The organism is Pararhizobium qamdonense (genome assembly GCF_029277445.1).
GTDB classification, from domain to species: Bacteria; Pseudomonadota; Alphaproteobacteria; order Rhizobiales; family Rhizobiaceae; genus Pararhizobium; species Pararhizobium qamdonense.
Genome location: NZ_CP119566.1, coordinates 1 through 55917, shown reverse-complemented (window position 1 = coordinate 55917; position 55917 = coordinate 1). Strand labels below are relative to the sequence as shown.

Annotated in this window: 57 protein-coding genes, 1 tRNA gene and 1 other RNA gene (1 of these 59 only partly in view); 31 read left to right on the top strand and 28 right to left on the bottom strand. The window is 60.5% G+C overall.

Features of this window, described 5'->3' with window-relative positions:
• The 4 genes from infB to rimP all read right to left on the bottom strand — a co-directional run.
• On the bottom strand, positions 1–1661 hold the 5' portion of the coding sequence (infB, locus tag PYR65_RS00295; protein ID WP_276119456.1) for a translation initiation factor IF-2. 1048 nt of this gene lie to the left of the window's left edge; the window shows 1661 of its 2709 coding nt (coding positions 1–1661); the start codon lies at positions 1659–1661; its stop codon lies off the left edge, out of view.
• 104 nt (positions 1662–1765) lie between these two features.
• Positions 1766–2452: an RNA-binding protein gene (locus PYR65_RS00290; protein ID WP_276119455.1), complete on the bottom strand. Its 687-nt coding sequence runs from the start codon at positions 2450–2452 to the stop codon at positions 1766–1768.
• Between the two features lie 48 nt (positions 2453–2500).
• Complete coding sequence (gene nusA, locus PYR65_RS00285; RefSeq protein ID WP_276119454.1) at positions 2501–4108, bottom strand: transcription termination factor NusA; 1608 nt, start codon at positions 4106–4108, stop codon at positions 2501–2503.
• A 58-nt stretch (positions 4109–4166) separates the two neighbouring features.
• On the bottom strand, positions 4167–4784 hold the full coding sequence (gene rimP, locus PYR65_RS00280; RefSeq protein ID WP_060637967.1) for a ribosome maturation factor RimP: 618 nt from the start codon (positions 4782–4784) through the stop codon (positions 4167–4169).
• A gap of 285 nt (positions 4785–5069) precedes the next feature.
• Here rimP and PYR65_RS00275 point away from each other — a divergent pair, with 285 nt between their 5' ends.
• From PYR65_RS00275 to PYR65_RS00265, 3 genes are all read left to right on the top strand, one after another.
• Positions 5070–6698 (top strand): MFS transporter, encoded by a 1629-nt coding sequence (locus tag PYR65_RS00275; RefSeq protein ID WP_276119453.1) that lies wholly within the window; start codon positions 5070–5072, stop codon positions 6696–6698.
• 180 nt (positions 6699–6878) lie between these two features.
• Positions 6879–7214, top strand: coding sequence for an ArsR/SmtB family transcription factor (locus PYR65_RS00270; RefSeq protein ID WP_060637969.1), 336 nt, complete (start codon positions 6879–6881; stop codon positions 7212–7214).
• Positions 7207–7641 (top strand): SRPBCC family protein, encoded by a 435-nt coding sequence (locus PYR65_RS00265; protein ID WP_276119452.1) that lies wholly within the window; start codon positions 7207–7209, stop codon positions 7639–7641. The genes PYR65_RS00270 and PYR65_RS00265 overlap by 8 nt, the downstream gene beginning before the upstream one ends.
• Positions 7642–7703: 62 nt before the next feature.
• On the opposite strand, the gene PYR65_RS00260 is transcribed toward PYR65_RS00265, so the two are convergent.
• Together PYR65_RS00260 and recR are read right to left on the bottom strand one after the other, a co-directional pair.
• The gene (locus tag PYR65_RS00260) at positions 7704–8897 is read right to left on the bottom strand and encodes a lytic murein transglycosylase (protein ID WP_276119451.1); all 1194 of its coding nucleotides are present in this window, start codon (positions 8895–8897) and stop codon (positions 7704–7706) included.
• A 281-nt stretch (positions 8898–9178) separates the two neighbouring features.
• Positions 9179–9784, bottom strand: a complete 606-nt coding sequence (recR, locus tag PYR65_RS00255; RefSeq protein WP_276119450.1) for a recombination mediator RecR — start codon at positions 9782–9784, stop codon at positions 9179–9181.
• Positions 9785–9842: 58 nt separating this feature from the next.
• Here recR and PYR65_RS00250 point away from each other — a divergent pair, with 58 nt between their 5' ends.
• Positions 9843–10454, top strand: a complete 612-nt coding sequence (locus tag PYR65_RS00250) for an MOSC domain-containing protein (protein WP_276119449.1) — start codon at positions 9843–9845, stop codon at positions 10452–10454.
• A gap of 225 nt (positions 10455–10679) precedes the next feature.
• A complete protein-coding gene (locus PYR65_RS00245) occupies positions 10680–11525 on the top strand; it encodes a DUF2865 domain-containing protein (protein ID WP_276119448.1) in 846 nt (281 codons plus the stop codon).
• Positions 11526–11567: 42 nt separating this feature from the next.
• On the opposite strand, the gene PYR65_RS00240 is transcribed toward PYR65_RS00245, so the two are convergent.
• From PYR65_RS00240 to ffs, 3 genes are all read right to left on the bottom strand, one after another.
• Complete coding sequence (locus PYR65_RS00240) at positions 11568–11891, bottom strand: YbaB/EbfC family nucleoid-associated protein (RefSeq protein WP_060638160.1); 324 nt, start codon at positions 11889–11891, stop codon at positions 11568–11570.
• Between the two features lie 38 nt (positions 11892–11929).
• Entirely contained in the window at positions 11930–13810 is a 1881-nt protein-coding gene (locus PYR65_RS00235; protein ID WP_276119447.1) for a DNA polymerase III subunit gamma/tau, read from the bottom strand.
• A gap of 68 nt (positions 13811–13878) precedes the next feature.
• Positions 13879–13975: signal recognition particle sRNA small type (gene ffs, locus PYR65_RS00230), an RNA gene on the bottom strand.
• 103 nt (positions 13976–14078) lie between these two features.
• Here ffs and PYR65_RS00225 point away from each other — a divergent pair.
• Both PYR65_RS00225 and nudC read left to right on the top strand, forming a co-directional pair.
• Positions 14079–14483, top strand: a complete 405-nt coding sequence (locus PYR65_RS00225; RefSeq protein ID WP_276119446.1) for an HIT family protein — start codon at positions 14079–14081, stop codon at positions 14481–14483.
• A 2-nt stretch (positions 14484–14485) separates the two neighbouring features.
• A complete protein-coding gene (gene nudC, locus PYR65_RS00220) occupies positions 14486–15460 on the top strand; it encodes an NAD(+) diphosphatase (RefSeq protein WP_276119445.1) in 975 nt (324 codons plus the stop codon).
• Between the two features lie 56 nt (positions 15461–15516).
• Here the strand turns inward: nudC and PYR65_RS00215 are convergent, their stop codons facing one another.
• The 3 genes from PYR65_RS00215 to PYR65_RS00205 form a co-directional block, all read right to left on the bottom strand.
• On the bottom strand, positions 15517–16593 hold the full coding sequence (locus PYR65_RS00215) for a porin (protein WP_276119444.1): 1077 nt from the start codon (positions 16591–16593) through the stop codon (positions 15517–15519).
• Positions 16594–16761: 168 nt separating this feature from the next.
• Positions 16762–17616: a prephenate dehydratase gene (locus tag PYR65_RS00210; protein ID WP_060637978.1), complete on the bottom strand. Its 855-nt coding sequence runs from the start codon at positions 17614–17616 to the stop codon at positions 16762–16764.
• 12 nt (positions 17617–17628) lie between these two features.
• A complete protein-coding gene (locus tag PYR65_RS00205; RefSeq protein ID WP_276119443.1) occupies positions 17629–18381 on the bottom strand; it encodes a 3-deoxy-manno-octulosonate cytidylyltransferase in 753 nt (250 codons plus the stop codon).
• 156 nt (positions 18382–18537) lie between these two features.
• Between PYR65_RS00205 and PYR65_RS00200 the strand changes: the two genes are divergently transcribed.
• A complete protein-coding gene (locus PYR65_RS00200; protein ID WP_060637980.1) occupies positions 18538–19263 on the top strand; it encodes a c-type cytochrome in 726 nt (241 codons plus the stop codon).
• A 79-nt stretch (positions 19264–19342) separates the two neighbouring features.
• Here PYR65_RS00200 and PYR65_RS00195 read toward each other — a convergent pair whose 3' ends face one another.
• On the bottom strand, positions 19343–20287 hold the full coding sequence (locus PYR65_RS00195; protein WP_276119442.1) for an AEC family transporter: 945 nt from the start codon (positions 20285–20287) through the stop codon (positions 19343–19345).
• Positions 20288–20427: 140 nt separating this feature from the next.
• On the opposite strand from PYR65_RS00195, the gene PYR65_RS00190 reads away from it, so the two are divergent.
• Positions 20428–20712, top strand: a complete 285-nt coding sequence (locus tag PYR65_RS00190) for a DUF982 domain-containing protein (RefSeq protein WP_276119441.1) — start codon at positions 20428–20430, stop codon at positions 20710–20712.
• A gap of 80 nt (positions 20713–20792) precedes the next feature.
• Positions 20793–21050 carry a BON domain-containing protein gene (locus PYR65_RS00185; RefSeq protein WP_060637983.1) on the top strand — a complete coding sequence of 86 codons (258 nt, stop codon included), beginning with the start codon at positions 20793–20795 and terminating at the stop codon, positions 21048–21050.
• An 87-nt stretch (positions 21051–21137) separates the two neighbouring features.
• Here the strand turns inward: PYR65_RS00185 and PYR65_RS00180 are convergent, their stop codons facing one another.
• From PYR65_RS00180 to PYR65_RS00160, 5 genes are all read right to left on the bottom strand, one after another.
• Entirely contained in the window at positions 21138–21320 is a 183-nt protein-coding gene (locus PYR65_RS00180; protein ID WP_276119440.1) for a hypothetical protein, read from the bottom strand.
• Between the two features lie 10 nt (positions 21321–21330).
• Complete coding sequence (locus tag PYR65_RS00175; protein WP_276119439.1) at positions 21331–21522, bottom strand: hypothetical protein; 192 nt, start codon at positions 21520–21522, stop codon at positions 21331–21333.
• Positions 21523–21614: 92 nt separating this feature from the next.
• The gene (locus PYR65_RS00170; RefSeq protein WP_276119438.1) at positions 21615–22889 is read right to left on the bottom strand and encodes an alpha/beta hydrolase; all 1275 of its coding nucleotides are present in this window, start codon (positions 22887–22889) and stop codon (positions 21615–21617) included.
• A gap of 226 nt (positions 22890–23115) precedes the next feature.
• The gene (locus tag PYR65_RS00165; protein ID WP_060637987.1) at positions 23116–23358 is read right to left on the bottom strand and encodes a hypothetical protein; all 243 of its coding nucleotides are present in this window, start codon (positions 23356–23358) and stop codon (positions 23116–23118) included.
• A 204-nt stretch (positions 23359–23562) separates the two neighbouring features.
• Positions 23563–23652, bottom strand: a tRNA-Ser gene (locus PYR65_RS00160).
• 277 nt (positions 23653–23929) lie between these two features.
• On the opposite strand from PYR65_RS00160, the gene PYR65_RS00155 reads away from it, so the two are divergent.
• From PYR65_RS00155 to PYR65_RS00140, 4 genes are all read left to right on the top strand, one after another.
• Entirely contained in the window at positions 23930–24247 is a 318-nt protein-coding gene (locus PYR65_RS00155) for a hypothetical protein (protein ID WP_060637988.1), read from the top strand.
• A 203-nt stretch (positions 24248–24450) separates the two neighbouring features.
• Complete coding sequence (locus PYR65_RS00150) at positions 24451–25335, top strand: helix-turn-helix domain-containing protein (RefSeq protein WP_276119437.1); 885 nt, start codon at positions 24451–24453, stop codon at positions 25333–25335.
• Between the two features lie 182 nt (positions 25336–25517).
• Complete coding sequence (locus PYR65_RS00145; RefSeq protein WP_276119436.1) at positions 25518–27695, top strand: TonB-dependent siderophore receptor; 2178 nt, start codon at positions 25518–25520, stop codon at positions 27693–27695.
• Between the two features lie 298 nt (positions 27696–27993).
• Positions 27994–28986: a BMP family lipoprotein gene (locus PYR65_RS00140; RefSeq protein ID WP_060637990.1), complete on the top strand. Its 993-nt coding sequence runs from the start codon at positions 27994–27996 to the stop codon at positions 28984–28986.
• A 366-nt stretch (positions 28987–29352) separates the two neighbouring features.
• Here the strand turns inward: PYR65_RS00140 and PYR65_RS00135 are convergent, their stop codons facing one another.
• Entirely contained in the window at positions 29353–29562 is a 210-nt protein-coding gene (locus PYR65_RS00135) for a SlyX family protein (protein WP_276119435.1), read from the bottom strand.
• A gap of 291 nt (positions 29563–29853) precedes the next feature.
• Between PYR65_RS00135 and PYR65_RS00130 the strand changes: the two genes are divergently transcribed.
• The 7 genes from PYR65_RS00130 to deoA all read left to right on the top strand — a co-directional run bounded on the left by PYR65_RS00130 (position 29854) and on the right by deoA (position 36932).
• Positions 29854–31389, top strand: a complete 1536-nt coding sequence (locus PYR65_RS00130; protein ID WP_276119434.1) for an ABC transporter ATP-binding protein — start codon at positions 29854–29856, stop codon at positions 31387–31389.
• Positions 31386–32519 (top strand): ABC transporter permease, encoded by a 1134-nt coding sequence (locus tag PYR65_RS00125; RefSeq protein ID WP_276119433.1) that lies wholly within the window; start codon positions 31386–31388, stop codon positions 32517–32519. Before PYR65_RS00130 ends, PYR65_RS00125 begins: the two co-directional genes overlap by 4 nt.
• A 3-nt stretch (positions 32520–32522) precedes the next feature.
• Positions 32523–33494, top strand: a complete 972-nt coding sequence (locus tag PYR65_RS00120; protein WP_060637994.1) for an ABC transporter permease — start codon at positions 32523–32525, stop codon at positions 33492–33494.
• A 2-nt stretch (positions 33495–33496) separates the two neighbouring features.
• Entirely contained in the window at positions 33497–33889 is a 393-nt protein-coding gene (locus tag PYR65_RS00115; RefSeq protein WP_162252658.1) for a cytidine deaminase, read from the top strand.
• Positions 33886–34677: a purine-nucleoside phosphorylase gene (locus PYR65_RS00110; RefSeq protein WP_276119432.1), complete on the top strand. Its 792-nt coding sequence runs from the start codon at positions 33886–33888 to the stop codon at positions 34675–34677. Before PYR65_RS00115 ends, PYR65_RS00110 begins: the two co-directional genes overlap by 4 nt.
• 165 nt (positions 34678–34842) lie before the next feature.
• Entirely contained in the window at positions 34843–35616 is a 774-nt protein-coding gene (gene deoC, locus PYR65_RS00105) for a deoxyribose-phosphate aldolase (RefSeq protein WP_276121131.1), read from the top strand.
• A complete protein-coding gene (deoA, locus tag PYR65_RS00100; protein ID WP_276119431.1) occupies positions 35613–36932 on the top strand; it encodes a thymidine phosphorylase in 1320 nt (439 codons plus the stop codon). The genes deoC and deoA overlap by 4 nt, the downstream gene beginning before the upstream one ends.
• Here deoA and PYR65_RS00095 read toward each other — a convergent pair.
• The 7 genes from PYR65_RS00095 to PYR65_RS00065 form a co-directional block, all read right to left on the bottom strand.
• Positions 36922–37437 (bottom strand): TIGR02281 family clan AA aspartic protease, encoded by a 516-nt coding sequence (locus tag PYR65_RS00095; RefSeq protein ID WP_276119430.1) that lies wholly within the window; start codon positions 37435–37437, stop codon positions 36922–36924. The two genes, deoA and PYR65_RS00095, sit on opposite strands and share 11 nt — an antisense overlap.
• A 167-nt stretch (positions 37438–37604) precedes the next feature.
• A complete protein-coding gene (upp, locus tag PYR65_RS00090) occupies positions 37605–38234 on the bottom strand; it encodes a uracil phosphoribosyltransferase (protein WP_276119429.1) in 630 nt (209 codons plus the stop codon).
• A 131-nt stretch (positions 38235–38365) separates the two neighbouring features.
• Positions 38366–39334: an adenosine deaminase gene (locus PYR65_RS00085; protein WP_276119428.1), complete on the bottom strand. Its 969-nt coding sequence runs from the start codon at positions 39332–39334 to the stop codon at positions 38366–38368.
• On the bottom strand, positions 39331–40551 hold the full coding sequence (locus PYR65_RS00080) for a phosphopentomutase (RefSeq protein ID WP_276119427.1): 1221 nt from the start codon (positions 40549–40551) through the stop codon (positions 39331–39333). The genes PYR65_RS00085 and PYR65_RS00080 overlap by 4 nt, the downstream gene beginning before the upstream one ends.
• Positions 40552–40727: 176 nt before the next feature.
• The gene (locus tag PYR65_RS00075; protein WP_328518494.1) at positions 40728–41336 is read right to left on the bottom strand and encodes a TadE/TadG family type IV pilus assembly protein; all 609 of its coding nucleotides are present in this window, start codon (positions 41334–41336) and stop codon (positions 40728–40730) included.
• A gap of 10 nt (positions 41337–41346) precedes the next feature.
• The gene (locus PYR65_RS00070) at positions 41347–41967 is read right to left on the bottom strand and encodes a TadE/TadG family type IV pilus assembly protein (RefSeq protein WP_276119426.1); all 621 of its coding nucleotides are present in this window, start codon (positions 41965–41967) and stop codon (positions 41347–41349) included.
• 182 nt (positions 41968–42149) lie between these two features.
• Entirely contained in the window at positions 42150–42575 is a 426-nt protein-coding gene (locus PYR65_RS00065) for a pilus assembly protein N-terminal domain-containing protein (protein WP_276119425.1), read from the bottom strand.
• A 307-nt stretch (positions 42576–42882) separates the two neighbouring features.
• Here PYR65_RS00065 and PYR65_RS00060 point away from each other — a divergent pair, with 307 nt between their 5' ends.
• From PYR65_RS00060 to PYR65_RS00020, 9 genes are all read left to right on the top strand, one after another.
• Positions 42883–43059 (top strand): Flp family type IVb pilin, encoded by a 177-nt coding sequence (locus PYR65_RS00060; protein ID WP_276119424.1) that lies wholly within the window; start codon positions 42883–42885, stop codon positions 43057–43059.
• 147 nt (positions 43060–43206) lie between these two features.
• Positions 43207–43719 (top strand): A24 family peptidase, encoded by a 513-nt coding sequence (locus tag PYR65_RS00055; RefSeq protein ID WP_276121129.1) that lies wholly within the window; start codon positions 43207–43209, stop codon positions 43717–43719.
• 177 nt (positions 43720–43896) lie between these two features.
• Positions 43897–44706, top strand: a complete 810-nt coding sequence (gene cpaB, locus PYR65_RS00050) for a Flp pilus assembly protein CpaB (RefSeq protein WP_276119423.1) — start codon at positions 43897–43899, stop codon at positions 44704–44706.
• Positions 44707–44726: 20 nt separating this feature from the next.
• Positions 44727–46247 carry a type II and III secretion system protein family protein gene (locus PYR65_RS00045; RefSeq protein WP_276119422.1) on the top strand — a complete coding sequence of 507 codons (1521 nt, stop codon included), beginning with the start codon at positions 44727–44729 and terminating at the stop codon, positions 46245–46247.
• 60 nt (positions 46248–46307) lie between these two features.
• Complete coding sequence (locus tag PYR65_RS00040) at positions 46308–47012, top strand: CpaD family pilus assembly protein (RefSeq protein WP_276121128.1); 705 nt, start codon at positions 46308–46310, stop codon at positions 47010–47012.
• A 29-nt stretch (positions 47013–47041) separates the two neighbouring features.
• Positions 47042–48331: an AAA family ATPase gene (locus PYR65_RS00035; RefSeq protein ID WP_276119421.1), complete on the top strand. Its 1290-nt coding sequence runs from the start codon at positions 47042–47044 to the stop codon at positions 48329–48331.
• Positions 48332–48362: 31 nt separating this feature from the next.
• Positions 48363–49838, top strand: a complete 1476-nt coding sequence (locus PYR65_RS00030; protein WP_060638006.1) for a CpaF family protein — start codon at positions 48363–48365, stop codon at positions 49836–49838.
• An 8-nt stretch (positions 49839–49846) separates the two neighbouring features.
• Positions 49847–50857: a type II secretion system F family protein gene (locus PYR65_RS00025; RefSeq protein ID WP_060638007.1), complete on the top strand. Its 1011-nt coding sequence runs from the start codon at positions 49847–49849 to the stop codon at positions 50855–50857.
• A gap of 12 nt (positions 50858–50869) precedes the next feature.
• The gene (locus PYR65_RS00020) at positions 50870–51844 is read left to right on the top strand and encodes a type II secretion system F family protein (protein WP_276119420.1); all 975 of its coding nucleotides are present in this window, start codon (positions 50870–50872) and stop codon (positions 51842–51844) included.
• A 188-nt stretch (positions 51845–52032) separates the two neighbouring features.
• Here PYR65_RS00020 and PYR65_RS00015 read toward each other — a convergent pair whose 3' ends face one another.
• Entirely contained in the window at positions 52033–52854 is an 822-nt protein-coding gene (locus PYR65_RS00015; protein ID WP_276119419.1) for a tetratricopeptide repeat protein, read from the bottom strand.
• Positions 52855–52994: 140 nt separating this feature from the next.
• Between PYR65_RS00015 and PYR65_RS00010 the strand changes: the two genes are divergently transcribed.
• On the top strand, positions 52995–54386 hold the full coding sequence (locus tag PYR65_RS00010) for a leucyl aminopeptidase family protein (protein ID WP_276119418.1): 1392 nt from the start codon (positions 52995–52997) through the stop codon (positions 54384–54386).
• 79 nt (positions 54387–54465) lie between these two features.
• Here the strand turns inward: PYR65_RS00010 and dnaA are convergent, their stop codons facing one another.
• Positions 54466–55917: a chromosomal replication initiator protein DnaA gene (dnaA, locus tag PYR65_RS00005; RefSeq protein ID WP_060638168.1), complete on the bottom strand. Its 1452-nt coding sequence runs from the start codon at positions 55915–55917 to the stop codon at positions 54466–54468.

Here is a 55917-nt window from a genome sequence, read left to right as displayed (position 1 = left end):
TTGTCGAGGCCGAGGCCGGTCTTGGCCGAAACCTCGACGTCGAGCACTTCACCGCCCATGGTTTCCACGAACACTTCGTGCTGCAGCAGCTGGTTGCGCACCTTCTGCGGATCAGCTTCGTGCTTGTCGACCTTGTTGATGGCGACGATGATCGGAACGCCGGCAGCCTTGGCGTGGCTGATGGATTCGATCGTCTGCGGCATGACGCTGTCGTCCGCCGCAACTACCAGGATCGCGATGTCGGTCGCCTGGGCGCCGCGGGCACGCATGGCCGTAAAGGCGGCGTGGCCGGGGGTGTCGATGAAGGTGATCTTGTGACCGTTCTGCTCGACCTGGTAGGCGCCGATATGCTGGGTGATGCCACCGGCCTCGCCCGAAACGACATGGGTCTTGCGGATGGCGTCGAGCAGCGATGTCTTGCCGTGGTCGACGTGACCCATGATGGTCACGATCGGCGGACGCGGCAGCATGTCGCCATCGTCCTTGCCGTTGAACAGGCCTTCTTCGACATCGGATTCCGAAACGCGCTTGACCGTGTGGCCGAATTCGCCGGCGATGAGTTCTGCAAGGTCGGCGTCGATGACGTCGCCCGGCTTCATCATCTGGCCTTCCTTCATCAGGTACTTGATCACATCGACGGCCCGCTCGGCCATACGCTGCGACAATTCCTGAATGGTGATGGTTTCCGGAAGGATCACTTCGCGCATGACCTTTTCGCGGGTTTCCTGCATCTGGCTGCGGCGGAATTTCTCCTGGCGGCGGCGCATGGCAGCCATGGAGCGGCCGCGCGGATTGCCGTCATCGTCGAGAGCAGCGGTCAGCGTCAGCTTGCCCTTTCGGCGTTCCTCTTCCGTCTTCGGACGGGCAGGGGCCTTGGCAGGCTCGGGGCGAACGACCTTGCCGCGCACCGGTGCGGTCGCGCCACGGTTCGGACGGGCCTCTTCCTCTTCGCCTTCCGCCTTGCGGCGGGCGCCGATGGTGGGGGTAATGGTCGATGGCGCCGTTGCAGGCTTTGCGGCCTGGGCGCGCGCCTGGTCTTCCGCCTTGCGGGCGGCGACAGCGGTTGCTTCGGCTTCAGCGGCGGCGGCTGCCTCGGCTGCAGCCTTTTCGGCGGCGCGTTCGGCCGGCGTGCGGGCTGCTTCTTCGGCAGCCAGACGGGCGGCTTCGGCCTGCTCGGCCTTCAGGCGCTCTGCCTCTTCGGCGGCGCGGCGTGCCTCTTCGGCAGCGCGGCGCTTGGCGTCTTCGGCATCGCGGATCTGGGCTTCGGCAAGCGCACGGCGGCGGGCGTCGATCTCACCAGCCGAAAGCTGGTTGAGAACCACACCGACGCGCGGGCGATTGTTGTTGTCCTGGCGGTTGTCCTGCTGGCGCGGCTGCGGCTGTTGCTGGGCCGGGCGCGCAGGCTGTTGCTGCTGTGGCGCAGGCGCCGGGCGCACAGGCTCGACCACGCGTGCCACCGGGGCTGCCGGTGTTGCGATCGGAACGACCGGCTTTTCGTCTTCCGGCCGCATGGGCCGACGCTTGCGCGTCTCGACCACGACTGCCTTCGTCCGGCCGCGACCCATGTCCTGGCGAACAGTTCCCTGGCTCACCCCGGAAGGCTTCAGGGTCAGCGTCTTCTTGGCTCCGCCGAATGTCTTGTCGTCGTTGTTGTCGGTCATTCCGTTCCGTTCCTAAGATCAGGGCCGGATGCGTATCACCAGACCCCGCCGTTCAATTTCTGTTTTGCAATCGCGGTTGTGCCGGCCTGCGCCGGTGACCCGCGTCATTGTGTCGGCAAGCCAGATTCGGCGCCAACGGCTCGAGCGGGGACGGTTCCCCGATATCTTTCGAGCATGTTTGCGCGCTTCACTACACCCTCACCCGCCTGCCCTGCAAGCGCTGCGGCATGGATAAAAGCATTCTGGCCTAAAAGCCCTCCCATTTCCGCTTCGGTGAAGAAGCGATAGGAGGGAATTTCCTCTCCGTCATCGGCGACAAAGCTCATGGCCTTGCGTGCCTGGTCAATCTTGCGCACACCGTCCGGTGCGGCATCCACCGCATGAAAGGTGGCAAGCGCCGCCATTCCACGTACGGCCTGCTCCACTTTCGAGGCGCCGCTGATGAACTGTGCCGCCTTGCGCGCCATGTTCATCATGCCGCCGAGCTGCATCGACAACAGCCGGTCCACCTCGTCGGCAAGCTCCGGTCCGGCCATCACATCCGCCCGCTTCAGGCCACGGGCAAACAGCTTCTTGGCAATCGCCTTTTCGACGATCGCCCGTTCAGCGCTCACCCAGCAGCCGCGGCCCGGCAGCTGTTTCTTCAGGTCGGGCACCACCTTGCCATCGGGCCCGGCGACAAAGCGGATCAACGTTTCCGGAGTTCCGCTTGCCCGCGTGACGATGCACATGCGGCCGTTCACTGCTTCACCATCAATGTCCCCCGCAGGGTCCTTGTCTTCAATCAACATGGCGGTCTTCAAGCAGCATCAGCTTGGATCACGGTCAGCAACGCCCTGTCAGGCGTCCTGTTCCGCGCCTTCCACGACTTCGAGCGCTTCTTCTTCGCGTGCCAGATCTTCCTGGGTGATCCAGCCGGCAGCCAGGCGCGCCTGCAGGATCATGCGTTCGGCATCGACGCGCGAGATTTCGAGCTTGGAGAACAGGCCTTCAAACTTCTTGGTCTCGCCATCCTTGCGTTCCGACCAGCCGACGAGATCGTCAGCGGCGCAGCCTGCAAAGTCTTCCATCGTCTTGATGCCGTCTTCACCCAGCGCAACCAGCATCTGGCCGGTCATGCCGTTGATCGTGCGCAGCTCGTCGGAAACGCCGAGGGCAACGCGCTTGGCGTCCATCTCGCCTTCCAGACGCTCGAGATATTCGCGGGCGCGGGTCTGCAGCTCGCTGGCCGTATCCTCGTCGAAACCTTCGATCGACGCGATTTCGTCGAGCTCGACATAGGCAAGCTCTTCGACGGCGGCAAAGCCTTCGGATGCCAGAACCTGGCCGACCATTTCATCGACGTCGAGGGCTTCCATGAACAGCGCGGTGCGTTCGTTGAATTCCTTCTGGCGGCGCTCGGATTCCTCCGCTTCCGTCATGATGTCGATATCCCAGCCGGTCAGCTGCGATGCGAGGCGGACGTTCTGGCCGCGGCGGCCGATGGCCAGCGACAGCTGTTCATCCGGAACCACCACTTCGATGCGCTCGGCATCCTCGTCGAGAACGACCTTGGAGACTTCGGCCGGCTGCAGCGCGTTGACGATGAACGATGCCGGATCCTGTGACCACGGAATGATATCGATCTTTTCGCCCTGCAACTCGCCGACAACGGCCTGGACGCGCGAACCGCGCATACCGACGCAGGCGCCGACCGGATCGATCGACGAATCGTTGGAGATGACGGCGATCTTGGCGCGCGAGCCGGGGTCGCGGGCAACCGAACGGATCTGGATGATGCCGTCATAGATTTCCGGAACTTCCATGGTGAACAGCTTCACCATGAACTGCGGATGCGTGCGCGACAGGAAAATCTGCGGACCGCGCTGTTCGCGGCGCACGTCGTAGACATAGGAGCGGACGCGGTCGCCATAGCGCATGTTTTCGCGCGGGATCATTTCGTCGCGGCGGATGATGCCTTCGCCACGGCCGAGATCGACGATGACATTGCCATATTCGACGCGCTTGACCGTGCCGTTGACGATTTCGCCGATGCGATCCTTGAACTCGTCGAACTGGCGGTCACGCTCGGCTTCGCGCACCTTCTGGACGATGACCTGCTTGGCCGACTGGGCAGCGATGCGGCCGAAATCCATCGGCGGCAGCGGATCGGCGATGAAGTCGCCGAGAATGGCGTCCGGATTGCGGTCGCGCGCCAGTTCCAGCGGGATCTGCGTGGAATAGTCCTCGGCAACCTCGACGACTTCGAGCAGGCGCTGAAGCCGGATTTCGCCGGTCTTGGAATTGATGTCGGCGCGGATATTGCTTTCCGAACCGTAGCGCGAGCGGGCGGCCTTCTGGATCGCGTCGGCCATGGCGGCCAGAACGATTTCGCGGTCGATCACTTTTTCGCGCGCGACGGCATCCGCGATCTGCAGAAGTTCGAGCCTGTTAGCACTCACTGCCATATTAAAGTCTCCGTCTGATTGCCGGGGCCTTACTCGAAGGCGTCCCGCGCCCATGAACTCAATTGATCGGCGAATCTTCGTCTTCGAAGTTTTCGTTGGCGGCCTGGGCTGCCTTCGCCTTCTTGTCTGCTGTCAGCGCATCGCGGATCAGGTCATCCGTGAGGATGAGCCTGCCTTCGGCAAACGCCGTATAGGGAACGACCACCTGCGGGTCTTCGCCCTCAGCCGGTTGATCGCGCTCGATCGTGAAGGCCTCGTCGTCGGCCGCAACGATCTTGCCGCGGAAACGCTTGCGGCTATCGACCAGAACGGACGTTTCGAACTTGATCAGATGTCCGGACCAGCGGGTAAAATCCGATTTGCGCACCATCGGCCGGTCAATGCCCGGTGACGATACTTCCAGATGATACTCCCGATCGACGGGATCTTCCACGTCAAGCACTGGCGAGATCGCGGTCGAGATCGCTTCGCAATCTTCCACGGTCATCGTGCCGTCAAGCCGCTCGGCCATGATCTGCAATGTCGCGCCATTCTGCGAGGACAGGCGCACGCGCACCAGCTGGTAGCCCATCGGAACCAAAACGGGCTCGATGATATCGGCGATGCGCCGGTCGATGCCGGTCTCGGTGACGAGGCGCGGTTCCTGTGTGTTTTCTGCCGTTGCCGTATCGGACAAACGATGTTCTCCCAAACCATCGGGTAATAAAAAAGAGCGGGTCCTGACGGGCCCACTCTTCATCAACCGATCAAGAATTTGAGGGTCATATACGCTCGATTATCGGCAAATGCAAGATATGCTGCATCTCGCCCCGCAAAACCTCTCGGCCGCGCAAAACCCTCTTGCGGACGGCGAAGTGGTGAAATCCTGCCGGGCGCCGTGCTTTTGCTTGCCCGGGCAATCATCTCGCCTAGATTGGGCCTCACAAAGACTATTCAAACACTGACAGGGTGGGAAAGCGCGTTGCCGCACCGATTATCGCCATTGGCGCCGTTCAAGCACGATACGTTCCGGGTCATCTGGGTGGCAAGCCTCGCCTCCAATTTCGGCGGGTTGATCCAGGCCGTCGGCGCCGCCTGGATGATGACGTCGATCACCGACTCGGTGAATATGGTGGCGCTGGTGCAGGCCTCGACCTCGCTGCCGATCATGCTGTTTTCGCTGATTTCCGGGGCGCTGGCCGATAATTTCGACCGCCGCCGTATCATGCTGATCGGCCAGTGTTTCATGCTGGGTGTCTCGGCGCTCCTGACGCTCTGCGCCTATTTCGGTTTCATCACGCCCTGGCTGCTCCTCCTGTTCACCTTCCTGATCGGCTGCGGCACGGCGCTCAACAATCCGTCCTGGCAGGCCTCTGTCGGGGATATGGTACCGCGCGACGTGCTGCCAGCGGCCGTCGCGCTGAACAGCATGGGGTTCAATATCACCCGCTCTGTCGGCCCTGCCATCGGCGGCGTGATCGTTGCAGCCGCAGGCGCTGCCGCAGCGTTTGCCGCTAACACGCTCAGCTATTTCGCCATCATCTATGCGCTGCTGCGCTGGCGCCGGGAAGAGACACTATCGACGCTGCCGCGCGAATCGATGGGCCGGGCAATTTCCGCAGGGCTGCGTTACGTCGCGATGTCGCCGAATATCGGCAAGGTTCTGGTGCGCGGCTTTTTCTTCGGTCTTTCCGCCAGCGCCATTCTCGCGCTGTTGCCGCTGGTCGCGCGCGATCTGGTTGCCGGCGGGCCGCTCACCTATGGTATCATGCTCGGCGCCTTCGGGCTCGGCGCCATCGGCGGTGCGCTCTTGAGCGCCCGGCTGCGCGAACATTTGTCCAGCGAATGGGTGGTGCGCATCGCCTTTGCCGGCTTTGCGTTAAGCAGCCTGGTGACCGCGTTAAGCCCCTATGGCTGGCTCACCAGCCTTGCGCTGCTCCTGTCGGGTGCCGGCTGGGTTCTGGCGCTCTCTTTGTTCAATACGACGGTGCAGCTGTCGACGCCGCGCTGGGTGGTTGGCCGGGCGCTGTCGCTCTACCAGACGACGACCTTTGGCGGCATCGCGGCGGGCAGCTGGATGTGGGGGCAGGCGGCGGAAAATTATGGCCCGGCCAATGCGCTTATCGCGTCGGCCTGTCTGATGGTGGTGGGTGCGGCCATCGGGCTCCGCTTGCCGCTGCCGGAATTCCAGTCACTCAATCTCGACCCGCTCAACCGTTTTTCCGAACCGCTGCTGAAGCTCGATCTCAAGCCCCGCAGCGGCCCGATCGTTGTCATGATCGATTACGAGATCGCCGATGACGACGTGCCGGAATTCCTGACCGCCATGGCCGAGCGCCGCCGGATCCGGATCCGGGATGGCGCCGGGCAATGGGGGCTGATGCGCGATCTGGAAAACCCGACCACCTGGACCGAGACCTATCACGTGCCGACCTGGGTGGAATATGTCCGCCACAACCAGCGCCGCACCCAGGCCGACGCCGAGATTGGCGACCGGCTCCTGGCTCTGCATCGCGGCGAGGCGGCGCCCCGCGTGCACCGGATGATCGAGCGCCAGACCATCCTCCCCTACGAATACGAGCGCTACAAGCAGCAGATGGACATGCACTGATATCGCATCGATCATCTCCGACTGGCCGGTTTTGCGCTTCGCAATGCCGGCCTTTCTTTTGCCGGCGCCAGGGTGGTTTCAAAATAACCGGGGAGGGCGGTGTTTGACCGGTTTCAAAATATTCACCCATATGGTTGACTATTGCGAAGGCTTGATATATTCAACTGTTAGGGTGAATAAATGGACGAAGATGATCTGTCACGGGTTCTCAAGGCCGCCGGCGATACGACCCGGCGACGCATCCTGACGCTGCTTGTTCAGGAGGGTGCATTGAGGGTGACGGCGCTGGCCGCCCATTTCGACATGTCGCTGAATTCCGTCTCCAAGCATATCAAGGTGCTGGAGGAGGCCGGACTTGTCACCCGCCGGACCATGGGCCGCGAGCATTTCATCGCAGCCGAACTCGAGCCGCTGAAGCTGACCGAGGCCTGGTTCGCGCAATTGAAGTCGATCTGGGACTTGCGCCTTGCGGCGCTGGAAAACTTACTCGTTGCAAAGGATGAGGACAATGAATGAGCTTGAACTGACAGTCAGCCGCACCATCGCGGCATCGCGTGAAAACGTGTTCAACGCCTGGCTTTCACCGGTGATGCTGGCAAAATTCATGGCACCGCCCTCTGGCAGTTCGCAGCCAAGCAAGGTCAAGAACGATCCGGTCAAGGGCGGACGGTTTTCGATCGTCATGGTAACGCCCGAAAAGGAAATCCCGCATGCGGGCACCTATTTGGCAATCGACCCGCATTCCCATCTGTCCTTCACCTGGGAATCGCCCTATTCGCTCGACGACAGCGTCGTGACCATCGATCTAGCCGAAGTCGATGCCGGTAAGACGGAAATCACCCTGAAACAGGTGAAATTCAAGTCCGAGGAAGCGCGAAACGGTCACGAACAGGGCTGGACCGCGATCATCAACCGGCTCGAAACCAGCCTCGCGACTGCCTGATGCCTTGACCGGGCGGGATCGAATGCGGTTCCGCCCGGTCTGGTTCTAGAATGGGCCCATGTCTAGAGTTTGCCCAAAAGGCTTTTCTGCGGGAAACAGGTTGGCTCGAGCCCGTTCTTTGCCTGCCAGGCGCCGATCGAGCGGCGGGTCTTGTACCCGGCCAGACCATCGGCCTTGCCGATATCGTAGCCCTGTTTTTCCAGCGCCTTCTGCATCTTCAAGACGTCGGAGCGCAGCATCTTGCCGACATCGCCGAACTCGCGCCGGAAGGCGCCGCTGCCCGTGGCGATCCGGTCGGCAAGGTTGCCGATGAAAAGGGCATAGAGGTCGGAATTGTTATATTCCTTGATGACGTAGAAATTCGGCGTGACGATGAATTCGGGGCCGTTGCGGCCGGCGGGCACCAGCATCATGCCGTCTGCCCTGGCTTCGCTGGCCGGAAACGCCTTGCCGGAGGCGCGCTCTATACCGTCGGACGCCCATTGCGAGATCGGCTTGGCGAGATCGGGGCCTTCCTGCGCGCAGGTGACATTGGCAGGAATATAGACCTCGAAGCCCCAGTCGCGGCCACGCTGCCAGCCTTTTTTCGACAGATAGTTGGCGATCGAGGCCAGCGTGTCCGGCGTCGATTTCCAGATATCGCGGCGCCCGTCGCCATCGAAATCGACGGCATATTTGAGGAAACTCGTCGGCAGGAACTGCGGCTGGCCCATGGCGCCGGCCCAGGAGCCGCGCATATCGGCCTCCTTCACATCGCCGCTGTCGAGAATATGGAGTGCCGCGATCAGCTCGCGGCGAAAGAGATCGCCGCGCGTCGACATGAAGGCCTTGGTGGCCAGGACATCCATGATCGGATGCGGGATTTTCGCCCGCCCGAAGCCGGATTCGCGGCCCCAGATGGCAATGATCACAGGACCCGGCACGCCGTAGGTTTTCTCGATCCGCCTGAGTGTTGCGGCGTGTTCCTTGGCCAGGCTGCGCCCGGTCGCCGCCAGTCCCTGCAGGCGCTGCTCTGAGAAATAGGCGCCGGGCGAGGAAAATTCCGCCTGGCTCTGCTTCTGCTCGCCGGGCGGCCTGGTGCCGGGGGGAACGAGGTCAGGCAGGTCCCAATTGAGTTTGACATCGGCAAAGGCCGCCTTGAAGGCTGAAGCGGTAATGCCGGATTTCTGCGCCTGCGGCCAAAGATCGGTTTGCAGCCATTGGCGGAACTGGGCTTCGGTGCCGGCTTTGGAGGCGGCGAGGGTGGGCAGGGGCATCAGTGACACGACTGCCGCGATTATTATCGTCAGAGTTTGGCGAAGTTTACCCCCCTCTGTCGGCGACGCCGACATCTCCCCCTCAAGGGCGGAGATTAACCGCAGGTTTTCAGCGCCCCTTACTGAAAAAGACAGACATGATCGGGCTGCTATCAAGATGTGGGAAAAGAATGATCTCCCCCCTTGAAGGGGAGATGTCACCCCCGGGTCTTGCCTTTGGCAAGCCCGAGGACCGGCTCCGTGACAGACGGGGGTAGGTTTCGGCATATTCAAACGCATCCTCAAATCGCCGTCCTCGCCCTCAATGCTGCTGTCAGCGTGCCTTCGTCCAGGTAATCCAGTTCGCCGCCCACCGGTACGCCATGTGCGAGCCGGGTGATCTTGACGCCGAGGCCGTCGAGCTGGTCGGTGATGTAATGGGCTGTTGTCTGGCCCTCGACGGTGGCGTTGACGGCGATGATCAGTTCGCGCACGCCGCCTTTGCTCACCCGCTCGACCAGGCCCTTGATGTTCAGATCGTCGGGGCCGATGCCGTCGAGCGGCGACAGGGTGCCGCCAAGCACGTGATAGGCCGTGTTCATGGCGCTCGCCCGCTCCAGCGCCCAAAGGTCGGAGACATCCTCGACGACGATGATGACGGAGTTGTCGCGCCGGTCGTCGGAGCACACGCTGCAGGGATCGATCGTATCGACATTGCCGCAGCACGAGCAGATGCGGACCTTGCGATGCGCCTCGCCCATGGCATCGGCCAGCGGACCGAGCAGCTGGTCCTTCTTCTTGACCAGGTGAAGGGCAGCGCGCCGGGCCGAGCGCGGCCCGAGACCGGGCACCTTTGCCAGCAGCTGGATGAGTTTTTCAATTTCGGGGCCGGTGACTCGCTTTGCCATGCGGGGTTTCTACCCCATATCTCCACGGAACGGAATCGCTGAAAAGAAAGTGCCGCCCATGAAAATCCTCGCCGTCTGCACCGGCAGTGCCGAAATCCTGCCGGGCAAATCCTACAGGACCGGCATCTTCAAGCATCCGGTCGATGCCGGCGTGATGATCGACCGCGAGGGGCTGATCGGCGACAAGATCTGCAACCGCAAGCATCATGGCGGCGTCGACCAGGCCGTCTATGCGCTGGGTTCGGCCGATCTCGACTGGTGGGCAAAGGAGCTCGGCCGCGATCTGGAACCGGGTATCTTCGGCGAAAACCTGGTGATCGAAGGCGCCGACAGCCGCAAGATTTCAGTGGGCGACCGGTTCGAGACGGAGACGGTGGAACTTGAGGTTACCTCTGCCCGCATCCCCTGCGCGACGCTGTCCGCCCGGATGGACGACCCCGGCTTTGCAAAGCGCTTCGCCAAGGCCGGAAGGCCGGGCTTTTATTGCCGCGTGCTGAAAGATGGCGTCGTTCAGGCCGGAGATGCCGTCACCTATCACGCCTATTCTGGCGCTCCGGTGCTGATGCCGGAACTTTTGGAAACATACGGTAAGAACCTCTCCGACGCCGACCGTGCCCGCTATATCGCAGCGCCCATCCACCACAAGCTGAGAGCCCAGCTCAGCGGCTGAACCGGGTTTCTTGGCCTCGACGGCTTTAACCATCTGCCGAGGTTCCGCTTTCTTTCCATCGCGTCTCAACCTATGGAGATGCTGTCGCAAGGCCCGGTATTGCAAAGGGTTGGTGCGGTAAATCGATGATAGTGCAGACAACTGCAAACCGGAACGCACATGCCAAGGCACGTGCGCGAGGATGCCTGAATCTGCGCGCAAAAAAGATCGGCAAGGACCGTGATCATGTCCCCATTTTTCAGGGTTGCGGCCGGTTTCCGGCAGATGAGCGCCGTGTTGGGCGTCATGGTCACGATGCTGGCGGCACAGGGCACTGTTGCGGTGGCGGGGGACTGCGCGGTGTCTCGGGGCAATCCCGAAATTGCCCGCCTGCAGCGCCAGATCGCAGCCAACCGGACGTTCGAAACCAAATATGGCTGTTCTGCTGCGTCAAGCTTCGCCTGCCGCGAGATTGCCGGGCGGATCGCGCAGGCAAGCACCCGGCTGACCAGTCTGACGCTAGCGCCAAGCTGCAGACCGGCCATCGCCGATCGTGCGCCGAGCCGTCGCACTGCCGCAGCAACACGCGGCCTTGCCACCGGCGATGCCGCGCCGCGGGTCAGCGCCCGCATGGAAACACGTTGCGTCCGTCTTTCGGACGGCTATTCCTTTCCCACGCCGAATTCTGGCTACAATACCGCAGACGATATCGAAGCGATTTCGGCGCAGTGCAAGTTCATCTGCGACGATCCGGGCATGGATGTCTACCGGATGACGAGTGAAGACCGCAATACCGACGAGATGATCTCGGTGACCACAGGTGCGCGCTATGCGCAACTGCCCAAGGCCGGAGCCTATCGAAGGGCGGCGTCGCTGAAGACCTGCGATATCAACCGGTTCTATAAGACAGTGCTCGCGAAAATGCCACAAGCCGCAGCGGCGCCGGCTTCAGACGGACAAGACGTCCAGCCGGTCGAGGCGATCAATCTGGTGTTGCTGGGGGATGTCGGTCTGCGCGGCAGCACGAGTTTCGTCACGCCGCAGGCGCGCAAGGTCCGCATGGTCGGCGCCGCCTATTTGCCGGAAAATTGATCCGGGCGGGCCTATTCATAGTCCCGCCAATATCTGCTGAACTTAGAAAGGCAGCTTCATGCCGGGCGGGATCGGCAGGCCCGCGGTCAGCTCGCGGGTCTTTTCAGCGGTGATGGCCTCCGCCTTGTCCTTGCCGTCCTTGTGGGCGGCGACGATCAGGTCCTCGAGGATTTCGACATCGTCTTCCTTGAACAGCGACGGGTCGATCTTCAGGCTCTTCAGGTTGCCCTTGCCGTCCATGCGCACGGTGACGAGACCGCCGCCGGAGGAGCCGTCGACTTCAAGCGCAGAAATCTCTTCCTGCATCTTTTCCATCTTGGCCTGCATTTCCTTGACCTTGCCCATCATGCCCATGATGTCGCGCATCGTCATGTCCTCTTCTGAATATCTCGATAAATCTTCAACTAGTGCTCGATATCGTCGCCGGGAAGGATGTCACCCTCTTCGGATTCGGCGGCGGCCACGGCCACCGGCTCGATTTCCTCTTCCGGCTCCGGTCCCTTGATCCGCACGTCGGTAATCTTGGCGCCGGGAAACTTGGAAAGAATGGCGGCAACGTCGGGGTCCTGGCGCGCGTCGCTGACGCGTTTTTCCTGCGCCTGCGTCTCGGCCTCCAGCAGCGTCGGTGCGCCGGGTTCACGGCTGAGGATGACCATCCAGCGGATACCGGTCCAGTCCTCGAGCTTCTTCTGCAATTCGGCGACCAGCGTCTTTGGTGCGTCCTCCGGCAGGTTGATTTCCAGCCGTCCGGGCTCAAGGTTGACCAGCCGCACGAAACCGCGCACCAGGGTCTTCAGCTTGATATCGCGGTTGGTGCCGCAAAGCTCGGCGATGTCGCTGACGGATCGGACCGGAACTTTCGGCTCGGCCTTGGCGGCGGGCGCCTCCACCGGCCGTTCCTCGATCTTGCCGACGGGCATGGCCTGTGGCGGCGCAACGTCCGGCACGGCGCGCAGCATGGTCGCGCCATTTCCGGTCGCCCGCTGCGCCGGCGGCATATCGTTGCCGCGCGCCTGGATAGAGTTGCCCATGGAGCCTTGAGCGCCGCCGCCATTGCCGCCGCTCGGGGCAGAGGGCTGGCGCGGCGCATCGCCGCTCGACATCTCCAGCAAGCGCCGTGCCGCATCTTCCGGCGAGGGCAGGTGGGCGGCATGGGCAAGCCGGATCAGCACCATTTCGGCAGCACCGGCCGGGCGCGACGAGCTTTCGGTTTCCGGAATGCCCTTGAGCAACATTTGCCAGATGCGCGACAATGTCGTCACGGCAATGCTGGAGGAGAACTCGGCACCACGGGTGCGTTCGATCTCGCTCAGCGACTGATCGTTGACCGCATCCGGCACATATTTCAACCTTGTGACCAGATGGGTGAAGTCGGCAAGATCGGTGAGCACCACCGAGGGGCTGGCGCCGGCCTCGTATTGCCCGGAAAATTCGTTGAGGGCGGCAGCCACGTCGCCTTTGACGATATGCTCGAACAGATCGACGATGCGGGCGCGATCGGCAAGACCGAGCATGGAGCGCACGGCCTCGACCTCGACCACGCCGCCGCCATGGGCGATCGCCTGGTCGAGCAGCGACAGGCCGTCGCGGGCCGAGCCTTCGGCGGCGCGCGCAATCATCGCCATCGCATCCGGATCGGCCGAGATGCCTTCCTTGCCCAGAATGGTGGTGAAAAGGCCGACGAGATCCGACGCGCCGATGCGGCGCAGGTCAAAGCGCTGGCAGCGCGACAGAACCGTGATCGGAACCTTGCGAATTTCGGTCGTGGCGAAGATGAACTTCACATGCTCCGGCGGCTCTTCGAGCGTCTTCAGCAGGCCGTTGAAGGCCTGGGTCGAGAGCATGTGCACTTCGTCGATAATATAGACTTTGTAGCGGGCGGACACCGGCCGGTAGCGCACCTGCTCGATGATTTCGCGGATATCGTCGATACCGGTATGGGAGGCGGCATCCATCTCGATGACATCGACATGGCGGCCCTCCATGATCGCCTGGCAATGTTCGCCGGGAATGCGAAGGTCGATCGTCGGCGTGTCGATTTCGGCCGTCTTGTAATTCAGGGCGCGGGCGAGGATGCGGGCGGTGGTGGTCTTGCCGACGCCGCGAACGCCGGTCAGCATATAGGCCTGCGCGATCCGGCCGGTCTCGAACGCGTTGGTGAGCGTGCGCACCATCGGTTCCTGGCCGACCATCAGATCGGAAAAATCCTTCGGCCGGTACTTGCGCGCAAGCACGCGGTAGGCGGCGGGTTTTTCGGATGTCGGGATCAGACTATCTTCGCTCATCGCCCTTTTTTCCCCAAGACGGGGCCGCTTGGCTGCAAATCATGTCCGCAAAGGACAGAAGGAAAAGGGTGGGAGGCTGGCACGATGACCCGTGCCTGGCTCGTTGGGGCTGCTTCCTTCCGGACCTGACCCGGTTGGCGAGTGGCTCGTCCACCACCAACCTCCCGGTTCTCATATCGGCAATATCGAAACCAAATGCAAGCCACGCCTTCAAAAAACTGCTAGCATTGTGCAAACAAAGACAAAATCACCGTTCCGGGAGAGACACGTGCCTGCCTTCGAGATTGATGAACGCCTTCAACGCGATGGATTGCTGATCACCACGCTCGGCCTTTGCCAGCTTCGCATCAACAATGACCGCCGCTGGCCCTGGCTGGTTCTGATCCCGCAGCGCGACGGCGTGTCGGAGATTTTCGATCTGACGCCGCTCGACCAGGCCATGCTGACATTCGAAACCAATATGGTTGCGGCCGCCTTGAAAAAGGCGACGGGGGCAACGAAAATCAATGTCGGCGCGCTTGGCAATATCGTCCGCCAGCTTCATGTTCACGTCATCGCCCGCAACGAGGGGGATGCCAACTGGCCGGGGCCGGTCTGGGGCTTCGGCTCGCCCGAGCCTTGGGAAGATGAGGCGCGCAAGGCATTCGCAGCACGGATAGTGGAAAATCTCTGACCATGACGAAATCGATCTTCGACCTGCATAGCCCGCACCCCGAGCCGAGCACGCTCGTCGCCTTTGCCGAGAATCACCTGGACCGGCAATCGGAACATCGTCCCGATGATTGCCTGGAAACCGCCTTCCGCACGCCCGGCGCCCATGTCTTTGCGTTCTCCAGCGGCAAGCTGGTGGTCAAGCACGACGAGAAGATCATCGATCCGCTGTTTGCGCCCTATGAGCTGGCGGGCCTGGAGCCGGTGCTCGACGATGCCATTCTGCTGGGCTTCGTGCCGAATGGCGAGCCGCGGCTGGCCGTGCCGGTCGGCCTCACTGAAGAGGCATTGCCGGAACCGTTCAAGCTTGCCGATGGCCGCACCCTTTATCGCCAGCAGATGCTGACCGACGAGCTTCTGGGCCAGTTCGCGCAGGCTTCCAGCCTGATCTCCTGGAATGCGGCCAATCGTTTCTGCGGCAAATGCGGTTCAGCCATGGAGGGCAAGGCCGGCGGCTACCGGCGCGTCTGCACGGCCTGCGGCCACATGGTCTTTCCGCGCACCGATCCCGTCGTCATCATGCTGACGATCGATTTGGAGCGCGATCTCTGCCTGCTCGGCCGCAGCCCGCATTTTCCGGAGGGCATGTATTCGTGCCTGGCAGGCTTCGTGGAGCCGGGGGAAACGATGGAAAATGCGGTCCGGCGGGAAACGCTTGAGGAATCGGGAATCCGCATCGGCCGCGTCCGCTATCATGCCTCGCAGCCCTGGCCGATGCCGCACACGCTGATGATCGGCTGTTACTCTGAAGCAAAATCACGCGACATTCACCGCGACGATCAGGAACTGGAGGATTGCCGCTGGTTCACCCGCGAGGAAACCGCAGCAATGCTGGCGCGCAATACCGGCGTGACGCTGGCTGCCGGCGAACTCGGGCCGCCGCCGAAAGGTGCGATTGCGCACCAGTTGATGCGCGATTGGCTGGATTGGCCGAAGTAAAAACGAAAACGGCCCGCGATGGCGGACGCCGTTAGATTTTTCAGCCGTTGTGGCGATTAGAAATCGCGCTGAAAGCGAATGGTGCCGCCGATGGCGCTGCCGGTTCCGCGTTCGCCGTCAAACTCGGTGTAGTTGATTTCCGGCTGGACCTTCAGCCCTTCGGTCAGCATGTAATCGACATTGAGGGCGGCTGCGAAGGTTCCGTCATCTTCATAGGCTGCCTGACCGTTCAGCGAGGCCTTCTCGTTCAACTTGGCGGAAAATCCGCCCCAGGCCGCCCAATCGCCCAGCCACGGACCATAATAGTTGCGCTGTCTCGTACCGCCCGGGCCGTCATCATTGTCCCAATCCGACTGGTAGCCGCCCATCAGGAAGACAGAGAATATATCGTTCAGCTTGACATCGACGCGCAGCTTGCCGCCGAATGCCTCGGCCCTCGTGTCATAGCCGCCAATAAAGGCGATGCCGGTGCCGTCTTCCGTATAGTATCGCAAGCCGCCGATCACATGCGGAAAATTATCGCTTTTAAAGGTGCGGGTCGGCGCCGGTGCAAAACCGGTATCGTAGCTGCCGTCACCTTCTTCAAAGCCGGCCAAGGCTGAAAAGCCGACATCCTCGCCGTACACATAGCTGGCCTGATTGGTCCGGTCGCCGGTATAGTCGATCACATCGTCGTTGATGATATTCCCGGCCGAATTCAGCCAGGTGTCATAGCGCGAATCCGCGTATCCGGCGCGAAAGCCGGCGATCTCTATATAGGCGGCGTTGAGGTAGGGGGTGGTTTCGTCGATGCCATCCACATCGCTGCGCAATTCGATGAAGCTGCGCAACGCGCCATATTCGGTTTCCGAACGCGCATCGAGCACGATGGTGCCGCGGGTAAAGGCATCCCATCCCTGGCTTTCGCCCGAATAGGGATTTTCGCCGACATTGGAATCAAAGCGCACATAGCCGCCGATTTTCAGGCAGGTTTCGGTTCCGGGAATGTAGAAAAAGCCTTTCCCGAACGCGTCGCAGACGCGGACATATTCCATCGGTTCCGGCTCGGCAGCCACGATCGCGTCAGCGGCGTGCGCGCCGGTGGAAATCACCAGGGCGGCGCAAGAGGAAAGAAGAAGAGTTTTGATTGTCATGTATCGACCTTTGCCGCCCCCATAACCTCGCGGGCGCCTGTCATTACCGGGGAGGGCAAGGCGCGAATCAGATAGCGCGCAATGCGGCGAACAAACGGGTTCGCCGCAAAACAATCACGTTTTCGCCATGATATCCAGCGGCGAATTCTGGCCGTACGAGGCTCTAAGCTACAAAACCAGCCGCATCGGATGTGCCGCATAGGAGCCGAGGATGCGGACCTTTTCGGAGAAATAGCGCAGCTCGTCCAGGGCCTGTCGGACATTGGCATCGTCGGGATGGCCTTCGATATCGGCATAAAACTGCGTGGCAATGAACTTGCCGCCGAGCTGGTAGCTTTCCAGCTTGGTCATGTTGATGCTGTTGGTGGCAAAGCCGCCAAGCGCCTTGTAGAGGGCGGCTGGAATATTGCGGACATTGAAGACGAAGGTGGTGACGATGACATCGTTTTCGGCTTGCCGTTTGATGGTCTTCGGATCCCGCGACAGGATGACGAAACGCGTCACGTTGTTTTCCGTATCCTCGACATTTTCAGCGACAATCTCGAGATTGTAGAGATCCGCGGCCAATCTTGGAGCAAGGGCTGCCATCGAGCGGTCGCCCATCTCGGCCACCAGCTTGGCGGCGCCAGCGGTGTCGCCCGCGACCACCGGCTTCCAGCCATTGGCGCGCACGATCTTGCGGCATTGGCCGAGTGCGTGGATATGACTGTGCACGGTGCGGATCTCGTCGCGCGAGACGCCCGGAAGCACCATCAGCTGGAAGCGGATCGGCATGAAATACTCGCCGATAATGTGCAGCCGCGATTCGGGCAGCAGATGGTGAATATCGGCAACGCGGCCGGCAATGGTGTTCTCGATCGGGATCATCGCCAGATCCGCCTCGCCGTTTTCGACGGCGAGAAAGGCATCTTCGAATGTCTGGCAGGGCAGCGGTTCCATGTCCGGGAACATGTCGCGGCAGGCCATGTCGGAATTGGCGCCGTATTCGCCCTGAAAGGAAATCCGGTTGGTTTTGGTGATCATGCTGGTGTCCGATCAGGCTTTGGCGGCAAGCAGGCGCCGGGCTTTTTCAAGGTCCGCAGGGGTATCAACACCGAGCGGCACCGATTTGACGATTTCCACATCGATGCGCATGCCCGCTTCCAGCGCCCGCAATTGCTCAAGCGATTCGCGCTTTTCCAGCACGGACGGCGGCAGTGAGACGAATTTTTCAAGGGCTGCCCGCCGGTAGGCATACAGACCGATATGATGATAGAGCGGCCCGTTGCCATGCGGCGCGGTGGTGCGGGTGAAGTAGAGCGCCCTCAGCCGGCTGTCCGACAGCGGCGAACCGACCACCTTGACGACGTTCGGATTGCGCTTTTCCTCTTCGTCTTCGATCTCGACCGTCAGGGTGCCGATATCGACCAGAGGGTTCTCGAGCGGTCTCAGCGCGGCGCGGATGGTGTCCGGCTCGATGGTCGGCAGATCGCCCTGAACATTGATGATGATTTCGGCTTTTCCCTGCGGATCGCTCTTTAAAAGCGCCTCATGGATACGGTCCGAACCGGATTGATGGTCCACGCGCGTCATCACAGCCTCGAAACCGGCGGCGATGACGGTATCGAACACGTCCTGATGATCGACCGCCACCACGATCCGGCCGGCGTTTGCATCGCGTGCCCGCAGGGCAACCTGGACAATCATCGGCAGGCCGCAGATGTCTGCGAGCGGCTTGCCGGGCAGCCGTGTCGAGGCCATGCGCGCGGGGATCAGAATGAGGGTTTTGTCCAAATTGTCGCTATTCATGCTTAGGCCTTCAAAACGCGCCGGAAAAGTGTCAAAAGGTCTCAGACCCGGGCTTATAATGTCTGTTGCAACACAAAGCCAAAAGACATAGGTTCCGCGCGATTTCAAGATAGGCTGGCGTTTTGTTCGCGCCGGTTGCAAGGGGAGCATTTGCGGATGAACTCATATGTAAACATGGGCGTGGGTGCCTTCCTCGGTACGGTCTTTGTTTTGATGTCCGTATCGATCGCATCGGAAGGCATCTTCCATTCGGAAGCTCCTGAGAAGGAAGGCTTTGCCATCATCGCCGAAGAAGGCGCGTCTGATGCCGGCGCTGGCGCCACGGCGGAAGTCGAAGTCGATATCAAGCCGCTCCTGGCTTCGGCCGATGCCGCTGCAGGCGCAACAGTCTTCAAGAAATGCGCGAGCTGTCACACCGCCGATAAGGGAGGGGCCAACAAGGTTGGCCCTAACCTGTGGGGCGTTGTCGATCGTCCGATCGCTTCGCATGAAGGTTTTGCCTATTCGGCCGGCATGAAGACATTCGCCGAAGCCAACAAGACCTGGACCTACGATCACCTGAGCTTCTTCGTCGAAGCACCGAAGAAGCACGTTCCCGGCACCGCCATGGGCTTTGCCGGCGTCAAGAAGCCGGACGAACGCGCCAACCTGATTGCCTGGCTGCGCGAACAGGCCGATACCCCGGCCGCTCTGCCGGAGGCAACGGCCGCTGCCGCACCTGCCGCCGAAGGCGAAGCCGCAAAGCCGGCTGCCGAAGCTGGCGCTGCCACGCCCGCGACGGAAGGCGAGGCCGCAAAGCCTGCGACAGAAGGCGAAGCAACGAAGCCGGCGACGGAAGGCGAAGCAACGAAGCCCGCCACCGAGACGGCGCCGGCACAATAAGCGCTTTATCCAAAGCCAAGATGCAGATTGAACAGAGCCCGGCCCATCATGTGCCGGGCTTTTTCACGTCCGGGTTCCGTTACAGCAGAAAATAGGCCCAGGCCGAAACCGAGATGACGCCGAGCGCGGTGGTGATGGTAATCGTCGATGAGGCCAATCCGTGGCCGACGTTGAAATGGTTGGCGATCAGCCAGGCATTGACGCCGGTGGGAACCGATGACGTCAAGACCAGCGCCGCCGTCCAGTGGCTGTTGAGGCCAAGCAGCTGGCAGGCGCCGTAGACCGTCGCCGGCAGCACGATCAATTTCAACGCGCTGGTGATCGAGGCAAGGCCGGTATTGCCGGTCAGCCCGTATTTATCGACAGCCATGCCGATCGAGATCAGCGCCGCAGGCGCAGCGACGCCGGCCAGCTGATCGATGACGATCTTGACCGGGCCGCCAAGCGGCATGCCTGTCAGATGCACCAGGGCCCCCAGCGCCAGCCCGATGACCAGCGGATTACGCACCAGATTGCGCAGGATGCCCTTCAAGAGCGCAAGCGGACTCTGGCCGGGCCTGCCGCTGGTCTTGCGTTCCGCCCGCTCCATCAGGATGGTTCCGGCGATCATCATCACCGGCAGATGCACCGACAGAAGAATGGACAGGGCCACGACACCCTCCTGACCGACGCTGCTGGACACCAGCGGCAGGCCGATGAAGACCGTATTGGCAAAGGCGGACGACACCCCGGCCAAAACCCCGATGCGAGCATCCTTCTTGAAAAGCACCGTCGCTGCGAGATGCCCCAGCGTCCAGGTCACGCAGACGCCGGAGAAATAGGCGACCCAGAGCGGCCAGGGCGATCCCTCCCGGAAATCAGCCTCGGCAATGGTGCGGAACAGGAGAACCGGCACGGCGACCCGGAAAACGAAATCTCCAAGCGCCTCTCCCACCGATGCCTTCAGATAGTTCATCCGCACGATCAGCCAGCCCAAGAGGATCAAAACGAAAATCGGGACGACATTCAGGAAGACATCAGACATCAGGCACGGCCTCTTGGCGGAAGGTCTCTCCGCCATAGCCCCATTCGCCCGGCGGCCGCAACCCGGTGCTGAGCAAGTAACCCGCGCCGCGTACATTTCACGCAAGGCTCATATGCCAAGGTGCGGCAGGAGGTTGCCAGATGATTGAAAAATGGTGGCTTGAACCCTTCGTCCTCGAACTCGACGGAATAGGAACATACCGGGTGGTGCGCAACACCCGCGAAGCGGCACAATGCCTCTTGGAAAAATGGCCGATTCACGAGGGGACCGCCTACCAGGCGGCGATCCGGACATGCCGCGGTGTGTTGCGCGGCGAACAGCCGATGGACTATGCCCGCCAGGACTTCATTGCCGCAGCCGTCGAGGCCTTCATCCACGTGCAGCCGGTAAGCCTGCAACCCGGGAATGTGCATCCGGGCGTCTGATATCCCGCACTGCAAACTCATTTCAGAAGTCTGGAACATTCGGGAAAAACTTGCGTTGTCCCTGCGGAAGGACAATCGCCATGCACAATCAGATTTATATCCACCAGGATGATCACTCGGACCTCACCGATGACGAACTGGCCAACAAGGTCATGCGTTACATTCAATATTCGGCGCTGATCGATACATCCAGGCTGTCCGTCATGGCTGTCGGGCGCACCGTTATTCTCAGCGGTTACGTGTCCTGCGAGACAGAAATCGGCTGCATCGAACAGGCCGCCGCGTCGGTGATCGGTGTTCATCTCGTCGAGAATAAGGTCGAGGTGCTGCCGCACTGAGCGCCATCACGCCGCTATTCCTGTTGTGACTTATAAAAATACCGGCTTGCAAAATGCGAGCCGGTATTTTTCTTTTCAATCTCTGTATCAAATCAAGCCGCCGGTCACAGGGTTGACGATGGGCTTTTCGCTCTCGTCCTTGCCGCCTGCCGGCTGAACCATAGGTGGAGCTTTAGATCGCTCGTCAGCGTGAGAAGGCTCGCCTGGTGGTCGATGCACATCGCGCGGCTTCCTCTGTTCCGGTGTGGCGTTGGTATCGTCTGTGGACATGATGTCTTCCTTAAGCCGCGCCAGCGGGATCGCCGATGGGGAGCAGAGCCGGCTCCAGAACGGGGTCGTTGGGGTTCTTCGTGTCGCCCTTGTCGATCACAGGCGGCGTCGCCGGTTTTTCCTGCGTACGATCCGGGATGCCCGGCGTGGATTGCGGGCCGCGCGGGCTGTCGTCCTGTGGTGTCGGGATTGTGGTCGGCATGATCGTTCTCCTTTGTGGGAGTAAAACGATCATCCGGGGCGATGGTTCCGCAGTGGTCCACTATAGACCGCCGCGTGTCTCGATCCGCCGCCTTACTGCGACGGGGCATCCTGCGGCTGGAAGGCGCCTTCGACCTCTGCCGGTTTTTTCTTCTTCGGCAGTTTCAGATTTCCGGAAAGAAGATCGACAGGGGTCGCAACCGTGGTTGCCGTGACCTGGCCGACCGTATTGACCGTGCCGGCCACCAGAGCCGTGATACCGTCGCCGAGAGTGACGTCCGAATCCGTCAAGGTCTGGCCGGTCACAAGCCGCTGGCCGATCAGCTGCACGATCTCAGGGCTTTCGGCAAATTTGCCATGGTTGAGGCGATCGGTGGATTTCACCTTGGTCAGATCGACGACGGCGATGCCGGCTTTCTCGAGCTTGGACTTATAGGGCTCTTCGGCAGGGTTGATCTGTCCAAGCCGCTGGACATCGCCCGAAATATAACGCGACAGCGCCAGCGCCCGGTCGTCCTGCGAGACGAAAATCGTGAAATTCGGCTTGTGTTTGCCCAGTTCGTTCCATTGCCGGGAAAACACATCGACATCGATATCGGGGGAGGCAAGGATGACGTTTTCGATCTTTTTTGGAAGTCCGCCATTGCGGATCGCCATCTGGCGGATCGATTCCATCGCCAGCCACGTTCCCATCGAATGGGCAAGGATGGTGATATCCTTGATATTCTTATCCTCGACCAGCGCCTTCAGCGTGTTCTCCAGCGAGGTGCGCGAATAGTTGGTGCTTTCCTTGTCGTAATTATAGTCGAACACCTTCGCGCGCGACGGCCAGGTGAAAAGGACGGGTGTCACGTCAGCGCCGGAATCGTGAACGATCTGGGCAAAACGGAAGATCGAATCCTCATACGTATTGTTGAAACCGTGAATGAAGACCATCGCATGGCCGCCGGAGGAGTGCTTGCGCACCCATTCCCGCGCCTGTTGAACGTCCGGCACCGGCTGGACGCGGACAACCGCGAAATCGGTGTCCGGATTGGGCGGCAGCTTCTTTGGCCATTGCACGGTGCCCGATGCGCGTATCTTGCTGGATGGAATGGACACCGCCACATCGGTCAAGGAGGCCTGGACGCTGCGCTCGCCGGAAAACAGCGTTGCCGGATCTCCCGAGGGCAGCCGGCTGGTTGCCACCAGCATATCGACGACGGCATTGCCCTTCGGCTCGGCGGCAATGTTGAGCGGCTGCATGACGCCCTTGGCATGCCCCCCACAGGCGCTCAGCGTTGCCACGAGCGACAGAGTGACGACCAGCTGCCGCAGGAAGCGCCCGGATGATGACGTGGCAGCCTTGCCGATCGATGCTGAGGTCATGGATACGCTTCCAACAAAACACAAGATTTGACAGGACAGCCTGGAATTGTGTGCCGGACAAAGTCCACAGTCAGCTGCCGCCGTCAAGCCTCAACCGGGCAACTTGGCGGGGCCCGTCGATCCATGACACAGGTTGATATTGTATTTTTGACACAGGCGGCGGCACTGATCTCCGCTTAGCCTGTGCGTGGCGAAAACGGCACCGAACGGCCTTTTGCCTGCCTCTCTATTCCGGCAGGCCCTGCAATCCCAAGGCCGCATTGCGGCGCAAATCCGCAATCGCAATCCTCAGTTCCGCCTCTTCCCATCCGGCCTTGAGGCCGCCCTGAACAAGTTGTGCCTCGACATCATCCTCCGTCAGGGACGTCTCGTTCGACAAATGCGCCAGCGCCACCTGCAACACTTCCTCACAGTCGAGCGCGCGTTCCGGATGACCGATGGGGCGTTTGGGGGATGCGATATAAGTCATGCTCATGTCTCCTTGGTGGCACAGCGCCGGACTGGAAATTGGCTGAAAGCAGACTGTCAATTGCATGAATGATGTAGCGCAGGCACGCGCTTGCGCAAAGGTGTACTTGAAGCGGGCGGAAATATGGTTCGCAGCCGGGTTCGAACGGGTGATCACTCGAGCGCGGGCTGCCCGGAAAAATTGGATAAACGTTGATTGAGAAAATGGCGGACAGAGCGGGATTCGAACCCGCGATACGCTCTCACGTATACACACTTTCCAGGCGTGCGCCTTCAACCACTCGGCCACCTGTCCGTTTTGTCAATCGCACCGGCGGTTGGGGCCGGTGGATTAGAGACAAGCGCTTGCTTTCTCCCGAAAACCCCGTTCGGCTGCGCCAAACCGGGTAAGCCGCAGACGAAAACCTGCGGACGGCGCGATATATACCGAGGAACTCGGTGGGATCAACTGATTTCTGACAGTTTTTTGACTTCTTGCGATCCGGCCCTGTGAAAAGGCGGGATTGCACTTCTTCTAGCCTGTGCTTATTGCTTGCTGGACCCGGCGGATAGGGCCGGATAGGGGAGGCGGAATGCGGTTCTTGCTGCGGTTTGCGAGTTTTCTGGTGCTGGTCTCAGGCGTGCTCGTCGCATCCGTCGATGCCATCCAGTCGGTATCGGCATCGCAGCCGGTGCTGACGCCGCTTGCAGCAGCGCTTGCCGCCGCCGGCCCTTCGGCCCTGTCTTTCGTACAGGGCCTGGAACGGCCGCATGCCAATGGCGCCTTTCTCGATCCGATGATCCGCTGGTTGCTGCAGCAGCCAGCTTTCGCCTTCTTCCTGCTGATCGCGCTCATTCTTTGGATGATCGGCTATAAGCGCCCGCCCGCCGCTGGCCGGTTTTCGGCCTGACTCAACCGGCGCAAACTCTGATGAGTGCGAACCCCGGCGAGCCGATTTGACGGGCAATCATGGCGAAAAGGACACAATGCCGATAAACACGGGTTTTGCGGGCATTTCAGCAATTGCCAAACTGCGGGACTTCCCATATTAAAACTTGATTATAAAAAGCAGGTTTTATTCCCGGCCGCATGGACCGGTTCCGCCGAGGCGTTATGACCTTTCAACCGCGCATGAACAACAGGATTTCCGGGTTTTCCGTCATCGGTGGGCTGAACCGCCGCGAATGGAACGGCATCGTTGCCGATCTCTGGGATGTCGAATGCGCGCCGGCCGCTGGCGGGTTCTATGTGGCGGATGATCCCAGGCTCTTCATCGTACTGGACGCCAAGGGCGGCGGGCGGCGCAACATCCGGCTGCGGCCGGCGCATCAGGCACCGGCGGAGGACAGCCGCCGCCAGGTGATCTCCTATATTCCGGCAGGCATGGAATTGTGGGCCGAAATGGTCGATGTGAATTATGTCCGCCATCTCGATCTGCATTTCAACGCGGAGGTGCTCAGCCGCAGGCTGATGGAGGAACTCGACAGGCGCAAGCTGGATATGCCGCGCCTCTTGTTTTCCGAGCCGCGGTTCCTGGCTCTCGCCGAGCTGATCGCTGCCGAATGCGAAAATCCGCAGCCATTGCACGATCTCTATGGCGATGGACTGTCGGTGGCGCTGTTTGTGGATGTGATGAAGCTTGCGCCGGTGCGTGCGCGCAAGCGCAGCGAGCTGGCCGCATGGCAGTTGCGCCGCTCGATTGATTATATCGAGGAAAACTGCCTGCGCGGCATTCGTCTTGAAGAACTGGCAACGCTCACCGGTCTGTCGCAATCCTATTTCAGCCATGCCTTCAAGGCCTCGACCGGCTTGCCGCCGCACCAGTGGCAGATGAAGGCCCGCATCGAGCGGGCCAAGCAACTGATGCTCACGGACGAATTGCCGATGAGCGTCATTGCCGCCGAAACCGGCTTTGCCGATCAGGCGCACTTCACCCGTGTGTTCCGCAAGTCTGTCGGCGCAACACCGGCCACCTGGGCCAAAAGCCAACGCTTTTGAGCATTTGCGCTTTGTCTGGGCAGAAAGCGGAATATGGACCAGAAACGTTCAAGAACCGCAGCCAGAGACAATCCCGGTCCATCATAGTTGAGCTAAAGACTCCGCTTATATTCATGGAAATGCCGGATTGCGTACCGCCGACGGGGGCGAAGGCGCCCGGTTCAAGCTGGGGTGACGAAATCATGCAGATCAAGGGGACTGGTCTCTACCGGGTATTGATGGCGAGTGCCGCCGTTGCGGCAATCACTGTTGCGCAGTCTGCCTATGCGCAGGACGCCGCAACAGGCGGCGCCACGGCGCTGGAACGCCTGACCGTCGAAGGCGGCAAGGGCGGCAAGCCTGCAGAGGGCGAAGCCACCGGCCCGGTCGATGGCTATGTGGCAAAGGCGACGGGCACGGGCTCGAAGACCGCAACGCCGGTTTCGCAGATACCGCAATCCGTTTCTGTGATCGGCCGCAAGGAACTGGACGATCGCGGCGTCGTCACCAAGATCGACGAGGCCCTGCGCTACACCGCCGGTGTTTCGACCGAACCCTTCGGCAGCGATCCGGATACGGACTGGTTCTACATCCGTGGCTTCGACGCGACGCAGACCGGTGTCTTCCTCGACGGCCTCAATCTCTTTTCCTTCGGCTTCGGCGGTTTCCAGACCGATGCCTATATGATGGAACGGGTCGAGGTGCTGAAGGGCCCGGGGTCCGTTCTTTATGGCGGTTCGAGCCCCGGCGGCATTGTCGATCTCGTGCGCAAGCGCCCGCAGGCAGAGCCCGCCTACTCCACAGAGATCGGCATCAACAATTTCGGCAATGCCTTCTTCGGCTTCGATGCCAATGACAAGCTGAATGACGATGGCACGATCACCTACCGCGTCACCGGCAAGATCGCTGGCGGCGACAATTATTCGGATTATTCCGAGGATCTGCGCGGCTTCGTCATGCCGCAGGTCACCTATGCGCCGGATGATGCGACATCGCTGACCGTCTATGCGATCGTTTCGGCCTTCGACCAGACCCATGTCGGCAACGGCTTCCTTCCCTATGAAGGCACGGTCACCAACGCCCCGTTCGGCAAGATCGACCGCGACCTGTTCTTCGGCGAGCCGGATCATGATTTTGGCCGCTACGACCAGCAGATGCTCGGCTATGAATTCTCGCACGAATTCGACAATGGCTGGAAGGTCTCACAGAACCTGCGCTACAGCCATCTCGACAAGGCTGAAGAGCTTGTCTACCCCTATGCCTATACGCCCACCTATGATCTCGCCCGTCTCGGCTTCAAGCACGATACATCCGTCGATAGTTTCAGTGTCGATAACCGTGCGGAAAAGGAATTCTCGACCGGGCCGCTCGAACATTCGCTGCTGCTTGGCCTCGACTACAAGAATTTCAAGATCGACCAGACCCAGGCCTCCGCATTCCCGGCGACGGATCTGGATCCGACCGATCCGGTCTATGGCGGCGGGCTGCCAGCCTATTTCACCTATCTCGATGGCGTCACCCGCCTGAAGCAGACTGGTGTCTACGCGCAGGACCAGATCCGCTTCGGCGATGGCTGGCTGCTGACGCTGAATGGCCGCTATGATTATGTCGATATCGAAAACCGCTCGCGTCTGGCCACGGGGTCCTATGCCACCAATGACAGCGCACTCAGCGGCCGCGCCGGCCTTGCCTATGAATTCGACAATGGCATCACGCCCTATGTCTCCGTCGCAACCTTCTTCAATCCACAGATCGGCACCCTCTCGGGCAGCGGCGGCGCGCTGGAACCGGAAGAAGGCCATCAGGTCGAAGGCGGCATCAAATACGAACCCACCTTCATTGACGGCTCGCTGACGGCCTCGGTCTACCAGATCGTCAAGCAGAACGTCACGACGACGATCGCAGGTCCGCCACCCTTCCAGGAGCAGATCGGCGAGGTCACATCCACCGGCTTCGAGCTGGAAGGCAAGGTCAACCTCACCCAGAACTGGAAGATGCTGGCGAGCTACACCTATAACGACCTGGAAGTCACGGAAGACGGCGACCCTTCGGTCATCGGCAACCGCCCCTATCTGATCCCGGAACATGAGGCGGCCGTTTGGGTCGAATATCTGGTGACGGAAGGCGCGCTGGAAGGCGTCAGCCTGGGCGGCGGCCTGCGCTACCAGGGCGAATCCTTCGCCGATATGGCCAATACCGCCAAGGTTCCCGATGCGCTGATCGCGGATGCGGCGATCCGGTACGAGAAGAACGGCTGGGGCGCAGCCCTCAACGTCACCAACCTGTTCGACAAAGAGTATGTCAAGGGTTGCCAAGGCTTGTTTACCTGCGGTTACGGCGACCAGCGCACCGTGACGCTGAAGCTCAGCAAGGCCTGGTAAGCCGCAACGGATCGAGCGATTTTGAGGGCGCGGCAGATCGATGCCGCGCCCTTTTGCGTTGATAGGGCCGATGGCCCGTGCACAAAAAATCGCCGCAAAACGATAATTTTGCCAGGTTTTTGGGCCATTTACCTTTTTTTACCAATTGAAAAATTTCGGGTGAATTTTGATTTGAGGCATGTAAGGATGCGCGCCAGCCAGACATCCCTTCAAGGGAGTGGTGGTTCCGCAGACATGCTCCCGCAGAGGAGCTTGCGGGAGGACCCAACAAGATCAATAGCAACAACAGGGCTGCACAATGAAAAAAACCCTCCTCGGTCTCCTTGCTTTTTCGATGATGTCGGCCACGGCGCTTGCCGCAGACATCAAGCCGGCGCTGATCTTCGATCTCGGCGGCAAGTTCGACAAATCCTTCAACGAAGCAGCCTTCAACGGCGCGGAAAAATTCAAGACCGAAACCGGCATTGAATATCGCGAATTCGAAATCAGCAACGATGCCCAGCGCGAGCAGGCGCTGCGCCGCTTCGCCGGCGACGGCAACAACCCGATCGTGATCGTCGGTTTCAACTGGGCGCCGCCGCTCGAAAAGCTGGCCGCTGAATATCCCGACACGAAATTCGCCATCATCGACACGGTCGTCGACAAGCCGAACGTCAAGTCGATCGTCTTCAAGGAACAGGAAGGCTCGTATCTCGTCGGCGTTCTCGCCGGTCTTGCATCCAAGTCGAAGACCGTCAGCTTCGTCGGAGGCATGGATATCCCGCTGATCCACAAGTTCGCCTGTGGTTACATCGGTGGTGCCAAGTCCACCGGTGCTGACGTCAAGGTGCTCGAAGCCTATACCGGCACGACCCCGGATGCCTGGAACGACCCGGTCAAGGGCGGCGAAATCGCCAAGTCGCAGATCGATCAGGGCTCCGACGTCGTCTATCACGCTGCCGGCGGCACCGGTGTCGGTGTTCTTCAGGCGGCTGCGGATGCAGGCAAGCTCGGCATCGGCGTTGACTCAAACCAGAACGCGCTCCAGCCCGGCAAGGTCCTGACCTCCATGCTCAAGCGCGTCGATGTTGCCGTCTACGAAGCCTTCAAGGCCGCAAAAGATGACAAGTTCGAATTCGGCGCCTCCAACCTCGGCCTCAAGGAAGATGGCGTCGGCTTTGCGCTCGACGACAACAACAAGGCGCTGATCACACCTGAAATGCTGACCGCCGTTGACAAGGTCAAGGCCGACATCGTTGCCGGTACGGTTGCGGTTCACGACTATATGTCGGATGAAGCCTGCCCCTATTGATCCGCAAACGGATTGAATGAAGAGGCCGCCGGTCTCTGGGACCGGCGGCTTTTTTATTGTTTGGAAGGTTTTGATAGGCCCTTCCCAAAAGACCCCTCCCCAACCCCTCCCCACAAGGGGGAGGGGCTTCGATGCCGCGCCTTTTGCGCACCAAGCAACCGGCCGTGACGATTAAAACTGACCGCGAAGGGAACGCCAACAACTGGCCACGAGTATTAAACGCTGACCGCGAAGGGATGCTGACCGCCAAAAGATGGTAACCGGGAACACCGTGGGTGCCACGGTTTAGCCCCTCCCCCTTGTGGGGAGGGGTTGGGGAGGGGCCTTGCGGGGAGGGGGTGTTGAGCGCTGGGTTCGGATGCCCGCTCAATAATGCGGCGGACGTGTATTGGCGGGCGCCTCGATGCTTTGTTCCTCAAGACTGAGGAAGCGCTCGGTCAGGCGGTCGAGCTTGGCCCGGACTTGCTCGACCACGGTCCATTGCTGCGTCAACTGGTCGGACAATTCCTCGATCGTCTTTGCCTGATGCGCGATCGTTTCCTCGAGCCGGATGAGGCGCTCGCTGTCATTGCTCATGGTTTTTTCCTTCACGGCAGCCGTATATGCGTATGCCATCCCCTATCATATCCACATCATCGATACAGTCCGGCGAACTGGGATATTGCGTTTCGCCGGAAAGTGCGTAAATCGCGCTGGACTCTCCGCAACGATCTGGAATGATCTGGGAAGAGCGGAGGGGCTTTTGATTTTTTGACTTACGCGCCCGGATTTCGATGCTAAACTTAACCAATTGGTAAAAAAATCGATGCCCGGGATGCCGCTGTCAAAGCGGAGAAAACCGGGCCGGCTTGGGGAACATGGGTCAATATGAGCGATATTGCCATCGAGTTGCGTGGCATCGACAAGAGCTTTGGCCTTGTCCATGCCAATAAGAATATCAACCTGACCGTTCGCAAGGGCACCATTCACGGCATTATCGGTGAAAACGGCGCCGGCAAATCGACCCTGATGTCGATCCTCTACGGCTTCTACCAGGCCGACGAGGGCGATATCGTTATCGACGGCAAGACCGTGACGATCAAGGATCCGAACGCGGCGATCGCCAGCGGCATCGGCATGGTGCACCAGCATTTCATGCTGGTCGAGAATTTCACCGTGCTCGAGAATGTCATGCTCGGTGCAGAAGAAAGCCAGATCCTCAATACCAGCATTTCCAAGGCCCGCGTCGAGCTGAAACGGCTGGAAAAGGAATATGCGCTGGAGGTCAATCCGGACGCCCTGATCGAGGAATTGCCGGTCGGGCTGCAGCAGCGCGTCGAAATCCTGAAGGCGCTCTACCGCCGGGCCGATATCCTCATTCTCGACGAGCCGACGGGGGTTTTGACGCCGCCCGAGGCCGATCACCTGTTCCGCATCCTGGGTCAGTTGAAGGATCAGGGCAAGACCATCATCTTCATCACCCACAAGCTGCGCGAGATCATGGCGATCACTGACGAGGTGTCCGTCATGCGCCGCGGCGAGATGGTGGCGACGCGCAAAACCAGGGAAACCTCGGTCGAGGAACTGGCCGAGCTGATGGTCGGACGCCGCGTGCTGTTGCGGGTCGAAAAGGGCGAGGCCAATCCTGGCGAGGTCAAGCTTGCGGTCGAAAACCTGACGGTGCGCGATGGCCGTGGCGTCACCATGGTCGATAATGTCTCGTTCAACCTGCGCGCCGGCGAAATCGTCGGCATTGCCGGGGTGGCGGGCAATGGCCAGTCCGAACTGCTGGAAGCGATCTCCGGCATTCGCAAGGCGGTCGGCGGCAGGGTGCTGCTCAACGGCGAGCCGATCGACGTTACCGCCCATGTCGATCCGCGCGACCTGCGCGACAGGGGGCTCGCCCATGTGCCGGAAGACCGCCACCATGTCGGGCTGGTGCTGAAATTCGAGGAGGCCGAAAACGGTATCCTCGGCTACCACCACGACAAGCGCTACCTCAACGGCGTCTTCCTCAATACCAAGGCGATCCAGGCGGATGCCGAGGAAAAGATCAAAAAATACGATATCAGGCCGCCCAATCCCCGGCTGAAGACCGCCAATTTTTCCGGCGGCAACCAGCAGAAGATCGTTTTGGCGCGCGAGATGGAGCGTGGGCCGGACGTCCTCATCATCGGCCAGCCGACGCGCGGCGTCGATGTCGGCGCCATCGAATTCATCCACAAACGGATCATCGAGATGCGGGACCAGGGCAAGGCTGTCCTGCTCGTCTCCGTCGAACTCGATGAAATCCGCGCCCTGTCCGACCGTATCATCGTCATGTTTGCCGGCCGTGTCGTCGGCGAGCGCGATCCGGATGCGACCGAAGGGGAGCTCGGCCTGTTGATGGCCGGTGTCGAAGGCCGCAAGGAGGCCGCCGAATGAGCAATCCCTATGCAAAACTGCCGGCCTGGGCCGAATATATCCTGATCCCGGTGCTCAATCTGGCCGTTGCCTTCCTGGTCGCCGGGCTCGTCGTGCTGCTTGTCGGCGAAAATCCGCTGGATGCCGCCTATTACATGATCACCGGCGCCTTTGGCCGCGGCGAATATATCGGCTTCACGCTGTATTATGCCACGACCTTCATCTTCACCGGCCTCTCGGTCGCCGTCGCCTTCCATGCCGGCCTGTTCAATATCGGCAGTGAGGGGCAGGCCTATATCGGCGGCATCGGCGTGGCGCTCGCCTGTCTCTGGCTCGACAAGACCATGCCCTGGTTCGTGGTGTTTCCGCTGGCGATCATCGGGTCGGCCACATTTGGCGCGCTCTGGGCCTTCCTGCCCGGCTGGCTGCAGGCCAAGCGCGGCAGCCACGTGGTCATCACCACCATCATGTTCAACTTCATCGCCTCCAGCCTGATGGTCTATCTCCTGACCCGGGTGCTGAAGCCGCTTGGCCAGATGGCGCCGCAGACCCGCACCTTCGAGGCGGGCGGGCAGTTGCCGAAGCTGGACTGGCTGATGTCGATCTTCGGGCTCAATCTCGGCAATTCGCCGTTCAATGTCTCCTTTCTGCTGGCCCTTCTCGCCGCCTTCGGCGTCTGGGTGCTGATCTGGCGCACCAAGCTTGGCTACGAGATGCGCACCATGGGCCACAGTCCATCGGCCGCGCGCTATGCCGGGATCGGCGAGGCGCGCATTATTGTCATCGTCATGATGATCTCGGGCGGTCTGGCAGGCATGATGGCGCTCAACCCGATCATGGGCGAGCAATACCGCATGCAGCTGGATTTCGTGCAGGGCGCCGGTTTCGTCGGCATCGCGGTGGCGCTGATGGGCCGCTCGCATCCGGCCGGCATCATCCCGGCTGCGGTCCTGTTCGGCATGCTCTATCAGGGTGGCGCCGAAATCGCCTTTGAAATGCCAGCCATCTCGCGCGACATGATCGTCATCATCCAGGGCTTGGTCATCCTTTTTGCCGGGGCGCTGGAAAACATGTTCCGCCCGGCGATCGGCCGCGCCTTTGCCGGGATCGGCCGCCGTTCCGCCGTTGCCGCGCAGACAAGGGGAGCCTGAGCCATGGATCTTTTCCACACGATCATCGCGATCCTCGAATCGACCATCCGGGTCTCCGTTCCACTGATCTTTGCAGCACTGGCCGGCCTGTTCACCGAGCGGGCAGGGGTGTTCGACATCGGCCTTGAGGGCAAGATGCTTGGCGCCGCCTTTGCCGCCGGTGCCGTCGCCGCCGTAACCGGCAATGTGATGATGGGGCTTCTGGCCGCCATCCTGATTTCCGTGCTGTTATCTCTGGTCCACGGCTATGCCTCGATCACCCAGCGCGGCAGCCAGATCGTGTCCGGCGTTGCGATCAATTTCATCGTCGCAGGCTCCACCGTCATCCTCGGCGAAGCCTGGTTCCGCCAGGGCGGCCGCACGCCGGCGCTATCGGGCGATGCCCGCTTCCAGACGGTCACGCTGCCCTTTGCCGATGCGGTGCGCGACGTGCCGTTTCTCGGGCCGATCTATTCCGAGCTTTTGTCAGGCCATTTCATCCTCACCTATGTCGCCTTCGCGCTGGTGCCATTCAGCTGGTGGATTCTCTACCGCACCCGCTTTGGCCTGCGCCTTCGCGCCGTCGGCGAAAATCCGAGCGCGGTGGATACGGCCGGCATTTCGGTGATCTGGCTGCGGTACCGCGCCGTCATCTGCTGCGGCATTCTCTGCGGCTTTGCCGGGGCCTATCTGTCGCTGGCCATGAGCGCCGGCTTCGTCAAGGGCATGACGGCCGGCAAGGGCTATATCGCGCTGGCCGCCTTGATCTTTGCCAAATGGCGTCCGGTCAACATCATGCTGGCCTGCCTTCTCTTCGGCTTCCTCGATGCGCTCGCTATTCGCCTGCAGGGCAACCCGTTGCCGCTGATCGGCCAGGTGCCGGTACAATTGATGCAGGCGCTGCCCTATATCCTCACGGTCATCCTGCTTGCCGGCTTCATCGGCAAGGCGATCCCGCCCAAGGCAGGGGGTGTACCCTATGTGAAGGAGCGCTGACCGTGGAAAACGAACTTTTCGAGGCAGCCCGCGAGGCCATGGCGAAAGCCCATGCGCCCTATTCGAAATTCCCCGTCGGCGCCGCGATCCGCGCCGAGGACGGCCGGATCTATACCGGCGCCAATATCGAAAACCTGTCCTTTCCCGAGGGCTGGTGTGCGGAGACGACGGCGATCAGCCATATGGTCATGGCCGGTCAGCGCAAGATCGTCGAGGTCGCGGTGATTGCCGAAAAGCTGGCGCTCTGCCCGCCCTGCGGCGGCTGCCGCCAGCGGCTGGCGGAATTTTCCGGTGCCAGCACCCGCATTTTCCTCTGCGATGAGACGGGTGTGAAAAAGACGCTCTCCATGGCTGATCTCCTGCCGCATTCGTTCGAGACCGAGGTCTTCGGATGACGGCGGCCGCAGAGCTGCTGAAGGCCAGGCTTTCCGGCTTTTCGCCGCGTTACGGCATCGTGCTCGGCTCCGGGCTCGGATCGCTGGTTGCGGCGGTCGCTGATCCCGTGCGGATGTCCTATGCGGATATTCCTGGTTTTCCGGTCAGTGCCGTATCGGGGCATGCCGGTGAGCTGGTCGCTGGCACGATCGGCGGCGTCCCCGTCATCGTCCTGTCCGGCCGGGTGCATTTCTATGAGCGTGGTGATGCCAATGCGATGCGCACGCCAATCGAGACATTGAAAGCGCTGGGCGTCGAAACGCTGATCCTCACCAATTCGGCGGGGTCGCTGCGCGAAGACCTGCCGCCGGGCTCGGTGATGCAGATCACCGATCACATCAATTTTTCCGGCACCAGCCCGCTGATCGGCGTCGATAGCGACGATCGCTTCGTCGGGCTGACCTCCGCCTATGATACCGAACTGGCTGAGCGCATGCGCGCTGCGGCCATCAAGCTGGATATTCCGCTCGGTTCCGGCGTCTATATGTGGTTTTCCGGGCCGAATTTCGAAACGCCGGCGGAAATCCGCATGGCCCGCATTCTCGGCGCCGACGCGGTCGGCATGTCGACCGTGCCGGAAGTCATCCTCGCCCGGTTCTTCAGCCTGAAGGTCGCTGCCGCCTCGGTCATCACCAATTTCGGCGCAGGCATGACCGGTGGCGAGCTCAGCCACCACGAAACCAAGGACATGGCCCCCATCGGCGGCGCCCGTCTGGCGTCCATCCTCACCGAAATGATCTCGGCGTAGCACGACCGGGTTCTCCACCTTCGGCCACGCTGGAGCGGTTGCGCGCTCCTCTCAAGCCAACAGAAGTGCTTCCGTTTGCAGATGAAGCGCTCTAGAACAACCGTTCGTGATCAGCCGCAGGCCCGCTCACGATTGATCGCGATCTCGAAATGGACGGACACCATGATGCTCGAAGCCTCCAATCGCCAGATAGCCGCGCTCGCGCTGTCACTGCTCGATCTCACCGACCTCTCCGACGACTGCACGCCGGCGGCGATCGACAAGCTCTGCGCCATGGCCCGCACGTCGCATGGCCATACGGCAGCGATCTGCATCTGGCCGCGTTTCGTGGCCCAGGCCCGCAGCATTCTGGGGGCGGGCAGCGCAGTCAAGATCGCTACCGTCGTCAATTTCCCCTCCGGCGACCTGCCGGTCGAAACGGTGCTGGCCGAAACGCGGCAGGCGATTGCCGATGGCGCCGATGAAATCGATCTGGTCATTCCCTATCGCGCCTTCATAGGCGGCGACGAACAGGCCGTGCGCACGATGATTTCCGAGGTGCGCAAGGCATGCCCGGCGCCCGTTCTGCTCAAGACCATTCTGGAGACCGGAGAATTGAAGGATCGCGGCCTGATCCGCAACGCCTCCCATATCGCCATTCAGGAAGGCGCCGATTTCATCAAGACATCGACCGGCAAGGTCACTGTCAACGCAACGCTCGAGGCGGCGGATATCATGCTGACCTGCATCCGCGAAAGCGGCCGAAAGGTTGGTTTCAAGCCGGCCGGTGGCGTTCGCACCGTCGGCGACGCCCGCCTCTATCTCACCCTTGCCGCAACGATCCACAGCCCCGACTGGCCGATGCCCTCGACCTTCCGCTTCGGCGCTTCCGGCCTGCTCACCGACATCCTCTCGGTGCTGGAAGGCCGCGAGCCGGTGGCCGGCGCGACGGCCTATTGATCATGATCCCGCAGGAGGTCATCCGGCGCAAGCGCAACGGCGAATCGCTTGAGGGAGCCGACATTGCCGCTTTCATCCGTGGCCTCACGGACGGATCGATCTCCGAGGGGCAGGTGGCAGCCTTCGCCATGGCCGTGTGGTTTTCCGGCATGAGCCTTGAGGAAACGGTGGCGCTGACGCTTGCCATGCGCGATAGCGGCGATGTGCTGTCCTTCGCGGATATTGGCCGCCCCGTTGCCGACAAGCATTCGACCGGCGGTGTCGGCGATAACGTTTCCCTGATGCTGGCGCCAATCGTGGCGGCATGCGGGCTCGCCGTGCCGATGATTTCCGGCCGTGGCCTTGGCCATACCGGCGGCACGCTCGACAAGCTGGAATCGATTCCCGGCTACGATATCAAGCCGTCCGAAGCGCTGTTTCGCCGGACCGTCGAGGACGCCGGCTGCGCCATCATCGGCCAGACCGCCGATCTCGCACCCGCCGACCGGCGTCTATACGCCATTCGCGATGTGACAGCGACCGTCGATTCCGTGCCGCTGATCACCGCCTCGATCCTGTCGAAGAAGCTCGCCGCCGGGCTGCAATCGCTGGTGCTCGACGTCAAGATCGGCAATGGCGCCTTCATGGTGGGGCTTGAGGAGGCCGAAATGCTGGCGCGCTCGCTGGTCGGTGTCGCCAATGGTGCGGGCGTCAAGACGACGGCGCTGATCACGGACATGAACGAACCGCTCGCCGATGCGGCCGGCAACGCCGTCGAAATCGAAAACTGCGTTGCCTTCCTGCGGGGTGAAAAATCCGGCACCCGCCTGGAAGCCGTGGTCATGACTTTTGCTGCCGAAATGCTGATGACCTCAGGCGTTGCAGCCAGCCCCACGGAGGGCGCAGATCTTGCCGGCCGCGCGCTGAGAAGCGGCGCTGCCCTGGAGCGGTTTGGCCGCATGGTTCATATGCTGGGTGGCCCTGCCGATTTCATCGAGCGTCCGCAGGCATATTTGGTCAAGGCCCCGGTCCTTCTCCCCGTCGAGGCGCCGTGTGACGGCTATCTGCACACCTGCAATGCCCGCGATCTCGGGATGGAAGTCATTGCACTCGGGGGCGGCCGCACACGGCCGGACGAGGCGATCGATCACCGTGTCGGCTTCAGCGGCCTGAAGCCGTTGGGAACGAAGGTCGGAAAGGGCGAGCCGTTTGCGCTGATTCATGCCGCCAGCGACGATGCGGCGTTTAAAGCGCGGGCACGGCTACAGGAAATCTACGCGATTGGCGATGACGTGTTGCCGGAGCGGCCGGTGATCGTTTCAAAGATCAGCGTGTAAGGTGCAAGGCACCGTTCTCGACCTTGTAGGACGAGAGCTTGTTGAGAAAACTCATGCCGACCAGCATGCCCGACAGCGATTTGTCAGGCAGCACCATCGCTTGAACATCCTTGACCGCGATCGTGCCGATCTCAACGCGATCGAGCATGACGGCAGCGCCCTTGACGATGCCGTTTGCCGTATTGGCCCTGGCGGTGAAGGAGAGTGACCCTGTCGAGATGCCCAGCCGTCGCGCGGTGGATATGTTGATGGCGATCATGCTGGCGCCGGTATCGACCATGCCATCCGCCTTGCGGCCGTTGATGGTGAAGGTGGCGAGGAAATGCCCGCCGGGGCCCGGCGGCAGCACCACGCTCCGGCCGCCCGTATATGCCGCCGGGCTTACGTTTACCGGTTGGGCAACGGTGCCGGCCTGCGGCCGTTCAAGATAGGAGGTCGCAAGCCCTGGCAGCACCAAGGCAGCGGCAACGATGCCTCCCGCAAACACAGCCATGCGACCCAGCATTGATCAACTCCACGCGTAACCTCGCAAGAGCTAAGCATGACGCCTGCTAACAGGATGCAAAAAGCCGCCGGATTTTCCGGCGGCGATGTGCAGAGTTGGAAAACTGGTTAAAGAACCCGCAAGACATTCCCGGTCTGTGTGCCGCCGGGTGTGGCCGCTGTTTGCCGTTACTTCGTGCCGTACATCCGGTCGCCGGCATCGCCGAGACCCGGCACGATATAGCCCTGTTCGTTGAGGTGGCTGTCGATCGACGCGGTAAAGATCGGCACGTCCGGATGTGCCGCCTGGAAACTCTTGATGCCTTCGGGCGCTGCCAGCAGGCAGAGAAACCGCAGGTTCTTCGCGCCGCGCTCCTTCAGCTTGTCGATGGCGGCAATCGAGGAATTGCCGGTCGCCAGCATCGGATCGACGACGATGACCAGCCGCTCGGACATGGCTTCCGGTGCCTTGAAATAATATTCGACCGCTTCCAGCGTTTCATGATCGCGGTAGACGCCGACATGCGAGACGCGCGCGGAAGGCACCAGTTCCAGCATGCCCTCCAGAAGACCGTTTCCGGCGCGCAGGATCGAGGCGAACACCAGCTTCTTGCCCTCGAGCACCGGTGCCTGGATGGTCTCCATCGGCGTTTCAATGGTTTCCATTGTCAGTTCGAGATCGCGGGTGACCTCGTAGCAGAGCAGCGTGGAGATTTCGCGCAGCAAGCGGCGGAAGCCTGCTGTCGAGGTCTCCTTCTTGCGCATGATGGTCAGCTTGTGCTGAACAAGCGGGTGATTGATGACTGTAACGCCGTCCATGGCCAAGCCCTCCTGCGGAATTTGGATTTAAATTCTTTTTTCATGGAAAGGCGAGACGCCGCAAGGCCTGAGCGGCGCTTTCCGGCGTCATCCCCAGCCGAGCGGTTTCATGAGAGGCACGCAGCTTCGTCTCAGAGAGAGGCGAGAAGGCGTGCACGCGTCGGTTCATCGACGAAGGCAGCCTCGATCGCCGTGCGGGTCATGCCGTTGATCTCGTCATCGGAAAAGCCCATCACCTGCGAGGCGATCTCATATTCCTGTTTCAGCGACGTATGAAAGAACGGCGGATCGTCCGAATTCAGCGTCACCCGGCATCCGGCCGCATGAAGTGCGCGCAAGGGATGCGCGGCAAAGTCCGCAAAGACCTGCAGCGAAACGTTGGACCCGGGGCATGTTTCCAGCACGATACCCTCGCTCGCAATGCGCCTGACGAGATCCGCATCCTCGATCGCCCGCACGCCGTGGCTGATGCGCGCCGGGCGAACGTGATCGAGCGCATCGCGCACGCTGGAAGCGCCGGCCATCTCGCCAGCATGAATGGTGAGGCCAAGACCGCAATCGCGGGCGATATCGAAGGCGCGGGAAAAATCCGCAACCGTGTGCATGCGCTCGTCGCCGGCAAGGTTGAAACCGGTGACCAGCGGATGGTCGCGCCTGGCTGCGTAAAGCGCGGTACGCTCGGCAGCGTCTGGCCCCATATGCCGGATGATGGTGATGATCATCCGGCCTTCGATGCCGGTCTTTTCCCTGGCCGCCTCGATGCCTGCGGCCAGCCCGCGAATATACGCATCGCTGCCGATGCCGATCGTATTGCCGTGATCGGGGGACACGATGATCTCGCTGTAGATCGTGCCCGCCGCTGCAAGTTCGCTCAGATAGGTCTCGGCCAGAAGCGCATAATCTTCCTCCGTACGGAAAAGCTCGGCGACGGCATCATAACATTTCAGGAACTGGGTAAAGTCTGCCCAGACATAGGCTCCGTCCTTGATGATGCCGCTGATATCGACATTGTATTTTTGCGCCATGATCTGGGCGAGCGCCGGTTGGGCAGCGCCCTCGATATGGCAGTGCAGTTCGGCTTTTTTCAAATATGCGGTCACAGAAAACTTCTCCCATGAAGGCCTGGCGCAAGGCCCAGATGTTTGGCAACCGTCTCGCCGATCCCGGCAAAGCTCGGCAGGACGCCGATCGAGCGGGTGCGGATACCCGGCCCGAAGACCAGGATCGGCACGCGTTCGCGCGTATGGTCGGTGCCGCGCCAGGTTGGATCGCAACCATGGTCGGCCGTCAGGATAACGATGTCGCCGGGCTTCAGCTTGCGGTCGAGATCCGGAAGCCGCTGGTCGAAAGCCTCAAGCGCTGCGGCATAACCCGGCACATCGCGGCGATGACCGTAGAGCATGTCGAAATCGACGAAATTGGTGAAAACCAGATCACCGTCTTCAGCTTCGTCCATTGTTTTCAGCGTCGCCTCGAACAGTTCCATATTGCCATTCGCCTTGATCATCCGGCTGATACCCTGATGGGCGAAGATATCGGCGATCTTGCCGACGGCATGCACCGTACGGCCAGCCTCTTTCAACCGGTCGAGCAGCGTCGGTTCCGGCGGCAGAACCGAATAGTCGCGGCGATTGCCGGTGCGCACGAAGTCCTTGGGCGTGGTGCCAACGAAGGGCCGGGCGATGACGCGGCCGATATTGTAGTCGTCGAGCAGGCGCCGCACGGTCTGGCAAAATTCAAGCAGCCGCTCAAGCCCGAAGGACTGCTCGTGCGCGGCGATCTGGAACACGGAATCCGAGGACGTGTAACAGATCGGCTTGCCTGTGCGCATATGCTCCTGGCCGTATTGGGCAATGATATCGGTGCCCGAGGCATGGCAATTGCCCAGAATACCCGGCACGCCGCCCTCGCGGCAGATCGCTTCGACCAGATCCGCCGGGAAAGCGTCGCCTTGCGTCGGGAAATAGCCCCACTCGAAGGCAACGGGGGTTCCGGCGATCTCCCAATGGCCGGATGGCGTGTCCTTGCCGCGCGACACTTCGCTGGCCGCACCGTAGAGCCCGAACACCCGCTCCGGCAGCGGCATGCCGGCGGGGAGGCGTTTATTGGCGAGTTTGGCGGCATGCAAGAGCCCGAGCGCCGCCATATTGGGCAGCGTCAGCGGTCCTTCTCGCAGCCCTTGCCGGTCGCCGGCACCCGCTGCACAGAATTCGGCGATATGGCCAAGCGTATCGGCGCCATCATCACCGAATTCGGCCGCATCCGGCGCCCCGCCTATGCCGAAGGAATCAAGAACAAAGAGAAAGGCACGCGCCATAAACCACCCAGAAATGCTGCCGCAGCGGCAGTACGAATATGATTTTCATCTGACGCAGCTACATCGCAGGTGAAAGCGCGCAGAAATACGCCGGGGCGGTGCATATTGCAAATACGCAATATGCCGGATGGCCGTTCCCTCATCGATCCGCTCGATGAACCCGCAATGGGAAAGCCCTACCTGAAGACCGGACAATTGCTGCATTTCATCTCGGTGCCGAGGCGCTGACGCATGAAGGTGGTGCGGGAAATATCGACGCTGTTCAGCGTGCTTGAGGAGAGACCAGGTGCGAAGAGCAAGATTTTGTGCGGAACGACCAGTTCCGACCGGACAAGGAAAGTGTTGGTCGAGGGAATATCGCTGGGCAAATTGACGACGGTACCCGCTTTGTACGGCGCCTTGCCGGCCTGGTCATAGGACCATGCGACTTCGCCGCGCCCTGGGGCCGTCATTTTGATGCCGGTCATCTTCAGCGTGTATTGCTGATCCGTCATTTGGAAAGGCGACATGACGGCCTTGGCGACGTCCTTCATGCCGTCAAGCGTTGTCGTATCGACGGCCTGCATCTGTGTCAGCACGTCAGCCACAGTGCTGGAGGCACGCGAGACTTTCCGGGCGACGTTGAAGCCGACCGAGATTTCAAAACAACCGATATAGGCCATGATCAGCAGGGGAGCGATAATCGCGAATTCGATGGCCCCGGTTCCCTTCCGGTCACGCCAGAAGGCACTGAAAGCCTCCAGTTTCCAGGAGAGCAATGCCCTGTGATAGCGCATGGTCTTCATGGAATGCTCCTCAGTAGTTTTCGGCGCGGAAGGCGGATGTCGATACCATCAGGTAGTCTTTCGGCATGCTGGTGCCGGCGGGGCGCAAGTTGGTGATAAACGGGCGCACGAGGTCGGTAACGACTTCCCAGCGATAGTAAGCGCGCACCATTGTCACCGTCGTCGGACCGCCGGGTTTGAAATCGAAAGAGCTGGTATCAAGATTACCGCTTTTCCGCGGAACGGCATTCGGGATTTGCGCAAAGGTGGCAAAGCTCCGCACATCGATGAAAAGTTTCGATGGTGTCTTCGCCTCAGTCGCCGAGCAGGTCATGATGATGGAAATCTCGTTGCAGAAGGCTTTTCGGAACTGTTCCTTGCTGGTGTTGGTAGCGTTGATCTCGCCTGTCCTCACCTTGCGTGCCATCGTCTCCGTCGCATTGGCGAAAAGCTGCTCGGCGGTGAACGCGGTAAATGTTTCAAGCGAAGCAAAGATGACCAGCATGAAAGGCAAGGCGAGAAGGGCAAATTCGATTGCCGATGCGCCGGCTTTGTCCTTGCACAGGCGCCGCAACAATCCACGGCTGCGCCGGTCTCTGCTAGGACCGTGACTTTCAACGGCCACGGTATTTTCAATTTGGTCGTTCAACATTTCGCCATTCCGCAATGCGCCCCATGGTGAGGCATATTAGGAAGCGACTGTTGATATTTCGTATGTAGGAACGGCGATAATTTGAATGGAAACCATTACCCAATCATAAGGATTGGCTGCTTCGCTGGCTGCGGCATTGGCCGGTACTGATATGCCTGCAAGAATGCACGGAAAACGGCTGTTTAGTTTGCAACGGTTGTCTTTTGTGTCGCGTGCTCTTCGCAATTTGGCGTGCACGACAGCACCGAACGGACTGTCTGGCGAAACACCCGCACGGTGTTTCCTTCATCGATCGAGACCAGAATGCGCTCATCGACGATGGCGTTTCCATCCGTATCGAGAATGACAAGGTTCGTCGTTCCGAAGGAGCGGCCCGTCAGAACGATGGTCTTTGCATCCGCAACGGTGGCATCGGCAACGTCGGAATTGCCGACGATGACCTTGCTGACCGGCCGGTCGAGCTTGAGCACCCGCGCCTGGTTCATGAAAACGGTCAGCATCTCGTCTTCGGCGGCCGCCGGAAGCGCCGAAAATGAAGCGGTAAAAGCCAGAATTGCGAGGGCCGTTGTCAGCAATCGCGTGCCGATGGCTGTATTGTGCAATGTCATGGCTGTGTCCTGATGATGCGGATAGCACCAGCATCCTATGGTTTGGTGAATGAAGCGTTAAATCATTGCCTTTGGCTCGTTTTAAAGTGAGAAACACTCTCAAACAATGAAGAGAAAACAGAAGGATTGCATTTTATAGATCGAATTATCAGCCTTTTTACCATGAAAACGGGTGCCAACCGTTAATCTTCCGGTAACTCTTTTCCTTAAGCGAATTGCAATTCACCCTCTGTAGGTTGTGCTCATCCGATCAACGGAAACAGTTGGCGGCAGTGCTGAACAAACAAAGTGAAGTAGGAGAGATATGATGACCAAGATTTTTGCACGTTTCATGAAGGATGAGTCCGGCGCAACCGCGATCGAATACGGCCTGATCGCCGCCCTCATCTCTGTTGCGCTGATTGCTGGTGCCGGTGCACTCGGTTCCTCGTTGAACACGACGTTCACCAACCTGTCCGGCGAGCTTAATAACAACCAGCCGTAATAATGCTTGAAGCCGTTTGATTTTGAGAAAGCCGCTCCCAGTGGAAGCGGCTTTTTCACTGCGACTGCTTGAATGTACTTCCGCAGGGTGTTTCACCATTTTTTAAGTGCGGTTGCGTAGGTTGAAATCAGCAATTTGGAGAGCAGGATGACACAGGCTATTATCTTTGTAATCCTGCCGCTTTGCCTGGCCATCGCGGCCATCTCCGATCTGCTCACCATGACCATTCCGAACCGAATCCCCGCAATATTGTTGGGCGCGTTCATCTTGGTGGCACCTTTCACGGGCTTTGGCGTCACAATGATCGGACTGCATCTGGCGGCCGGTTTGATCGTTTTTGCCGTTTGTTTCACGCTGTTTGCGATGAACATCATGGGCGGCGGCGATGCCAAGCTCTTGACCGCTACCGCCGTGTGGTTCGGCCTCAACACGTCCCTGATAGAGTTTCTCATCTATGTCTCATTCCTGGGTGGTCTGCTGACCATTATGATCGTGATGTTGAGAAGCCGCGAAGACACGATCCTTGCCGCCGGAATTCCTGTTCCGCATCTGCTGTTCACGGCCAAAAAAATCCCCTACGGTATCGCAATCTGTGTGGGCGGCTTCCTCGCCTATCCATCCTCGCCGCTGATGTTGACGGCACTTTCCCAGCTGCGTTAATTTTTCTGCGCCATCTTGAGGCATCGTCGCCGGCCGTCAGCTACAAGCGGCGGGACCGGTGTCCATTTCTGGTGCAAATCATTTGTTAACCACGAATGTAAGCGTCTCGTTAACTATAATTACACCAATTGCTGATCAATCTGCAGCGGACATATTCTCGGGCTGCAGGGACAGATCATGAAACCGGTGCGCGTTATTATTCTGGCAGTGGCTGTCGCATCGGCGGGACTGGCCGGATTGCTGGCACTCAAGCTGACCAGCGGCAAAACCGTGATCAGCACGGCCGAGCCGGTGATCGAGCGCGAGCCGACCGTCAATGTTCTCGTGGCCAGCAAGGGTCTTCCCGTGGGGTCGAGGCTCAGCCCGGATTCCGTACACTGGCTTTCCTGGCCCAAGGACGGTGTTGTCGAGGGATTGATCACCGAGGAGCTTCGTCCCAACGCGGTGACCGATCTTCAGGGCGTTGTCGTCCGCCTGCCGATGTTCAACGGCGAACCGGTGCGCCAGGAAAAGATTGCGGATTCGTCCAGCCGGATCATGTCGTCGCTGTTGCCAGCCGGAAAACGCGCTGTTGCGACCGAAATTACCGTGGCGACCGGCGCTGGCGGGTTCATCTTGCCGAACGACCGGGTGGACGTGATCATGGTCCGCAAGAATGACGAAAACTTCCTGACCGAAACCGTTCTCAGCAATGTTCGCGTTCTCGCCATCGACCAGCAGGTCGAGGAGAAGGAAGACGGAACCAAGTCCGTGGTTGGAACGACCGCCACGCTGGAACTGACACCGGATCAATCCAAGGTCATGACGGTTGCCCAGCAGATGGCGGAGCGCCTGTCGCTGGTGCTGCGCAGCGTCGCGGATGCCCAGGAGCCGGACACGATCGCCGCCGATCATCTCTTGAGCGGCGACGGGCGGCCCTCGATCCAGGTGATCAAATCGGGCTCGATCGTCAAGGGCGATGGCAATTCATCCATGGGGCAGAAGTGATGCGGGGGCATGTGGGGAACGTGAAGCGGATCGGAAACAGATTTCGGAACTCTGTCACAGGTGGTTTGGTCTTTTGCATGGCCTTTTCCGGCCTGCCTGCCGGAACCTTCGTCGCCGAAGCGGCGTCGCAGTCGCTGGTGCGCATCGTCGATAGTGGACCCGGCGTGACGAAGACCATCAAGCTGGGTCTGAACAAGGCGGTGGTGATCGATCTGCCGCGGGATGCACATGATATTCTGGTCGCCGACCCAACGCTGGCAGACGCCGTAACACGAAGCTCGCGCCGCATCTATCTGTTCGGAAAGACGGTCGGCCAAACCAACATCTTCGTCTTTGGTCCGGGCGGCGAGGAAATCGTCAGTCTCAACCTGGAGATCGAACGCGATATTTCCGGCCTGGAAGCCAATCTCAGACGCTTCCTGCCGGATTCTGATATCAAGGTCGAAATCATCTCGGACAATATCGTGCTGACCGGCACGGTTCGCACACCGCTGGATTCCACCCGCGTTGAGGAACTTGCCCAGGCCTTCATCAAGGGCGGTGAGGCGACCACGCGCAATATCACCGCGCAGGGCAACAATGGCGACGCGGATATTTTTGCCGAGCGCCGCCAGGTGTCCCAAATCGTCAATCTTCTGAAGATCGACGGTGAAGACCAGGTCATGCTCAAGGTGACGGTGGCCGAGGTGTCGCGTCAGGTCCTCAAGCAACTGGGCTTCAGCGGGTCGATCAAGAGTTCGACCAGCGGCAACGGCATCACCTTCCGCAACCCGGCCAATCTTGGCAATGCGGTCAACGCATTCGCCTCCAAGATCGGTGGTTCGATCGGTTCCGGCTCCATGGGCTTCGCCAGTTATTTCAATGCAATGGAGCAGGCGGGTGTCATGCGCACGCTGGCCGAGCCGAGCTTGACTGCTATTTCCGGTAAGAAGGCGAGCTTTTCCGTCGGCGGCGAATATCGTCTGCCGTCCGAGCAGGAAATCGACGAAAAGGGCGTCTTGAGCCGGACTGTCGAAACCGTTGAATACGGGATCGGGCTGGATTTCACGCCGGTGGTTCTGGGGCCGGGCCGCATCAGCCTGGAAATCGCCACGGAAGTTTCGGAGCCCACGTTCCAGGGCTCGGTCGTCAACGGCAACGCGGTCGATGTTCCCGGCCAGACCTATATGTCGATCCGCCGCAGAAAGGCATCGACCAGCGTCGAGCTTCCCTCCGGGGGATCCATCGTGATCGGTGGTCTTGTCCAGGACGATATCCGCCAGGCCATGTCCGGTCTTCCCGGCGTATCGAAAATCCCGATTTTCGGCACTCTGTTCCGCTCCAAGGATTTCGTTCGCAACGAGACCGAACTGGTCATCATCGCAACGCCCTATCTGGTTCAGCCGGTGGCGCGCGGCGACCTGTCGCGTCCGGATGACAATTTCAATCCGACCGACGATCTGTCGGGCGCATTTCTCGGTGAAGTCAATCGTATCTACGGCACCCGTCAGGCAGCCCCTACCGGGCAGTATCACGGCAATGTCGGCTTCATTTACAAATAGGCGGGAACGGACATGACAGCGACGATCATCCAGAACCGCGATAGGAAAAGGCACTCGATCATGCGCCCACATATTTTTGCAGGCCCGGTGCGCCTCGCACGCCTGCTGACAATCGGCGCATTGCTGGTTGCAGGCACCAGCCTTGCCGGCTGCGCCAACCGGGACGGCATGTCCACGGGCGCTCTGCCCGACGACTACCGGACGCGCCACCCGATCGTGATCGCGGAATCAGAACACGCAATCGATGTGCCGGTGGCATCCAGCGACAGGCGCCTGACAAAGGGTGCGCGCGACGTCATTCGCGGCTTTGCGCAAAGCTATACCAATTCCGCAACCGGCACGGTTCAGATTCTTTTGCCGCGCGGCTCGGCCAACGCCCAGGCCGCATCGTCATTGCGCAAGGACATCCGCGGCGTTCTGGTCGGAGCCGGAATCCCGGCCAACCGCCTGGTCGAGGTCAGCTATCAGGCCGATGCCAATGGTGATGCAGCGCCGGTCCGGCTGAGCTATACGGCGATCACCGCCAAGACCGCCCCGTGCGGCAACTGGCCGAAGGATCTTGTCTCCAACACCATCGAGAACAAGAATTACCAAAACTTCGGCTGCGCCAGCCAGTCAAACCTTGCGGCACAGGTTTCCAATCCAATGGATCTGCTCGGTCCGCGCGCCATGTCGCCGATCGACGCCGTCCAGCGCGGTCAGGTGATCAAGGATTATCGCGGCATCGATGACGGCGGCGGCACGATCATCATTGGTGGCAATTGACCATTCGGGCGTTTTGACGGGATAGCACCATGAGCACGATTGACTATAAGATTGAGGCCGCATCGCGTGAACCGGATGGCGTCGCGGATGCCAGCCGCCCGAGCGAAGTCGATCATTTGCGGCCGCTGCCGCGGATTTCCGTGCATGCCTTCTGCGAAACGGAAGCGCTGCAGCGGGTCATGGAGCGGTGCGGTCAGGACCGCCGGATGAGCAAGGTGACTTTCAGGGTCAACAGCGGCTCGATCGCCGCTGCCGCCAACATGTTCTCCACGACACCGACGCCCAACCTGATCATCATCGAAACATCGACGGAACCGCGTTTGCTGATGCAGGAACTGGCGCCACTGGCTGCCGTCTGTGACCCCTCAACCAAGGTCATCATCATTGGCCTCTATAACGATATCCCGCTCTATCGCGACCTCATCCGCAACGGAATCTCCGAATATATCGTATCGCCGGTTGCTATGTCCGATGTGCTCAGCGCAATCGCGCAGATCTTCGTTGATCCCGATGCCGAACCATTGGGCCGCAGCATTGCCTTCATCGGCGCCAAGGGCGGCGTCGGTTCATCAACGCTTGCGCATAATTGCGCCTGGGGTATCTCCAACCTGTTTTCCACCGAAGTGGTGCTGGCCGATCTCGACCTGCCCTATGGCACCGCCAATATCAATTTTGATCAGGACCCGCCGCAGGGCATTTCCGAGGCGGTCTTTTCGCCCGAGCGGCTCGACGAAATGTTTCTCGACCGGCTTTTGACGAAATGTTCCGAGCGTCTGTCGTTGCTTGCAGCACCGTCGATGCTCGACCGGCCCTACGACTTCGATGCGACAGCCTTCCAGCCGTTGATGGAAATCCTGTTGCGCAATGCCCCGGTTTCTGTGCTCGATGTGCCACATCAATGGTCCGACTGGACCCGCACGGTTCTGGCGGAGGCGGATGAGGTCGTGATCACCGCGGTGCCGGATCTCGCCAATCTGCGCAACGCCAAGAACCTGTTTGATTCGCTGAAGAAGATCCGGCCGAACGACAAGGTCCCGCATCTGGTGCTCAACCAGGTCGGCTTGCCGAAACGGCCTGAAATATCGCCCAGCGATTTCTGCGATTCCCTCGAGATCGAGCCGGTGGCGATCATTCCATTCGATGGCGTGCTGTTTGGCAATGCCGCCAATAGCGGCCGGATGATCGCCGAGATCGACAAGAAAGCCCCAACCGCTGAAACCTTTTCGCAGCTTGCCCATCTATTGACCGGCCGGGCAACAGCCAAGAAAGCCAAAAAGGGCGGGCTTGGCAAGGTTCTCGGGATGCTCGGACGCAAGTAACTGACAGTCAAACGGAAACCGGATTGAGCGCATGTTTGGTAAACGAGGAAATGACGGCTTCGGGAAGGGTGGGTCCATCAGTCCCGTTTTGCAACCGGCGATATCCGGCGCCGGCGTAGCCGTTGCCGAGCGCACCAGTGCGCCGGTGCTCGCCGAACCCGTGCGCGAAACGATGACGGTTTCCAGGACGCAGCCATCTCCGCCGCCGGTGCGCAAGAAAGCTGCCCGCACCGAGGATTATTACGATACCAAATCGCAGGTCTTCTCGGCACTGATCGATACGATCGACCTGTCACAGCTCGCCAAGCTCGACAATGAGAGCGCGCGCGAGGAAATTCGCGATATCGTCAACGACATCATCACGATCAAGAATTTCGCGATGTCGATCTCCGAGCAGGAAGAGCTGCTTGAGGATATCTGCAACGACGTTCTGGGCTATGGCCCGCTGGAACCGCTTCTGGCACGCGACGATATCGCCGATATCATGGTCAATGGTGCCGGTCAGACCTTTATCGAAGTGAACGGCAAGACCATCGAATCCGAAGTGCGGTTCCGCGACAATGCGCAGCTTCTGTCGATCTGCCAGCGTATCGTCTCCCAGGTCGGCCGCCGTGTGGACGAATCCTCGCCGATCTGCGATGCCCGTCTTCCCGATGGTTCCCGTGTCAACGTCATCGCCCCGCCGCTTGCCATTGACGGCACAGCGCTTACTATTCGTAAGTTCAAGAAGGACAAGCTGAAGCTTGACCAGCTGGTCAAGTTCGGCGCCATCACGCCGGAAGGTGCTGTCCTTCTGCAGATCATCGGCCGCGTCCGCTGCAACATCGTCATCTCCGGCGGTACCGGCTCCGGCAAGACGACCCTGTTGAATTGCCTGACCGGCTATATCGATCTGGAAGAACGGGTCATCACCTGTGAGGATACGGCCGAACTGCAGCTGCAGCAGCCGCATGTGGTGCGCCTGGAAACCCGCCCGCCAAATATCGAAGGCGAGGGCGAGATCACCATGCGCGATCTCATCAAGAACTGCCTGCGTATGCGGCCTGAACGCATCATCGTCGGCGAAGTCCGCGGACCGGAAGTCTTCGACCTGCTGCAGGCGATGAACACCGGCCATGACGGGTCCATGGGCACCATCCATGCCAATACGCCGCGCGAATGCCTGAGCCGTATGGAATCGATGATCGCCATGGGCGGTTTCACGCTTCCGGCCAAGACAGTGCGCGAAATTATCGCCGGCTCCATCGATGTAATTATTCAGGCGGCCCGCCTGCGCGATGGCTCGCGCCGCATTACGCATATTACCGAGGTGATCGGCATGGAAGGCGACGTGATCATCACGCAGGACCTGATGCGCTACGAGATGGAAGGTGAAGACGCCAACGGCAAGATCATCGGCCGGCACAAGTCAACGGGGATCGGCCGCCCGCATTTCTGGGATCGCGCCCGCTATTTCAACGAGGACAAACGGCTGGCCGCGACGCTGGATGCGATGGAAAAGGACTGAGGACCATCATGTTCGGAATAGATATCACCATTCTGGCGATCGTTGGTCTTGTCGCGCTTTCGACGGCGGGCCTTGCCTATGGCATTCTGTTCACGCGCATCGAAACTGAAAAGAAAGCGGAAAGCCGCGTCCGCAAGGTCAAATCCGCCGAAACCGACAGGGTGCAGGTTAAGGCCGCCCGCGACCGCGTCAATGAAATGTCCAAGCGCCGCAAATCCGTGCAGGATTCGCTGAAGGATCTCGAGAAGAAACAACAGGAAAAATCGGCCAAGGCGAAACCGAGCATGAAAATCCGCCTGATCCAGGCCGGCTTCAAGATCTCGATGTCGCAGTTTTATATTGCCAGTGTGGTTTTCGGCGCAGTGGCCAGCTTCCTCGCCCTGATCGCCGGGATGGGTTTGCCTGTTATTGCCGGGATCTTTCTGATCGGCAGTGCCGGATTTCCGCGCTGGTTCATCAATTTCATGATCAAGCGGCGCGCTGCAGCGTTTCTAAGCGAATTTCCCAATGCGCTCGACATCATGGTCCGCTCGATCAAGTCGGGCCTGCCGCTCAACGATGCGATCCGGCTGATTGCCGGGGATGGCATGGAGCCGGTCAAAACGGAGTTCAAGCGCATTATCGAAGCACAGCAGGTTGGCCTGAATATTCCGGAAGCCTGCGCGCGCATGATCAACACCATGCCGCTGCCGGAGGTCAATTTCTTCGCCATCGTCATCGCCATCCAGGCGCAGGCCGGCGGCAATCTTTCGGAAGCCCTTGGCAATCTTTCCAAGGTGCTGCGTGAACGCAAGAAGATGAAGGCCAAGGTTCAGGCGCTCTCCATGGAAGCCAAGGCTTCGGCCTGCATTATCGGGGCGCTGCCGTTCATTGTCGCGTTCCTGGTCTACATGACCTCGCCGGATTACATGATGATCCTGTTCACGGATCCGCGTGGCCATCTGATCATGGGTTGTTCGTTGGTCTGGATGTCGATCGGCATCTGGGTCATGCGCAACATGATCACTTTCGACATTTAAAAAGGGTCCGGCATGATCAATACCCTGACAGATCCGAATATCATCGTCGCCTTCCTCGTGGCAGTGGCGGTCCTGGCGACATTCTATTCGCTCGCCGCGCCCTTTCTGGAGCGGGGCAACCTGGAAAAACGGATGAAATCCGTGGCGACGGAGCGGGAAATGATCCGGGCGCGCGAGCGCGTGCGTCTCAACGCCGAGGTCAGCGGCGGCAAGGGGTCGCTGCGAGCGCAGAACAACACGTCGGTCCGCCAGCTCGTCGACAAGCTGAACCTGCGCAAGGCGCTGGTCGATGAGAATACCGTCAATCGGCTGAAGTCGGCCGGATACCGGTCGCAAAACGCATTGAACATGTTTCTCGCGGCCCGCTTTTCGCTTCCCTTCCTGTTTCTGGCCGTTGGCGCATTCTATATTTTTGGTCTGGGCTATCTCGGTGACAAACCGTTCTTCGTCCGGATTCTGGCGGTCATCTGCAGCGCCTATCTCGGTTTTTACGCGCCCAACATCTTCATTTCCAATGCCGTCACCAAGCGCCAGCATTCTATTCGCAGGGCGTGGCCGAACGCATTGGATTTGCTGCTGATCTGCGTGGAATCGGGTGTTTCGATGGAACTCGGCATGCGCCGCGTCGCCGATGAAATTGCCGAACAGTCGGCGCCGCTTGCGGAAGAGCTGGTGCTCACCACGGCGGAACTGTCGTTTCTGCCCGACCGGCGCGTCGCATTGGAAAATCTCGGCACCCGCACCGGGCTCGACGATGTCAAATCGGTCATGCAGGCGCTGATCCAGGCCGACCGCTACGGCACGCCGGTCGCGCAGGCGCTCAGGGTGCTTGCCCAGGAAAGCCGCGACCAGCGCATGAACGAGGCGGAGAAAAAGGCTGCCGCCCTGCCGCCCAAGCTCACTGTGCCGATGATCCTGTTCTTCCTGCCGGTGCTGATCGCCGTCATCCTCGGCCCGGCCGGTATCCAGGTCTCCGACAAGTTCTGATCCGGTTATCCTTGAAAAACACGGCAACGAGAGGCGTCACGCGCAGCGTCCGTGCTGTTTGTTTCAGCTGAGTGGGAAGGGTGCGCACAGTTACGCCATCACGCTCGCCAGCGATTTGAGACCAGAGGCTGCGTCATGCCACAGCGGTGACGCGCACAGGTTTTCTGCGTTTTGGCAGCCGGCAGGGCTCAGTTCGTGCCCTTGTCGTCCTTGGCAAGTTTCTGCCAGGCGTTCTGCTGCGACATGATCGAGCGCAGATATTTGACATTGGCCTCGGCCTGATCCTGGGAAAGCTCCTGGCGGGCGATCTGTTCGGCCTCCGGGAAACGTCCCTGCAGGCCGATGGCAAGCGCCAGGTTCTGGCGCACGCTGCTGTCGGCGCCGGGCTGACCGACGGCCGAGCGAAGATAGGTTTCCGCCGTCTTCAAATCCTTGTTCAAAAGATAGGACATGCCGAGATTGGACAGCACCGTCGGTTCGTTCGGTTGAATATCGAGCGCCTCGCGGTAGCGCTGCCGGGCTTCGCCGGCGCGGCCGAGCTGATCGAGGATCGCGCCCTCCGCCGATTTCAGTTTCCAGTCTGGGCGGTCGGGGGTCTGGGCGCGGGTAATCGTGTTGAGAGCCTGCTCCAGCTGACCAGCCGCCGCCTGTGATTTCCCATAGGCCGCAAGAACTTCGCGGTCGGTCGGGAAACTGATTGCGACCTGCTGCATGACGGCGAGCGCCTGTTCGTTGCGGCCGGTCATGCGCAGCATATTGGCATAGTTCAGACCTGCGGCGCGATCCTTCGGATTGCGCTCATAGGCCTTGCCGATGCTTTCGGCGGCTGCCGAGAGTTCGTTCGCATTCATCGCCTGTACGGGCTTGGAAAAACTGGCGGAGGGAATGGAGCCTGTCGTCAGCTCCTTCTTCTGCGTGCCGCAGCTGGACAGCGTCACCGCAAGGATCGCGATGGCGGTCCCCTGCAGGAACCGGTTGCTGGAAAAAGACCGTTGTCCGTGTGACTTCATCGCCAATGCCCCTCAGCATTTTCCCAAGCACCGGACAAAATCCACAACAAATCGGCGCAATCTCCACTCCAGCAATAATCTGTTAACCCTAACAGAGCGTTAATCACCTGATTCTGCACCAGTCCCTGCGAAGGTTTTCCATGGCCCCCTATCAATTCATCGACCGTCCGTCGCCCTTCAATACCAGCGGCGGCAAGACCCTGCCGATCTTTGCGGTCACCCCGGCCCATGTCGATATCGGTGCCATCGATCCGATCGCACTCGACTGGGCCCGCAAGGCAGGCTTCAAGGCGGAGGCGGGCGCCGTCCTCTTGATCCCCTCTGCAGATGGTCATCTCGGCGGCGCGCTGTTCGGGCTTGGCGCCAATCCCTCGGAATCACCGTTCCTGACGGGTAAGCTGGCGCGCACATTGCCGGCCGGCAAATGGCATATCGAGACCGCACCGCTGACGGCGAACCGGCTGGCGCTGGGGTATGGCCTCGGCTCCTACAGCTTTGGCCGCTACAAGACTTCGGGTAAGGAAGCGCCGACATTGATGATCCCGGCCGATGCCGATGCCGCCGATATCAAGCGGCAGCTGGCAGGCGTCTTTCTCGCCCGTGACCTGATCAACATGCCGACCAACGACATGGGGCCAAATGCGCTGGAGGAAGCCTTCCGCGCCTTGGGCGATCACTACAAGGCCAAGGTGTCCACTGTTTCCGGCGATGATCTGCTCAAGCAGAATTTCCCGCTGATCCATACAGTCGGCCGCGCCAGCGCCGAGGCGCCGCGCCTGCTCGAACTGCGCTGGGGCAAGAAAGGTCACCGCAAGGTTACGCTCGTCGGCAAGGGCGTCTGCTTCGATACCGGCGGTCTCGACATCAAGCCTGCTGCGTCCATGCTGTTGATGAAGAAGGACATGGGCGGCGCTGCCAATGTCATGGGGCTGGCCCTGATGATCATGGACGCCAAACTGAAAGTGGATTTGCGCGTGCTGGTGCCGGCGGTCGAAAACTCGATCTCGGCCAATGCCTTTCGCCCAGGCGATATCTACCGCAGCCGCAAGGGCCTGACGGTTCAGATCGACAACACCGATGCCGAGGGCAGGCTGATCCTTGCGGATGCCCTGGCTTACGCGGATGAGGAAGAGACGGACCTGTTGATCGATATGGCGACGCTGACGGGGGCTGCCCGCGTCGCGCTCGGCCCCGACCTGCCGCCATTCTATACCGACGACGAGGATCTAGCGCATGATCTGACGGAATCGAGCCTGACGGTCGATGATCCGATGTGGCGTATGCCGCTCTACAAGGGGTATGAGAAGGATATCGCAGCACGGATCGCCGACCTCACCAATGCCCCCTCGGGCGGTATGGCCGGGTCGATCACGGCGGCTCTGTTCCTGAAGCGCTTTGTCACCAACGCCAAGAGCTGGGCGCATTTCGACATTTTCGGCTGGGCGCCGACGGAGCGGCCGCATTCGCCGCTGGGTGGCGAAGCGCAGGCCATCCGGGCGCTCTATCATCTGATTGCAAACGGCAAGAAATAGGCCGGGCGCTCCTGAAGTGGACATGCCCCCGTTCGTTCGAACAGGGGCATGTTTCAACATCATCGAAAGACAGTGGAGCCTACTCGTTGATCAGCCGCTTCAACAGCTCGATTTCATGCGACAGCTTGGTGTCGCCGGTGATCAGGTCCTCGATCTTGCGCACCGCGTGCAAGACCGTGGTGTGATCGCGCCCGCCAAAACGGCGGCCGATTTCCGGGAAGGAGCGCGGGGTCAGGGTCTTTGCCAGATACATGGCGATCTGGCGCGGCTTGACGATGACGCGGGTGCGGCGGTTCGACACCAGTTCCTGGCGTGACACGTTGTAGTGCTTGGCAACCACGCGCTGGATGTCTTCGATACGCACCCGGCGCGGCTCGCCGGCATTGACCAGATGGCCGAGCAGCTCATCGACGCGTTCGATCGACAATGTCGGCTCAAACGACAGACGGAAGAGCAGCTGGTTGAAGGCGCCTTCAAGCTCGCGGCCGCTGGCCGTGATGTTGCGGGCGACATGGCTGAGGATATTGGCGGGAATGTCGAGCGAGGCATCGTCGAGACGCGCAACTTCGAGGCGGCGCTTGAGGATTTCAAGACGCATCTCGTAATCGGGGCCTTCCATCTCGATGGCGACGCCACCCTGCAGCCGCGAGCGGACACGGGGATCGAGCGATTCCAGTTCCCAGGGCGCGCGGTCGGCAGCCACGACGACCTGCTTGGCGCTATCGAGCAACATGTTGAGCAGATGGCAGAATTCGTGCTGGATCGATTTCCCCTGCAGGAACTGCATGTCGTCGATCACCAGAAGATCGATATTGCGCAGGGTTTCCTTCAAGGACAGCGCGTCATTGTCACGGATGGCGGTTGCGAAACGCCACATGAAATATTCCGCCGTCAAATAGACGACGCGCGGTGCGCGTGCACTCTGGATTGCGGCGGTGGCAATCGCCTGCAAAAGATGGGTCTTGCCGAGACCAACCGTCGAATGAATGAACAGCGGGTTGAAGCGCACCGCGCCGGCACCGGCTTCAGCAATCGTCTTGGCTGCGGCAAGGGCGACGCGGTTGGAAGAGCCCTCGACAAAGCTTTCGAATGTATAGCGTGAATCCAGCGGCGAACCGAACAAAGGCCCTGCGACCGGCTGCGACTTCTGCAGATTGCCGACCGTCACGGCCGCATGCTGGCCGAGCGTCTGGGGCGCTGAGCGGCGTGAAGACGCCGGTGCAGCCGCATCGCTCTGGCTTGCCTGGGGGGTATCTTCATGAAGGCCGGGCCGGGTGCTGCGCGTTGCGCTGCGCACCACGATCTCCACCTTCAGGATCTCAGCGTCTTCCTGCTGAAAGATGCTGGTGATCAGGTCGAGATAACGGTTGTTGATCCACGACTTCAGGAAGGTCGTGGGCACTGACAGCCTGACGACACTCTTGGAGACGGATTGCAGCTTCAGCCGGCCAAACCAGCTGGCAAACACATCAGGACCGACCTGAACCTTCAAACGCGCACTGACCCGCTCGAAAAGGGCGCTCTGTATCAT

Excerpts from the sequence above, each read along its gene's own strand:
- PYR65_RS00165 (WP_060637987.1), bottom strand. The coding sequence starts at position 23,358 with ATGACTTATATCGCATCCCCCAAACGCCCCATCGGTCATCCGGAACGC.
- PYR65_RS00025 (WP_060638007.1), top strand. The coding sequence starts at position 49,847 with ATGTTCGGAATAGATATCACCATTCTGGCGATCGTTGGTCTTGTCGCG.
- PYR65_RS00110 (WP_276119432.1), top strand. The coding sequence starts at position 33,886 with ATGACGGCGGCCGCAGAGCTGCTGAAGGCCAGGCTTTCCGGCTTTTCG.
- PYR65_RS00200 (WP_060637980.1), top strand. The coding sequence starts at position 18,538 with ATGAACTCATATGTAAACATGGGCGTGGGTGCCTTCCTCGGTACGGTC.
- PYR65_RS00260 (WP_276119451.1), bottom strand. The coding sequence starts at position 8,897 with ATGCCCCTGCCCACCCTCGCCGCCTCCAAAGCCGGCACCGAAGCCCAG.
- PYR65_RS00015 (WP_276119419.1), bottom strand. The coding sequence starts at position 52,854 with ATGAAGTCACACGGACAACGGTCTTTTTCCAGCAACCGGTTCCTGCAG.
- upp (WP_276119429.1), bottom strand. The coding sequence starts at position 38,234 with ATGGACGGCGTTACAGTCATCAATCACCCGCTTGTTCAGCACAAGCTG.
- cpaB (WP_276119423.1), top strand. The coding sequence starts at position 43,897 with ATGAAACCGGTGCGCGTTATTATTCTGGCAGTGGCTGTCGCATCGGCG.
- PYR65_RS00130 (WP_276119434.1), top strand. The coding sequence starts at position 29,854 with ATGAGCGATATTGCCATCGAGTTGCGTGGCATCGACAAGAGCTTTGGC.
- PYR65_RS00040 (WP_276121128.1), top strand. The coding sequence starts at position 46,308 with ATGCGCCCACATATTTTTGCAGGCCCGGTGCGCCTCGCACGCCTGCTG.
- PYR65_RS00010 (WP_276119418.1), top strand. The coding sequence starts at position 52,995 with ATGGCCCCCTATCAATTCATCGACCGTCCGTCGCCCTTCAATACCAGC.
- deoC (WP_276121131.1), top strand. The coding sequence starts at position 34,843 with ATGCTCGAAGCCTCCAATCGCCAGATAGCCGCGCTCGCGCTGTCACTG.
- PYR65_RS00190 (WP_276119441.1), top strand. The coding sequence starts at position 20,428 with ATGATTGAAAAATGGTGGCTTGAACCCTTCGTCCTCGAACTCGACGGA.
- nudC (WP_276119445.1), top strand. The coding sequence starts at position 14,486 with ATGACGAAATCGATCTTCGACCTGCATAGCCCGCACCCCGAGCCGAGC.
- PYR65_RS00055 (WP_276121129.1), top strand. The coding sequence starts at position 43,207 with ATGACACAGGCTATTATCTTTGTAATCCTGCCGCTTTGCCTGGCCATC.
- recR (WP_276119450.1), bottom strand. The coding sequence starts at position 9,784 with ATGGCAAAGCGAGTCACCGGCCCCGAAATTGAAAAACTCATCCAGCTG.
- PYR65_RS00140 (WP_060637990.1), top strand. The coding sequence starts at position 27,994 with ATGAAAAAAACCCTCCTCGGTCTCCTTGCTTTTTCGATGATGTCGGCC.
- PYR65_RS00265 (WP_276119452.1), top strand. The coding sequence starts at position 7,207 with ATGAATGAGCTTGAACTGACAGTCAGCCGCACCATCGCGGCATCGCGT.
- PYR65_RS00065 (WP_276119425.1), bottom strand. The coding sequence starts at position 42,575 with ATGACATTGCACAATACAGCCATCGGCACGCGATTGCTGACAACGGCC.
- PYR65_RS00020 (WP_276119420.1), top strand. The coding sequence starts at position 50,870 with ATGATCAATACCCTGACAGATCCGAATATCATCGTCGCCTTCCTCGTG.
- PYR65_RS00145 (WP_276119436.1), top strand. The coding sequence starts at position 25,518 with ATGCAGATCAAGGGGACTGGTCTCTACCGGGTATTGATGGCGAGTGCC.
- PYR65_RS00150 (WP_276119437.1), top strand. The coding sequence starts at position 24,451 with ATGACCTTTCAACCGCGCATGAACAACAGGATTTCCGGGTTTTCCGTC.
- PYR65_RS00075 (WP_328518494.1), bottom strand. The coding sequence starts at position 41,336 with ATGAAGACCATGCGCTATCACAGGGCATTGCTCTCCTGGAAACTGGAG.
- PYR65_RS00155 (WP_060637988.1), top strand. The coding sequence starts at position 23,930 with ATGCGGTTCTTGCTGCGGTTTGCGAGTTTTCTGGTGCTGGTCTCAGGC.
- PYR65_RS00170 (WP_276119438.1), bottom strand. The coding sequence starts at position 22,889 with ATGACCTCAGCATCGATCGGCAAGGCTGCCACGTCATCATCCGGGCGC.
- PYR65_RS00175 (WP_276119439.1), bottom strand. The coding sequence starts at position 21,522 with ATGCCGACCACAATCCCGACACCACAGGACGACAGCCCGCGCGGCCCG.
- PYR65_RS00245 (WP_276119448.1), top strand. The coding sequence starts at position 10,680 with ATGTCCCCATTTTTCAGGGTTGCGGCCGGTTTCCGGCAGATGAGCGCC.
- PYR65_RS00235 (WP_276119447.1), bottom strand. The coding sequence starts at position 13,810 with ATGAGCGAAGATAGTCTGATCCCGACATCCGAAAAACCCGCCGCCTAC.
- PYR65_RS00195 (WP_276119442.1), bottom strand. The coding sequence starts at position 20,287 with ATGTCTGATGTCTTCCTGAATGTCGTCCCGATTTTCGTTTTGATCCTC.
- PYR65_RS00135 (WP_276119435.1), bottom strand. The coding sequence starts at position 29,562 with ATGAGCAATGACAGCGAGCGCCTCATCCGGCTCGAGGAAACGATCGCG.
- PYR65_RS00270 (WP_060637969.1), top strand. The coding sequence starts at position 6,879 with ATGGACGAAGATGATCTGTCACGGGTTCTCAAGGCCGCCGGCGATACG.
- PYR65_RS00240 (WP_060638160.1), bottom strand. The coding sequence starts at position 11,891 with ATGCGCGACATCATGGGCATGATGGGCAAGGTCAAGGAAATGCAGGCC.
- PYR65_RS00290 (WP_276119455.1), bottom strand. The coding sequence starts at position 2,452 with ATGTTGATTGAAGACAAGGACCCTGCGGGGGACATTGATGGTGAAGCA.
- PYR65_RS00250 (WP_276119449.1), top strand. The coding sequence starts at position 9,843 with ATGAAAATCCTCGCCGTCTGCACCGGCAGTGCCGAAATCCTGCCGGGC.
- dnaA (WP_060638168.1), bottom strand. The coding sequence starts at position 55,917 with ATGATACAGAGCGCCCTTTTCGAGCGGGTCAGTGCGCGTTTGAAGGTT.
- PYR65_RS00125 (WP_276119433.1), top strand. The coding sequence starts at position 31,386 with ATGAGCAATCCCTATGCAAAACTGCCGGCCTGGGCCGAATATATCCTG.
- PYR65_RS00185 (WP_060637983.1), top strand. The coding sequence starts at position 20,793 with ATGCACAATCAGATTTATATCCACCAGGATGATCACTCGGACCTCACC.
- PYR65_RS00035 (WP_276119421.1), top strand. The coding sequence starts at position 47,042 with ATGAGCACGATTGACTATAAGATTGAGGCCGCATCGCGTGAACCGGAT.
- PYR65_RS00215 (WP_276119444.1), bottom strand. The coding sequence starts at position 16,593 with ATGACAATCAAAACTCTTCTTCTTTCCTCTTGCGCCGCCCTGGTGATT.
- nusA (WP_276119454.1), bottom strand. The coding sequence starts at position 4,108 with ATGGCAGTGAGTGCTAACAGGCTCGAACTTCTGCAGATCGCGGATGCC.
- PYR65_RS00210 (WP_060637978.1), bottom strand. The coding sequence starts at position 17,616 with ATGATCACCAAAACCAACCGGATTTCCTTTCAGGGCGAATACGGCGCC.
- PYR65_RS00030 (WP_060638006.1), top strand. The coding sequence starts at position 48,363 with ATGTTTGGTAAACGAGGAAATGACGGCTTCGGGAAGGGTGGGTCCATC.
- PYR65_RS00060 (WP_276119424.1), top strand. The coding sequence starts at position 42,883 with ATGACCAAGATTTTTGCACGTTTCATGAAGGATGAGTCCGGCGCAACC.
- PYR65_RS00080 (WP_276119427.1), bottom strand. The coding sequence starts at position 40,551 with ATGGCGCGTGCCTTTCTCTTTGTTCTTGATTCCTTCGGCATAGGCGGG.
- PYR65_RS00180 (WP_276119440.1), bottom strand. The coding sequence starts at position 21,320 with ATGTCCACAGACGATACCAACGCCACACCGGAACAGAGGAAGCCGCGC.
- PYR65_RS00205 (WP_276119443.1), bottom strand. The coding sequence starts at position 18,381 with ATGAATAGCGACAATTTGGACAAAACCCTCATTCTGATCCCCGCGCGC.
- PYR65_RS00070 (WP_276119426.1), bottom strand. The coding sequence starts at position 41,967 with ATGTTGAACGACCAAATTGAAAATACCGTGGCCGTTGAAAGTCACGGT.
- PYR65_RS00095 (WP_276119430.1), bottom strand. The coding sequence starts at position 37,437 with ATGCTGGGTCGCATGGCTGTGTTTGCGGGAGGCATCGTTGCCGCTGCC.
- PYR65_RS00120 (WP_060637994.1), top strand. The coding sequence starts at position 32,523 with ATGGATCTTTTCCACACGATCATCGCGATCCTCGAATCGACCATCCGG.